This is a genomic window from Pseudomonas sp. J452, from assembly GCF_024666525.1.
Taxonomy (GTDB): Bacteria; Pseudomonadota; Gammaproteobacteria; order Pseudomonadales; family Pseudomonadaceae; genus Aquipseudomonas.
Map to the genome: position 1 here is coordinate 3,344,823 of NZ_CP088294.1, position 55,257 is coordinate 3,400,079.

Sequence of the window (55,257 nt, forward strand, 5' to 3'; positions counted from 1 at the left end):
ATTGGCCCAGGGCCTGTATGAGCAGGGCCCGGCCGTGGCCGGTGCGTGGAACTTCGGCCCGGCCGATGCCGATACCTGCAATGTCGGCGACGTGGTCGGACGCATGGCGGCGCGCTGGCCGCAGGCACCGGGCCTGATTATCGAACAGAGTGAACTGCACGAGGCCGGCCTGCTGCGCCTGGACAGTAGCCGTGCCCGCCAGTTGTTGGGCTGGCTGCCACGCTGGTCGCTGGATGACTGCCTGCAGCAGACCCTTGACTGGCACCAGGCCTGGCAGCGCGGCGAAGACATGCGCGCGGTGAGCCTGGCGCAGCTGGCCGGCTACTGGGGGGCGGCATGAGCGATTTGCACCTGCGTGAGCTGCCGCTGGCCGGGCTGTTCAGCCTGCAGCACAAGGTGCACGAGGACGAGCGCGGGCGTTTCGCTCGGCTGTTCTGCGAGGGCAGCCTGCAGGCCTTCGGCCAGCCGCTGCATATCCGCCAGATCAACCACTCGCGCACCGCTCAGCGTGGCACGGTGCGCGGGCTGCATTTCCAGTATCCGCCGCAGGCCGAAAGCAAGCTGATCACCTGCCTGCGTGGGGCGGTGTGGGATGTGGCGGTGGATGTGCGCCAGGGCTCGCCGACTTTTCTCTGCTGGCACGCCGAGCGCCTGGAGGCGGGCGATGGTCGCAGCTTGCTGCTGCCCGCCGGATTCGCCCATGGCTTCCAGGCTCTCAGCGATGATGCCGAACTGCTCTACCTGCACAGTGCCGATTACACCCCGGGCTACGAGGGGGGCTTGTCCGTCAGTGATCCGCGCCTGGCCATCGACTGGCCGCTGCCAGTGCAGGGCCTGTCGGCGCGCGATGCCGGCCATCCCTTGCTGGGCGAAGATTTCCAAGGAGTACGTCTATGAACTGCCGAGGCTGTGGTGCGCACCTGCACCTGCCGTTGATCGACCTGGGCACCGCGCCGCCATCGAACGCCTATGTCACTAGCGAACAGCTGAACCAGGCCGAGCAGTGGGTGCCGCTGCGGGTGCTGGTGTGTGATGGCTGCTGGCTGGTGCAGACCGAGGACTATCGGGCTGCAGACAGTCTGTTTGATGCCGATTACGCCTATTTCAGCTCTTTCTCCAGCAGCTGGCTCAAGCATGCCGAGCGCTACGTGGCGCAGATGGTCGAGCGCTTCGGGCTGACGGCGCAGAGCCGGGTGGTGGAGATTGCTGCCAACGATGGCTACCTCCTGCAATACGTGGCGCAGCGCGGCATTGCCTGCCTGGGCATCGAGCCCACGGCCAGCACGGCCAAGGCAGCGCGGGAGAAGGGCCTGGAGATCCGCGAGCTGTTCTTCGGTGAAACCGTGGCGGCGGGTCTGGTCGCGGACGGCTGGAGCGCCGACCTGATGGCGGCCAATAACGTGCTGGCCCATGTGCCGGACATCAACGACTTCCTCAAGGGCTTCGCCACCCTGCTCAAGGGCGATGGCGTGGCCACGTTCGAGTTCCCCCATCTGCTGCGGCTGATGGCCGAGGACCAGTTCGACACGCTTTACCACGAGCATTATTCCTACCTCTCGCTGACCGCCGTGCAGAACCTCTGCGTGCGCAATGGCCTGGCCATCTTCGATGTCGAGGAGTTGCCGACTCACGGTGGGTCGTTGCGTGTTTTCGTGCAGCGGGTAGGCGCTGGCCGCGCTGTTGCCCCGGCGGTCGCCGAGTTGCTGGCGCGGGAGGAGGCGAGCGGGGTGCGTACCGCGGCGTTCTACGCCAGCCTGGCGCCAGCGGCCGAACGCATCAAGCACGAGCTATTGCGCTTCCTGCTGCAGGCCAAGGCCGACGGCAAGAAAGTGGTGGGTTACGGCGCCGCAGCCAAGGGCAACACCTTGCTCAATTACGCTGGCGTGCGTGGCGACTTACTGGCCTGGGTGGCCGATGCCAACCCGCACAAGCAGGGCAAGTTTTTGCCTGGTAGCCGCATTCCGATCGTCGAGCCGGCGCGTATTGCGACCGAGCAGCCGGACTATGTGCTGGTGCTGCCGTGGAACCTGCTGAGCGAGGTGAGGGAGCAGCAGGCTGTAGTCAGTTCATGGGGTGGCCGCTTCGTGGTGGCCGTGCCGAAGTTGCGCCAGCTTGATGTTCAGTGCAGCGCTGAGTCTTAAGGAGGGGAAGTCATGGCTAACTATATTACGGACATGTTTTACGGCGTCGGCAATAAAGAGCGCTTCGTTGATGGTGTTTCAAATGCACTTAATACCTTGCAAGCAGATGGTATTTTTGCCGGTGACAATCTCATAACCTGGAACAGGAATATGGGTTTTTTGCGGGACGATAAATTCGTCGCCGCGATTAATAACAACGATCCTGACTCGCAGGAAAAGTCCCTTGTCTGGCGGTTGCACACCTTGTGCTGGGCTGCCCGGCAATGCAGCCGGCTGGAGGGTGATTTTGTAGAGGCTGGGGTTTATAAGGGCTTCACTGTCAAGGTGCTCTGTGATTACCTGGGCTTCAATGACATGGCGCGTGATTATTATCTGTACGATGTTTTCTATCACACGCCCGATATGAAGCATCATGCTTTGTCGAGTCACAGCGATCAGCTCTATACGCAGGTCTGCGAGCGTTTGCGCGATTATCCGCGGGTCAAGGTGGTGCAAGGCCTTGTGCCCGATTCCTTTGTGAAGGGGATGCCGGAAAAAATCGCATTCATGCATATCGATATGAATAATGCGGATGCAGAAGTGGCGGTTCTTGATCAGCTTTATGAGCGTCTGGTGCCCGGCGGCATGATAATTTTCGATGACTATGGCTGGTTGTGGTACGGGGCTCAGCAACATGCTGAAGATGCATGGCTCAGTCAGCGACACTATGAGCGCATATTAGAGCTGCCTACCGGTCAAGGCCTGCTGGTAAAGCTCTGAACATGTCGAGTTCTTCCAGGCGTGTTCTGGTGACGGGGGCCGGTGGTTTTATTGGTCGCCATGTGCTCAGTCAATTGCATGAGGCTGGCTGGGCAGTGCATGCCGTTTATAGCCAGAGCCATACCTACGCGGTAGGCCATGAACACATCACCCATCATGCAGTGAACTTGCTGTTGCCTGGGGCTACTGAGTCTTTGTGTAAAACGGTCAGGCCGCAGTGTTTATTGCATCTGGCTTGGTGCGCCAAGCCCGGTGGATATTGGACCTCGCCGGAAAATCTGAGCTGGGTGCGGGCCACCGTGGAGTTGCTGGAAGCCTTCCAGCAGCATGGCGGCGAACAGGCTGTACTGGTGGGCAGTTGCGCGGAATACGACTGGTCTGGTGAGGGGGTGTGTCGTGAATACGAAACGCCGACCAAGCCAGCAACCCCCTACGGGCGTAGCAAGAATGCTACCCGGGAGCTGGCCGAGTTGTTCGGCGAGTTGCATGACATACCAGTGGCCTGGGCGCGTATCTTCCATGCCTATGGCCCGTATGAAGCGCCGGCGCGTTTGGTGCCTGCGGTAATCGGTGCGCTGCTCAAAGGCGAGCCGGCGCGTTGCTCGCATGGCGAGCAACTGCGTGATCTGCTGCATGTGGCGGATGTGGCCGCAGCGTTGGTCCAGTTGCTGCGTGTCGATGCCCAGGGCGCATTTAATATCGGCAGCGGACAGCCGACACGCCTGCGCGAGGTCATCGAGTACCTGGCCAGGCAATTGGATGCCGAACACCTGCTGCAATTCGGGGTTGTGCCTGTAGCGGCCAACGACCCCCCGTTGCTGATCGCCGACAACCAGCGCCTGCTGGCGACCGGCTGGCAGCCGCGATTCGATCTACACAGTGGTTTGAATGATGCCCTGGCCTGGTGGCGTGGGCAGATTTAATACTCAGAAAGGAGCAGGACGTGAAACTGACAGTCGATACCGATAACAACAAACTGACCCTGAACGAGAGCGGAGTGGTTCGCGAGCTGGAACTCTACACCGACGAGGCCTTCGAGTTGCTATCCCAGCAATGGGTCAACCTCGGCTGGAACCAGAAATACCCCTATACCTTCTCCTGGATGGGCCGCCCGGTAATCCAGCTGCCGGAAGACATGATCCGCATGCAGGAGGTGATCTATAAGGTCAAGCCGGACGTGATAGTCGAGACCGGCGTGGCCCACGGCGGCTCCCTGATCTATTACGCCAGCCTGTTCCAGGCCATGGGCAAGGGCCGGGTGATCGGCATTGACATCGAGATCCGCCCGCACAATCGCAAGGCTATTGAAGAGCATGAGCTGTTCAGTTACCTGACGCTGATCGAAGGCAGCTCGGTTGCCGATGATGTAGTGGCGCAGGTCAAGTCGCTGATCAAGCCCGGGGAAACCGTGTTGGTCATCCTCGACTCGAATCACACCTATGCCCATGTGGCCGAAGAACTGCGCCTGTATTCGCCACTGGTGACCAAGGGCTCCTACATCGTCTCTACCGATGGGGTGATGAAGGAGGTCAAGGATGTACCGCGTGCCGGCAAGGACTGGGGTACCGACAACCCGTCCAACGCGGCTATCGATTTCGCGGCGGGCAATCCGCAGTTTGTCATCGAGCAGCCGGCCTGGCCGTTCAATGAAAGCACCCTGAGCAAGAACATCACCCACTGGCCGGATGCCTGGTTGAAGCGCGTCTAAATGATGGAAAGTGTTGGTGCGCCACTGCAATTAGCCTGCTGTGGCGCGTCAAACTTCCAGTGAAAGCCCTTTTCCTGCTGGTTAAATACTCTAAATCGTTGTTTTGACTGAAATAAAAAAAATGGTTTTTCCTCGCTAAAGCCGCCTAAAGTTGCGCCGGGTAGCGCCGATACAAAGATCGAATGCGAACTTTATGGGGCGTCTGAGCAAAGCAGGCCCAAAGCTCGCAAGCTCAGGCAAACCCAGTTAGTACGGTCCTTTGGAGGCAAACACCATGGCCCTGACAGTCAACACCAACGTAGCGTCGCTGAACACTCAGCGTAACCTCAACACTTCTGCCAAAGGCCTGGACACTTCGCTTCAGCGCCTGTCCACCGGCTTCCGTATCAACAGCGCCAAAGATGACGCTGCTGGCCTGCAGATTTCCAACCGTCTGACCAGCCAGATCAACGGCCTGAACGTGGCCACTCGTAACGCCAACGACGGTATCTCCCTGTCGCAGACCGCTGAAGGCGCCCTGCAGCAGTCCACCGGCATTCTGCAGCGTATGCGTGACTTGGCCCTGCAATCGGCCAACGGTTCCAACGGCGCAACTGAACGTGCAGCCCTCCAGGGTGAAGTGTCCCAGCTGCAACAGGAACTGGACCGCATCGCCGAAACCACTACCTTCGGCGGTCGCAAGATCCTCGACGGTACCTTCGGTTCGCAGAGCTTCCAGGTCGGTGCCAACGCCTTCGAAACCATCAGCGTTTCCGTCGGTGCAGCTTCCGCCTCGCGTATCGGTGCCAGCCGCTTCAACAGCAGCGTATCCAGCGAAACTGCCGCCCAGAGTGGCCTCGCTGCCAGCCAGATCACCGGTTTTGCGGATCTGACTTCTACCGATATCGGCTACGCCTCTTCTCCGGCCAGTACCGATGGTCTGACCATCAAAGGCAAGCTGGGTACCGCTTCGATTTCTCTGGCGGATGGCAGCTCGGCACGTGAACTGTCCAATGCCGTGAATGGTGCTTCGGGTGCTACCGGTGTGACCTCCGCATCGCGCACAGTGGTCCGTCTGCAGCAGGATTCTGACGGTGGTGGCTTCACCAACACAGAAACTACCGGCAACATCAGCTTCACCCTGTACGGCTCGAATAGTGCCGAGGAAGATGATGGTGTGGCGATTTCCGTAGCCATGACCGACTGGAAAGATATGTCCGGTGTGGCCGATGCCATCAACAAGGAAACTGGCCGTACTGGCATCAGTGCCCGTGTGACTAATAGCGGTGCCCTGGAAATGGTCAGTGAGCGCGGTGACAATATTGTCATCAACGAATTCACTGCCAGTGCCGATGGCGGTACCACGCCGATCACTGCCGAGCTACAGAGCATGGCCTTCAATGGTGACAACGGTATCGCCGATACCGAGGATGCCAGCGATACGGTAGGTACTGCTCAGGCGCTGGCCGGTGACGGTACTGATGGTGCGGTGGCCGTAGGCCAGGTGCGCTTCGAGTCGGCGGATTCCTTCGAGGTCGAGAACTTCGACACCATCGATACGACTATCCAGTCCGCTAGCGTGTTCAGCACCCTGGAGTCGGTCGATGAAATCGATATCGGCACCGCCATCGGCGCGCAGAATGCTCTGGGTATCGTCAGTGCGGCGATCTCCAACATCGACAGCCAGCGTGCTCAGCTGGGTGCTGTGCAGAACCGCTTCGAGAACACCATCTCGAACCTGCAGAACATCTCTGAGAACGCCTCGGCTGCTCGTAGCCGGATTCGCGACACTGACTACGCTGCGGAAACTTCGGAACTGACTAAAAACCAGATCCTGCAGCAGGCCGGTACCGCAATCCTGGCACAGGCCAACCAGCTGCCGCAGGCTGTTCTCAGCCTGCTGCAGTAAGGGCAAACGCGCTAGACTGCGGGGAGAAGGGCATAGCTCTTCTCCCCGTTCCCTCATTGTGAGGAGAAATTTATGGACGTTGGCTCAATCAAGAATTCGCTGAACCCGGCGCTTGCCACAGGGCGTTCCGCCTCCGTGGACGCTGCGCGCAAGCAGGTAGTAGGTGCTGAGCCGGCCGGCGAAGAGCGAGCGGCTCAGGCAGCACCAGGCGAAACCGCTAGCATCTCGCGCGAACAGGTTGAAACTGCTGTTTCAACCATCCAAGAGTTCGTGCAATCGGCGCGCCGCAATATCAACTTTTCCCTGGAAGATGGTTCCGGGCGGGTAGTGGTAAAAGTTACCGACGCTACCTCCGGCGATATCATCCGCCAGATCCCCTCGGAAGAGGCTCTGCAGCTTGCAGAGAGCTTGGAAGAGGTTCGCAGTTTGCTGTTCAAGGCCGAAGCCTGACGTCAAGTTTTGGCATGGCTTTTGACTATTAAACGCTCACGAGGCGTTGATAGTCATATTTTTGGCGAGGTGTAACATGGCTGGAATTCTGGGTGTCGGATCGGGTATCGATATCGATAGCATCGTGACAGCGCTGGTGAATGCGGAGAAAGCTCCGAAGACCCTGCAGCTGGATCGACTGGAAAAGGTCACCACCTCGCGCTTCTCTGCGCTTGGCACCCTCAAGGGCTCGCTGAGCAGCCTGCAGGCAACCATCCAGGGCCTGAGCAAGGCTTCGGTCTTCGAGACGCGCACGGCTTCATCCAGCAGTAGCAGCGTACTCACCGCCAAAGCTGCCGCCTCGGCAGATGCCGGCAAGTACAGCATGCAGGTGCAGCAGCTCGCTTCCAGCAGCAAGGTCGCCTTGCAGTCCGTGTCCAGCACCTCAGGCACCACGTTCAATAGTGGCAAGCTGACCATATCGGCCGGCTCGTCCAGTATCGAAGTCGATGTCACGGCAGCCAACAATACCCTCAGTGGGCTTCGCGACAGCATCAACGAAGAAGGCAAGAGCGCAGGGATCAGTGCCACCATCGTCACCGATGCTTCTGGCTCTCGCCTGGTTTTGAGCTCCAATAAGACCGGGGCAGGAAATGACATCACGGTAGCGGCAACGCAGGATGGTGTTACGACGGGCACTGTGGCGCTCACTACGCAGTCATTCCAACCATCAGCCAGTTTGCAGCTACCCAGCTTTGCCGCAGGGGCAACCTCGACGTTTAAGGCTGGTGCCCTGGAAATCACTGCCGGCTCGGTTAGTCTCAATGTGGCGGTTAATGATGGCGACTCCATGGAGGCCATTCGTGACGCCATAAACACCGCAGGCAGCGGCCAAGGTGTTTCTGCCACGATTGAAACCGACTCGTCTGGCGCCCGCCTGGTGCTGAGTTCCACTAATGGAACCGCCTTGGAGGTCAGTGCATCATCGACTGGCGGTGCTACCGGAACCAATGAGCTGACTTCGCTCAATCCGGCCTCTGGTGTTGTCGCGACCTCAAGTGGTCCTAACTCGACCACAGGGGCAGGCGGGGTAATCAGCAAGGCGCAGTCTGCCATTCTTTACGTCGACGGTCTGCAGGTCACCAGTGACAGCAATACGGTCACCACGGCGATCGATGGTCTGACCCTCAATCTGGTCAGCGCCCAAAGTAGCGCCGATCTTCTGGCCGGCAAAACCGTTGATGTCACGGTCGGTGTCGACAAGGGCACGGTGAAAAGCAATGTGCAGAAGTTTGTCGATGCCTATAACAGTCTGATCAGCACGGTCGGGCAACTGAGTGCGGTAGTGCCGGTAACCGACGGTACCCCGGTGACCGGGCCCCTGGTGGGCGATGTCACGGTGCGTGGCCTGATGTCTGGTATTCGTGGCGAACTGGTGAAAATGACCGGTCCTGATGGTGCGCGGGCTCTGGCTGAGCTGGGCATCACCACGCAGAAGGACGGTACGCTGAAGATCGATGACACGACATTGAGTGCTGCCCTGGATAGCAACTTCGAAGGGGTGGCCGAATACTTCAGCGGCAGCAATGGTTTGATGACGCGGCTTGAGAGCAATGTCAGCAACTATCTGAAGAGTGATGGCGTCCTCGATCAGCGCACCAAGTCGCTGTCCGGCACCCTGGCCAATATCGATGATCAGCGCGAAGCGCTGGATATGCGCATCGAGAAAGTTCAGGCGCGTCTGGTGGCGCAGTATTCCGCGATGGACAGCCTGGTTGCGCGCTTGCAGAAGACCAGCGAGAGTCTGACCAGTCAATTGGCGAGTCTGCCGGGCTTTGTGAAGAAGGATTGATAGATGAGCAAGAAACCCATCGATACTTACAAGCAGGTCAAGACCAGTCAGGAAGTATCGCCTTACCGTACCGTGCAGCTGTTGCTCGATGGTGCTCTTGAGCGTGTTCGTCTGGCGCGCCATGCCCAGGCGGAAGGGGATACCGAGATTCGTGGGCTGGCGGTAGGCAGCACCATCACCATCCTGGGTGTACTGCAGGCAGGGCTGGACAAGGATCTGGGCGGTGAAATCGCCGAGAACCTTGATGCCCTCTACGATTACATGACTCGCCAGCTGGCTGGCGTGGCGCTGGATAGCACTCCGCGCAGCCTCGATGAAGTGCATGCGCTGCTAACCCAGATCAAGACTGCCTGGGACGCTATCGGCCCCGAGGTAGAGCCTGCGGCGACCGCCGGCTAATTTGCATTTTTCGTCCTTTCCTGCGTCTTTAGCGTTAAAGCTGTCCACCGGATTGCCGATACATTTGATGTATCCAAGGCAATGTTCAGTGGAGAGATCATGAACGCGATGGCGGCCCTCAAGCAGTATCAAACCGTCAATACCCAAGCGCAGGTTGGCGATGCCAGCCCGCACCGACTGATCCAGATGTTGATGGAAGGTGGCATGTCGCGTCTGGCGCAGGCGCGTGGCGCCATGCAGCATGGTCAGGTGGCAATCAAGGGCGAGCTGATCAGCAAAGCTATTGGTATCATCGGCGGCCTGCGTGAAGGGCTGGATCTGCAGCAGGGTGGCGAAGTCGCCGCCAACCTTGATCGGCTCTACGAATACATGGTTTCTCGTCTGATCGAGGCTAACCTGAACAATGATGTGGCCCTGGTCGATGAAGTGGCGGGGCTGCTGCGTAATGTGAAATCCGGTTGGGATGCCATCAGCCACTAAGGCTTTCCGTGACCGAGGAGAAATCTCATGAGTTCATCTGTGCAGCGTCTCGAAGCCACCGGCAGTGCCTTGCGTGACGCCTTGGCTCGCCAGGATTGGACCGCTATCGGTGAGCTGGATGCGCAATGCCGGCAAGCGGTTGACGAGGCCATGGTCGAGGCGGTGCACGATGAAGGTGTGCTGCGCGAGCGCATGCAAGAGTTGCTCGACCTCTATCGCGAACTGGTGACGATGTGTCAGAGCGAGCAGCGTCGTCTAGCGGGCGAGCTGGTGCAACTCAACCAGTCCCAGCAAGGTGCCAAGGTTTACCAGCTATTCACCTGACCCAGCCCGCTTTGCGGGCTGCAGTGCCTCGTTATTTCCCGCGAATCGAACTTTTATCGCTAAAAAGCAGAAAATTCACGTCATAAAATTGACTCACGCCTGATTTTTGACTTTACTAGTGGCCAATTGCCGGTGTTGCCCACGACCTTAGTGAGCAACTTCATTTCCAGCTCGCGAGTCAGACCCTAATAAGATGTGGCGTGAAACCAAGATCCTGCTGATTGACGACAACAGCGAGCGCCGCCGTGATCTGGCGGTGATTCTCAATTTTCTCGGTGAAGAGCACTTTTCCTGCGCTAGCGCCACATGGCGTGAAGCGGTAGCGCCGCTGGACTCCAGCCGCACCGTGCTCTGCGTGCTGCTGGGCGATGTCCAGGTCAAGGGTGGTGCCCTGGAGCTGCTCAAACAGTTGACCGCCTGGGACGAGAACCTGCCACTGCTGCTGATTGGCGAAGCCGCCCCGGCCGACTGGTCGGAAGATCTGCGCCGCCGCGTGCTGGCCAGCCTGGAGATGCCGGCCAGCTACAACAAGTTGCTCGATTCCCTGCACCGGGCCCAGGTCTACCGCGAGATGTACGACCAGGCGCGCGAGCGCGGCCGGCAGCGTGAGCCCAATCTGTTCCGCAGCCTGGTGGGCACCAGCCGTGCCATCCATCAGGTGCGGCAGATGATGCAGCAGGTCGCCGATACCGAAGCCAGCGTGCTCCTCCTCGGCGAGTCCGGTACCGGCAAGGAAGTGGTCGCGCGCAATCTGCACTACCACTCCAAGCGTCGCGAAGCGCCGTTCGTCCCGGTCAATTGCGGGGCGATTCCCGCTGAGTTGCTGGAAAGCGAACTGTTCGGCCATGAGAAGGGCGCATTCACCGGCGCCATCACCAGCCGTGCCGGGCGTTTCGAGTTGGCCAATGGCGGCACCCTGTTTCTCGACGAGATCGGCGACATGCCGCTGCCGATGCAGGTCAAGCTGCTGCGCGTGCTGCAGGAGCGCACCTTCGAGCGTGTTGGCAGCAACAAGACGCAAAGCGCCGATGTGCGCATCATCGCTGCCACGCACAAAGATCTGGAAAAGATGATCGAAGAGGGCACCTTTCGCGAGGACCTCTACTATCGCCTCAACGTATTCCCCATCGAGATGGCGCCCCTGCGCGAGCGGGTGGAAGACATCCCGTTGCTGATGAACGAGCTGATCTCGCGCATGGAGTTCGAGAAGCGCGGCTCGATTCGCTTCAACTCGGCCTCGATCATGTCGCTGTGCCGCCACGACTGGCCGGGCAACGTCCGTGAGCTGGCCAACCTGGTCGAGCGCATGGCGATCATGCATCCCTATGGGGTGATCGGCGTCGGCGAGCTGCCGAAGAAATTCCGTCATGTCGATGACGAAGACGAACAGCTGGCGACCAGCCTGCGCGAGGAGTTCGAGGAGCGTGCTGCTATTGGTGCGGGGCTGCCTGGCGTCTCCACGGCAGCGATGCTGCCGCCGGAAGGCCTCGACCTCAAGGACTACCTGGGTAACCTCGAACAGGGTCTGATCCAGCAAGCCCTAGACGATGCCGGTGGCGTCGTCGCGCGGGCTGCCGAACGTCTGCGTATCCGCCGTACCACGCTGGTGGAGAAGATGCGCAAGTACGGCATGAGCCGACGGGACGAGGAGGGTGGGGAAGAAGACTGACAAGGTCGCTTCACCCAGCCAATAAAGCCGGAGCTTTGACGCAGTCTCCGGCTTTATTTTTTAAGCATTTGAAAATAAACAATATTTTTTTAGGCACGGCGATTGCTATGACTCTTCTGACTGACCGTCTTCTGACGGTTTGCCAAGCGAGAGAAGAGCATGAGCCAAGCTGCCCAACCATCCCCGAATCCTCAAGCCGTCGTTGCCGCGCCGGTTGAACAGGCCAGTCGCGCCAGCCTGGAGCAGGCGTTCGAGCTGTTCAACCAGATGTCGACGCAGCTCACGGCCTCCTACAGCATGCTTGAGGCACGGGTTACCGAGCTCAAGGGGCAGTTGGCCTTGGTCAGTGCCCAGCGCATGCAGGAGCTGGCGGAAAAGGAGCGCTTGGCCCATCGCCTGCAAAGCCTACTCGACCTGCTCCCCGGTGGGGTGATCGTGATCGACGGCCAGGGCGTGGTCCGCGAGGCCAATCCGGTGGCGCGCACGCTGCTGGTGAAGCCGCTGGTTGGCATGCTCTGGCGTGAAGTCATCAGCCGCAGTTTTGCCCCGCGTGAAGATGATGGTCATGAAATTTCCCTCAAGGATGGCCGCCGGCTGTCCATTGCCACCCGCTCGTTGCATGGCGAGCCGGGGCAGCTGGTGTTGCTTACCGACCTGACGGAAACCCGTCGCCTGCAGGATCAACTCTCCCGTCATGAGCGCCTCTCGGCCCTCGGCCGCATGGTTGCCTCGCTGGCCCACCAGATTCGTACGCCGCTGTCCGCAGCGCTGCTGTATGCCAGCCATCTGACCGAGCAGGCCTTGCCTCTGGAGCAGCAGCAGCGCTTCGCCGGGCGCCTCAAGGAGCGCCTGCATGAGTTGGAGCACCAGGTGCGCGACATGCTGGTGTTTGCCCGCGGCGAGCTGCCTTTACCCAACCGTATCGCACCGTCGGTATTGTTCGATGCCCTGCGCGCCGCTGCCGACGTGCATGTGCAGGGCATGAGCGTACGCTGGCAGTGCGATGCCCGCGCCGGCGAGTTGCTGTGCAACCGCGACACCTTGGTCGGCACCGTGCTCAATCTGATCCAGAACTCGATCCAGGCCGCGGGCCGCGAGGCGCGTTTGAAGATTCACCTGTACGCCCGTGGCAATACCTTGCGCCTGTGCGTCAGCGACAACGGCGACGGCATCGATCCGGCGACCCTGGCGCGCCTCGGCGAACCTTTCTTCACCACCAAGACCACCGGCACCGGCCTCGGCCTGGCCGTGGTTCAGGCCGTGGCACGTGCCCACCAGGGCGAGCTGCAACTGCGCTCACGAGTTGGGCGCGGCACTTGTGCCACCCTCGTTCTGCCGCTGCTGCCTGCAGCGCATCCGGTTTCTCAGGAGTAATGCCATGACTGCCAAAATTCTGCTGGTCGAAGACGACCGCGCGTTGCGCGAGGCGCTGGCCGACACCCTGTTGCTCGGTGGGCATGACCTGCGCGCCGTGGCGTGCGCCGAAGATGCGCTCATAGCGCTGACCGAGGAGGCCTTCAGCCTGGTGGTCAGCGACGTCAACATGCCCGGCATGGATGGCCATCAACTGCTGGGCCTGATCCGCAGTCGTTACCCGCAACTGCCGGTGCTGCTGATGACCGCTTATGGCGCCGTGGAGCGCGCGGTAGATGCGATCCGCCAGGGCGCCGCGGATTACCTGGTCAAACCCTTCGAGCCCAAGGCCCTGCTGGATCTGGTCGCTCGTCACGCACTTGGCCGCCTCAGTGCCAGTGACTGCGATGGTCCGATTGCCTGCGAGCCGGCCAGCCTGCAACTGCTAGAGCTGGCCGCACGGGTGGCGCGCAGCGATTCGACCGTGTTGATCTCCGGTGAGTCCGGTACCGGCAAGGAAGTGTTGGCGCGTTACATTCACCAGCAGTCGCCACGGGCCGGCAAGCCGTTTATCGCGATCAACTGTGCGGCGATTCCGGACAACATGCTCGAGGCCACCCTGTTCGGTCATGAGAAGGGCGCCTTCACCGGCGCCATCGCGGCTCAGCCGGGCAAGTTCGAGCTGGCCGAAGGGGGCACCATTCTGCTCGATGAAATTTCCGAGATGCCCATGGCGCTGCAGGCCAAGCTCCTGCGCGTACTGCAGGAGCGTGAGGTGGAGCGGGTGGGCGCGCGCAAGCCGATCAACCTGGATATCCGCGTGCTGGCCACCACCAACCGGGATCTGGCCGGCGAAGTCGCTGCCGGGCGTTTCCGTGAAGACCTCTACTATCGCCTGTCGGTATTTCCGCTGGCGTGGCGCGCCCTGCGCGAGCGTACCGCCGATATTCTGCCGCTGGCCGAGCGCCTGCTGGCCAAGCATGTCAAAAAAATGAATCACGGCGCCGTGCAGCTTTCCCCACAGGCGCGTGCCTGCCTGATTGCTCACCCCTGGCCGGGTAATGTGCGCGAACTGGATAACGCCATTCAGCGTGCGCTGATCCTGCAGCAGGGCGGGCTGATCCAGCCCCATGACCTGTGTCTGACGGCGCCCATCGGCATGGCGCCGCTGCCGATGACTGCGCCACCGCTGAGCCTGGTGATCAACAGCCCGGCGCCGCTGGAGCAGGAGTCGCCGGTAGAGGCATCCGGCGCCCTGGGTGACGACCTGCGTCGCCGTGAGTTCCAGATGATCATCGACACCCTGCGTTCCGAACGTGGCCGCCGCAAGGAGGCCGCCGAGCGCCTGGGCATCAGCCCGCGCACCCTGCGTTACAAGCTGGCGCAGATGCGTGATGCCGGCATGGATGTCGAGGCCTACCTGTTCGCCAGCTGAGGGCGCCCTTGTGTAGGAGCCAGCTTGCTGGCGATCGGCCACATCCCCATTGATCGCCAGCAAGCTGGCTCCTACGAATAGCGTGGAGCCGGGCTGGCGTGTGGTCCGTTGCTCTGGAAAATGAAGCTACTGATTTTCTGGCACCCTTGTTGCAGATACCTCTCTACAGAGCCGCGCAGCGTCAAAAAACCGCGGCCGCCGGAGAACGATCATGAGTCAAGGTGTCGAGTTCAATCGCCTGATGTTGGAAATGCGCTCCATGCAGATGGAGGCCATGGCCAAGCAGAAGCCGCCTGCTATCAGCGCGCCGGAGCCGGGTGCGCCGAGTTTCTCGGAAATGCTCGGTCAGGCGGTGGGCAAGGTGAGCGAGACCCAGCAGGCTTCGACGCAACTGGCCAATGCCTTCGAGATGGGCCAGGGCGGTGTCGACATCACCGACGTGATGATCGCCTCGCAGAAGGCCAGCGTTTCCTTCCAGGCCATGACCCAGGTGCGCAACAAGCTGGTCCAGGCCTACCAAGACATCATGCAGATGCCGGTTTAACAGAGCGGAATTGAGTCATGGCTGAAGCAGTCGCTGCAAATATGCCCGCCACCACGGCGGCAGAACCGAAGAAACCCTTGCTCGGTTTGTCGTTCCTGGAAAACCTCTCCGACATGTCGATGCTGCGGCAGATCGGCCTGCTGGTCGGCCTGGCCGCCAGCGTGGCGATCGGTTTCGCCGTGGTGCTCTGGTCGCAACAGCCGGATTATCGTCCGCTGTTCAGCAACCTGGCGGGGATGGACACCAACCAGGTCATCGAAACCCTCGCCTCTGCCGATATCGCCTACACCATCGAGCCGAACTCCGGCGCGCTGCTGGTCAAGTCCGAAGACTATGGTCGCGCGCAGCTGAAGCTGGCCGGTGCCGGCGTGGCACCGAGCGACGGCAACATCGGCTTCGAGATCCTCGATCAGGAGCAGGGCCTGGGCACCAGCCAGTTCATGGAGGCCACGCGTTACCGTCGTGGCCTGGAAGGCGAGCTGGCGCGTACCGTCTCCAGCCTGAACAACGTCAAGGGTGCCCGCGTGCACCTGGCCATTCCGAAGAGTTCGGTGTTCGTGCGCGATGAGCGCAAGCCGAGCGCCTCGGTGCTGGTCGAGCTGTACCCGGGTCGTACCCTGGAACCGAGCCAGGTCATGGCCATCGTCAACCTGGTCGCCACTAGCGTGCCGGAGTTGAGCAAATCGCAGATCACCGTGGTCGACCAGAAAGGCAACCTGCTCTCCGATCAGCAGGAAATGTCCGAGCTGACCATGGCCGGCAAGCAGTTCGACTACAGCCGGCGCATGGAAAGCCTGTTCACCCAGCGCGTACACAACATCCTGCAGCCGGTGCTCGGCACGGGTCGCTACAAGGCTGAAGTGTCGGCGGATGTCGACTTCAGTGCGGTCGAATCGACCTCGGAAATGTTCAACCCGGACCAGCCGGCCCTGCGCAGCGAACAGCAGGTCAACGAACAGCGTTCCAGCAGCCTGCCGCCGCAAGGCGTGCCGGGCGCCCTGAGCAATCAGCCACCAGGTGCCGCTGCCGCTCCGGAGCAGGCCGCCGCAGCGCCGGCGCCGCCCGGTCCGATAGCCTCGGGCCAGCCGCTGCTGGATGCCAATGGTCAACAGGTTATCGATCCGGCGACCGGTCTGCCGATGCTGGCACCTTATCCGGCGGACAAGCGCGAGCAGTCCACCCGCAACTTCGAGCTGGACCGTTCGATCAGCTACACCAAGCAGCAGCAGGGTCGCCTCAAGCGTCTGTCGGTGGCGGTGGTGCTCGACGATCAGGTCAAGATCAACGCAGAAACCGGCGAAACCACGCGTGCGCCCTGGAGTGCCGAGGAGCTGGCACGCTTTACCCGCCTGGTGCAGGACGCCGTGGGCTTCGATGCCAGCCGTGGTGACAGCGTCAGCGTGATCAACACCTCGTTCACCACCGATCTGGCCGATGTCGTCGAGCTGCCCTGGTACCAGAACGAGCTGTTCCTGATGGCCATGGGCTCGCTGAGACAGCTGGTGCCGGCGCTGCTGATCTTCATCCTGGTCTGGTTCGTCCTGCGCCCGGTGATGAAGAACATCGCCAACCCGAACAAAGGCGGGGCTGGCGCCGGCGGTGACGTCGAACTGGGTGATATGGGTGGCCTGGACGGTGAACTGTCGGCCGACCGTGTCAGCCTTGGTGGTCCGCAGAGCATCCTGCTGCCGAGCCCGTCCGAGGGGTATGATGCACAATTGAACGCCATCAAGAGCCTGGTGGCAGAAGATCCGGGTCGCGTGGCCCAGGTTGTGAAAGAGTGGATCAACGCCGATGAGTAACGAAAACGCCCGCCTCACCAAGCTGAGCAAGGTCGACAAGGCCGCCATCCTCCTGCTGTCGCTCGGCGAGACCGATGCCGCGCAGGTGCTGCGCCACCTCGGGCCAAAGGAAGTGCAGCGGGTCGGCGTGGCCATGGCCGGCATGCGCAATGTGCAGCGCGAACAGGTCGAGCAGGTGATGGGCGAGTTCGTCGACATCGTCGGCGACCAGACCAGTCTGGGCGTGGGCTCCGATGCCTATATCCGCAAGATGCTCACCGCGGCCCTGGGCGAAGACAAGGCCGGCAACCTGATCGACCGTATTCTCCTCGGCGGCAGCACCAGTGGTCTGGACAGCCTGAAGTGGATGGAACCGCGCGCCGTGGCCGACGTGATCCGCTACGAACATCCACAGATCCAGGCCATCGTGGTCGCCTACCTCGACCCGGATCAGGCCGGCGAAGTGCTTGGCCACTTCGATCACAAGGTGCGCCTGGACATCGTCCTGCGCGTGTCCTCGCTGAATACCGTGCAACCGGCGGCGCTCAAGGAACTCAACCTGATTCTAGAGAAGCAGTTCTCCGGCAGCTCCAACACCACCCGCGCCAACCTCGGCGGGGTCAAGCGCGCTGCGGACATCATGAACTTCCTCGACAGCTCGATCGAAGGCCAACTGATGGACTCGATCCGCGAAGTCGACGAAGACCTGTCGACCCAGATCGAAGACCTGATGTTCGTCTTCGACAACCTCGCCGATGTCGACGACAAGGGTATCCAGGCGCTGCTGCGCGAGGTGTCGTCCGATGTGCTGGTGCTGGCGCTTAAGGGCGCCGACGAGGCGATCAAGGAAAAAGTCTTCAAGAACATGTCCAAACGCGCCGCCGAGCTGCTGCGCGACGACCTGGACGCCAAGGGGCCGGTTCGCGTCAGCGACGTCGAGACCGCGCAGAAGGAAATCCTCACCATTGCCCGTCGCATGGCCGAGTCCGGCGAGATCGTTCTCGGCGGCGCGGGCGGCGAAGCGATGATCTAAGCGGCGGACGCAGGCATGGCCCCCAAGGAAGTCCCCAGCGAGCTGATTCGCGCCAAGGATGTCGGCGGCTTCGACCGCTGGGCCTTGCCCAGCTTCGATCCCGCCGTGGAAGTGCCGGCCGAGCCGGAGCCTGAACCGGTTGCCGAGGCGGAGTTACAGCCGCAGGTGGAAGAAGTTGCCATCGAGCAAGTCAAACCGCTGACGCTCGATGAGGTCGAGGCGATTCGCCAGGATGCCTACAACGAAGGTTTTTCCACTGGCGAGAAGGACGGCTTCCACGCCGGCCAGCTCAAGGCCAAACAGGAAGGCGACGCCGCCCTGGCGCTCAAGCTCAAGAGCCTGGAACAGCTGATGGAGCAACTGCTGGAGCCGATTGCCAACCAGGATCAGGAGCTGGAGCAGGCGCTGGTCAACCTGGTCAGCCAGATGACCCGTCAGGTGATCCAGCGCGAGCTGACGACCGACTCCAGTCAGATCCGCAGTGTGCTGCGCGAGGCGCTCGTCCTGCTGCCGATGGGCGCCAGCAATATCCGTATCCATATTCATCCGCAGGATTTCGAGCTGGTCAAAGCCCTGCGCGAGCGCCATGAAGAAAACTGGCGGATTGTCGAGGACGAATCCCTGCTGCCTGGCGGTTGCCGGGTAGAGAGCGAGCACAGTCGCATCGATGCGAGCATCGAGACACGCATGGCGCTGGCCCTCAAGCAGTTGTTCGAGCAGCAGCGCACGCAGGTGACCAGTCCGCCCGAGACGGATATCCATGTGGACCTGGACATGCCCGATGCGCCTTGAGCGGATCAGCTTCGCCAAGCGCCTGGCTGGCTACAGCGAGGCCGTCGAATTGCCCAGCCAGCCGGTGGTCGAGGGACGCCTGCTGCGCATGGTCGGTCTTACCCTGGAGGCCGAAGGCCTGCGTGCCGCGCTGGGCAGTCGTTGCCTGGTGATCAACGACGACAGCTACCACCCGGTACAGGTGGAGGCCGAAGTGATGGGCTTCTCCGCCGGCAAGATCTTCCTCATGCCGGTCGGCAGCCTGGCCGGGATTGCCCCGGGCGCACGGGTGGTGCCGCTGCCGGATGCCGGGCGCCTGCCGATGGGCATGTCGATGCTCGGTCGCGTACTCGACGGTGCCGGTCGCGCCCTGGATGGTAAGGGCGGGATGAAGGCCGAGGACTGGGTGCCGATGGATGGCCCAGCGATCAACCCGCTCAATCGTCACCCGATCAGCGAGCCGCTGGATGTTGGTATTCGCTGCATCAACGGCCTGCTCACCGTCGGCCGCGGCCAGCGCCTGGGCCTGTTCGCCGGTACTGGCGTGGGTAAGTCGGTGCTGCTGGGCATGATGACCCGCTTCACCGAGGCGGACATCATCGTGGTCGGCCTGATCGGCGAACGCGGCCGCGAGGTCAAGGAATTCATCGACGAGATTCTTGGCGAGGAGGGCATCAAGCGCTCGGTGGTGGTGGCTTCGCCTGCCGATGACGCGCCGTTGATGCGCCTGCGTGCGGCCATGTACTGCACGCGGATCGCCGAATATTTTCGCGACAAGGGCAAGAACGTCCTGCTGCTGATGGACTCGCTGACCCGCTTCGCCCAGGCCCAGCGCGAGATCGCCCTGGCCATCGGTGAACCACCGGCGACCAAGGGCTATCCGCCTTCGGTCTTCGCCCGCCTGCCCAAGCTGGTGGAGCGTGCCGGCAATGCCGAGGCCGGCGGGGGTTCGATTACCGCGTTCTACACCGTGCTCAGCGAGGGCGACGACCAGCAGGACCCGATCGCCGATGCCGCCCGTGGTGTGCTCGATGGCCACTTCGTGCTGTCGCGCCGGCTGGCCGAGGAGGGGCATTACCCGGCCATCGACATCGAAGCCTCGATCAGCCGGGTCATGCCGCAGGTGGTCAGCGCCGAGCATATGAAGCTGGCTCAGCGCTTCAAGCAGCTGTGGTCGCGTTATCAGCAAAGTCGCGATCTGATCAGCGTCGGCGCCTATGTGCCGGGCGGTGATGCCGATACTGATCTGGCCATCGCGCGCCAACCGGCCATGGCCCGCTACCTGCGCCAGGGCCTGCAGGAGAGCGAAGGGCTCGACGCCAGCGCCATGCAGTTGAGCCAGGTCTTCAACCCCACGGCGCAGGCCTGATAAATGGCCAACAGTCGTGCCGCGCGCCTGGCGCCGGTGATCGAGATGGCCGAGCGCGCCGAGCGCGAAGCCGCCCGCCAGCTGGGTCACTGCCAGGGCCTGCTGGGCAAGGCCGAGGCGCAACTCGGCGAACTCGAACGTTACCGTGGCGACTACCAGCAGCAGTGGATCACCGAAGGCCGCCAGGGCGTGTCCGGGCAGTGGCTGATGAACTACCAGCGTTTCCTCTCGCAACTGGAGTCTGCCATCGGCCAGCAACATCAGAGTGTCAACTGGCATCGCGAAAATCTGGCCAAGGCGCGCAGCATCTGGCAACAGCGCTATGCTCGTTTGGAGGGCCTACGCAAGCTGGTGCAACGTTACCTCGATGAGGCGCGCCTGGCTGAAGACAAACGCGAGCAAAAGCTGCTCGACGAACTGGCCCAACGCCTGCCTATGCGTGATCAACGATGATCGCGGTTGCTCGCTGTGACAGCCGGTGCTAAATCTGTCGCAGCACAGCACATACAAATAACAAGGAGTGCTTCATGAGCATCAGCGCACTGCCCTCGAATGACGGACAGGAACTGACCATTCAGATTCAGGGGCGCTTCGATTTTTCGGCGCACCAGGAATTCCGCGACGCTTACGAGCGCGTGAACATGACTCCCAAACGCTATGTGGTGGATCTCAAAGCAGCCACCTACCTCGACAGCTCGGCACTGGGCATGCTCCTGCTGTTGCGTGACCATGCCGGTGGCGACCATGCGCGCATCAGCCTGGTCAACTGCAACCCGGATGTGCGCAAGATTTTGTCCATCTCCAACTTCGAACAGCTGTTCCAGATCGGCTGAGCCAGCATGCCGACGCGCTTGTCCATCCTGATCGCCGAGGACAACGCTGCGGATCGCATGCTGCTGTCCACCATCGTCAATCGCCAGGGGCATCGCGCGCTGACCGCCAGCAATGGTCTGGAGGCGGTCATGCTATTCGAGCAGGAGCGTCCGCAGCTGGTGCTGATGGATGCGCTGATGCCGGTGATGGACGGTTTCGAGGCGGCGCGGCGGATCAAGGCCTGCGCCGGCGAGTCTCTGGTGCCGATCATCTTCCTCACCTCGCTGACTGAGAGCGAAGCGCTGGTGCGTTGCCTGGAGGCGGGCGACGACTTCCTCGCCAAGCCCTACAACCGGGTCATTCTGGAAGCCAAGATCCGCGCCATGGATCGCCTGCGTCGCTTGCAGGATACGGTGATGCAGCAGCGCGATCTGATCGCCAAGCACAACGAGCACCTGCTCACCGAGCAGCGGGTGGCCAAGGCGGTATTCGACAAGGTGGCGCACTCGGGCTGCCTGAATGCGCCGAACATCCGCTACCTGCAGTCGCCCTTTGCCCTGTTCAACGGTGATCTGCTGCTGGCAGCCTTCAAGCCTTCGGGTGGCATGCATGTGCTGCTCGGCGATTTCACCGGCCATGGCTTGCCGGCGGCCATCGGCGCCATGCCTCTGGCGGAAGTGTTCTACGGCATGACCGCCAAGGGTTTTTCCATGGCGGAAATCCTCCGTGAGATGAATGCCAAGCTCAAACGCATCCTGCCGGTGGGCGTGTTCTGCTGCGCGACCCTGCTCAACCTGAGCTTCCAGCGCCGGGTGGTGGAAGTGTGGAATGGTGGCTTGCCCGATGGCTATCTGTACCACGCGGCGACCGGCGAGCGCACTGCGCTGGTCTCGCGCCACCTGCCGCTGGGCGTGCTGGAGTCTGCCAGCTTCAATGACCATTACGAGGTGCATCCGCTGGCCTTGGGCGATCGGCTGTTCCTGTTCTCCGATGGGGTGCTGGAAACCTGCGACAGCGACGGGCAACTGTTCGGCGAGCAGCGCCTGCAGGCGATTTTCGCGGGACAGCATCCAGCCGAGCGCCTGTTCGACGAGATCCAGCTGGCGCTGGCGGCGTTCCGCGGCGAGGCCCAGGACGATGTGAGCATGATCGAACTCGGCCTGATCGAGGAGGGCGGGCTGAGCCGACCACCCCTGGCGTTCTCCGATAGCGGCCTGAGCAGCCCGCTGGACTGGTCGGCCAGTTTCGAGTTCCGCGCGCAAACCCTCAAACGCTTCAATCCGCTGCCTTTCCTGTTGCAGCTGCTGCTCGAAGTGCAGGGCCTGCGCACCCAAGGCGGGGCGCTGTATACGGTGCTGGCCGAGCTGTACTCCAATGCCCTTGAGCATGGTGTGCTGGGCCTGGACTCGGCGCTCAAGTGCAATGCCGATGGCTTTGCCCATTACTACCAGCAACGCGCCACGCGCCTGGGCGAACTGCAGGACGGTTATGTGCGCTTTCATCTGGAGCTCTTGCCGCAGGCCGATGGCGGGCGTTTGCGCGTGCGGGTCGAGGACAGTGGCTGTGGTTTCGATGTTGCCGGTGCTATGGATTGCACGCAGATGAGCGCCGGGCTCAGTGGCCGTGGCTTGCGCCTGGTGCGCCAGCTGGCCCAGCACTGCGAGTGGTCGGCGGACGGTCGCGGGGTAAGCGTGGAGTTCTGCTGGTCGGCTCAGGCATAATCGCCGCTCGTGATCAAGGAGTGAGCAGGTGTCCGACCTCCACCTCGACAACAATGTGCTGGCCGCGCTGCAGGATGTCATGGAAGACGAGTATCCGGTGCTACTGGATACTTTTCTGGCCGACTCCGATGAGCGCCTGCGTAGTCTGCAGCATGCCCTGCAGGCTGCCGATGCTCAGGCCTTGCGTCTGGCTGCGCACAGCTTTAAAGGCAGCTGCAGTAACATGGGCGCGCCGCTACTGGCGGGCCTGTGCAAGCAGCTGGAAGAGGCTGCCCGTCGTGAACAGCTGGATGTGGCGCCTGGGCTGATCGAGCAGGTCGAACGCGAGTTCGCCATTGTGCGCATCCTGTTTCGCGCCGAGCGCCAGCGTTACCGCTAGTTTCCGCCCTCTATTGCCCTCTCTCTGGCATGTTCTTGGTCGCGCATCAGGAATCTGGCCCACTGCTTGCTATATCCCGGTACGACCCAACCAAAAACGGAGAGTACCCATGTCCGTTGCACCGGATTTCCTGTTACAGACCGCACCCGATGTGCGGCCCAAGGCCGCCGTGGCAAAGCCTCCTTCTAGTGCGCCGGAGCCCGTCAAAAACGAGGCTTCCAGCTTTGCCGAGGTGTACGCCAAGGAACGTCAGAGTAAGGTGGCCGAGCGCAAGGAGGCGGCTGCCAAGTCCAGCTCTGAGCCTGCTGATGAGGGCAAATCGGCAGAGCCAGCGAGCGGCGAAACTGCCACGGAGCAGCCAGTCGTTGCCGATAGCGGCAAGGCCTTGCCGGAGGAGGGTGTGGCAGAGGAAGCGTCGACCCTCGACCCTCTGCTGTTGATGGCCATGACAGGCCAGTTGCCCGTCGACGAGGCCTCGGTAGCCGTGGTTGATGGTGAGATTTTGCCCGTGGTTGAGGGCGAGGTCGTCACCGCTACTGCTACCGATACCGCTCTGCCAACCCTGCTGCCCACCACCCCGCTGGTGAACAGTGCCGCACCGGCGACACTCACCGAAGCCAGCCATGATCCCGAGCTGGATATGCTCAACACTCTGCCAGGCGTGCGTATGGCGCTGGAGATAGGGGCGCAAAACCAGGCGGCGGCTCAGCAGCAGTTGAGTCCAGGCGCTCTGGCGGCGCAGCAGGCGGTCAACCCGAGTGAGGGCTTTGCCAATGCTCTGGCGGCAATGGCAGGTGATGCCGTACCCGCCGAAGAGGGTGAAAGCAGCGAGCTGGATGTGGCCGAACTGCTTGGCGAGAGCGTGGAAAGCAGCCTGCCGGGTGTGCGTGAGGGGCAGACGGACGCACGCGCCGATGCCCTGGCCAGCAAGCTCAGCGCGCTGAGCCAGGCGATTGCTCAGCAGACCACTCAGGCGCAGCGTTTGCCGCTGGTGCCAGGGCAGGCCGTCGCCATGCAGCAGGGCGCGTGGAGTGAGGCAGTGGTCGACCGTGTCATGTGGCTGTCCAGCCAGAACCTCAAGTCGGCGGAGATCCAGCTCGACCCGGCCGAGCTGGGGCGCCTGGAAGTGCGCATCGAGATGAACAAGGATCAGGCCGCCCAGGTGACCTTCATCAGTGCCAACGCCAACGTGCGTGACCAGCTGGAAGGGCAGATGCAGCGCCTGCGTGACATGTTCACCCAGCAGGGCATGGGGCAGCTCGATGTCAACGTCTCCGATCAGTCGCTGGCTCGCGGCTGGCAGGGTGGGGGTGAGGATTCCCAGCGTCAGTCCGGCCGCTCCGGTGGTTCCGGTATGGAGGGCGAGGATGAATTGCTCAGTGGCATCAGCGAGGTTCGCAGCCCCACCAGCAGCGCTCCGCGTGGTTTGGTGGACTACTACGCCTGACCTGTTGCACCTCGCTTCAAGGTAAAAAAACTGCGCCCGGTGCCGAGAAAAGCACCGGGCGCAGTCGTTTTCGGGTGACAGGCGGTCTGTGCCTTGGTATATCGGCAGGCTGTGTCGGCGGGCGCTTGAGCAGCTATTTTGTTTACAAGGTGGCATAACACTTGCTCCTAAGCCTTTGACCGCAGACAAAACCCTGATCAGCGACGGATTTTTGGCATGGCAAAGAAACAAGCGCCGCAACCTCCAGCAGATGGCGACAAACCGGCTGGCAAGAGCAAGTTGAAGCTCATCATCCTGATCGGGGTGGCGTTGCTGTTGGCTATTGGCCTGTCCGTGGGGGCCACGCTGTTCCTGCTGGGCAAGGGTGATAGCAAGGAGCAAGAGGATGTGGCTGCCGAAGAGGGCGCTGCCGAGTCTGCTGCTCCCGTCAAGAAGCTGGCTATCTACGAGCAGATAGCACCGGCCTTCATCGTCGATTTCAATCACCAGGGCCGAAAGCGCTACATGCAGGTCAGTGTGGCCCTGATGGCCCGTGATCAGGCCGAACTGGATGCGCTGAAGGTGCATATGCCGGTATTGCGCAACCGTCTGGTGATGATGTTCTCCGGGCAGGACTTCGCTACCTTGCTCACCCCGCTGGGCAAGGAAATGCTGCGTCAGCAGGCCACCACCACGGTGCAGGAGCTGGCGCAGAAAGAAACCGGCAAAATGGTGGTCGAACAGGTGTTGTTCACCAATCTAGTGTTGCAGTAGGCGGGAGTTACACATGGCCGTACAAGACCTGCTGTCACAGGACGAAATCGATGCGCTGCTGCATGGCGTCGACGATGGCCTGGTCGAGACCGAAGACGAAGCTGAGCCCGGCAGCGTCAAAAGCTATGACCTGACCAGCCAGGACCGCATCGTCCGTGGGCGCATGCCGACCCTGGAGATGATCAACGAACGTTTCGCCCGCTACACCCGCATCAGCATGTTCAACCTGCTGCGCCGCTCGGCCGATGTGGCCGTGGGTGGCGTGCAGGTGATGAAGTTCGGCGAGTACGTGCACTCGTTGTACGTGCCGACCAGCCTCAACCTGGTGAAGATGAAGCCGCTGCGCGGCACCGGTCTGTTCATTCTCGACGCCAAGCTGGTGTTCAAGCTGGTCGACAACTTTTTCGGCGGCGATGGCCGTCACGCCAAGATCGAAGGCCGCGAATTCACCCCGACCGAGCTGCGGGTGGTGCGCATGGTGCTGGATCAGGCCTTTGTCGACATGAAGGAAGCCTGGCACGCAGTGATGGACGTTAACTTCGAGTACATCAACTCGGAAGTGAACCCGGCACTGGCCAACATCGTCAGCCCCAGCGAAGTGGTCGTCGTGTCGACCTTCCACATCGAGCTGGACGGCGGCGGCGGCGACCTGCACATCACCATGCCCTATTCGATGATCGAGCCGATCCGCGAGATGCTCGACGCCGGCTTCCAGTCCGATGTCGACGATCAGGATGAACGCTGGATCAAGGCCCTGCGCGAGGACATCCTCGACGTCAACGTACCGCTGGGCGCTACCCTGGCCCGCCGCGAGCTCAGGCTGCGTGACATCCTGCACATGCAGCCGGGCGACGTGATTCCGGTGGAGTTGCCAGAAAGCATCATCATGCGCGCCAACGGCGTGCCGGCGTTCAAGGTCAAGCTGGGTGCGCACAAGGGCAACCTGGCCATGCAGGTAATCGAACCTATCGAGCGTCTGCGCTAAGCAGGCGCCAGGGCCTGGCATGACCAGGCCTGTCCAAATAATTAGCCCGCCGAGGAATAGCGATGGCAGACGAAGAAGAAGGCACCTCTCCCGAGGAGCAGGCACTGGCCGATGAGTGGGCTGCAGCATTGGCCGAAGCCGGCGATGACGCCGCGCAGGACGATATCGATGCGCTGATGGCCCAGGGCGGTGGTGGCGCGGCAGCGCCGGCGGCACCGCGGGTGGCGATGGAAGAGTTCGATGCCGGGCCCAAGCTCGGCAATGGCCCGGTCAGCCTGGACGGGCCGAACCTGGACGTGATCCTGGACATCCCGGTGTCGATCTCCATGGAAGTCGGCAGCACCGATATTTCCATTCGCAACCTGCTGCAGCTCAACCAGGGCTCGGTGGTGGAACTCGATCGCCTGGCCGGCGAGCCGCTGGATGTTCTGGTCAACGGCACGCTGATCGCCCATGGCGAGGTGGTGGTGGTCAACGAGAAGTTCGGCATCCGCCTGACCGACGTGATCAGCCCCAGCGAGCGCATCAAGAAGCTGCGCTGAGGCGACCATGCACAGACTCTGCGGTTTGCTGCTGGCCCTGCCACTGATGGCCCTGGCCGAAGCACCGGCGACACCCGTTGCACCGGCGGTGACGCCGATGGCTGCAGCCGGCATCGGTGGCCAACTGGTGCAGCTGCTGCTTGGCCTGCTGCTGGTGATCGGTCTGATCTTCGCTTTGGCCTGGGTCATGCGCCGGGTGCAGCAGTTCGGCCCGCGTGGCGGCCAGGCGATCAAACTGGTGGCCAGTCAGGCGCTCGGGCCGCGTGACCGTCTGCTGCTGGTGCAGGTGGGCGGCGAACAGATCCTTCTCGGTCTCAGCGCCGGGCGCATCACCCCGTTGCACGTGCTCAAGGAGCCGGTGCTGCTCAGTGATGCCGAGCCGGCCACCCCGGAATTTGCCCAGCGCCTGATGGAGCTGCTCGGCAAGGATCAGCAGGGCCCCAAGGACAAGGACAAGACATGAGCGTCTGGCGCATTCTGCTGACTCTACTGTTGGCACTGGCGGCACCACTGGCGTTCGGCGCCGATGATCCTTTGTCGCTCAAGGCGATTACCCTGAGCACCAACGCCGAAGGGCAGCAGGAGTATTCGGTCAGCCTGCAGATCCTGCTGATCATGACGGCGCTGAGCTTTATCCCGGCGTTCGTCATGCTGATGACCAGCTTCACCCGGATCATCATCGTGTTTTCCATTCTGCGTCAGGCCCTGGGCCTGCAGCAGACACCGTCGAACCAGATCCTCATCGGCCTGGCCCTGTTCCTGACCATGTTCATCATGGCCCCGGTGTTCGACAAGATTAACCAGGATGCCCTTCAGCCCTATCTCAACGAGCAGTTGCCGGCGCAGCAGGCGATTGCCAAGGCCGAGGTGCCGATCAAGGAGTTCATGCTGGCGCAGACCCGTGCCTCCGACCTGGAACTGTTCGTGCGCCTGTCCAAGCGTACCGACATCGCCTCGCCGGAGCAGGCGCCGTTGACCATCCTGATCCCGGCGTTCGTCACCTCCGAGCTGAAGACTGCGTTCCAGATCGGTTTCATGATCTTCATCCCGTTCCTGATCATCGACATGGTGGTGGCCAGTATCCTCATGGCGATGGGTATGATGATGCTCTCGCCGCTGATCATCTCCTTGCCGTTCAAGATCATGCTGTTCGTCCTGATCGATGGCTGGGCACTGATCATGGGTACTCTGGCCGGCAGTTTCGGCACCCTATAGCGAGGCTGACATGACTCCGGAAATCGCCGTCGACCTGTTCCGCGAAGCGCTCTGGCTGACTGCCGTGATCGTCGGCCTGCTGGTCATGCCCAGCCTGCTGGTGGGCCTGCTGGTGGCCATGTTCCAGGCCGCCACGCAGATCAACGAACAGACCCTGAGCTTCGTCCCGCGCCTGCTGGTGATGCTGCTCACCCTGATCTGGGCCGGACCCTGGCTGGTGCGCCAGCTGATGGAGTACACCCAGAACCTGATTCAGAACATTCCGCTGTTGATCGGCTGATGCTCGAGCTGACCAACGCACAGATCGGCGGCTGGCTGGGGCAGTTCCTCTTGCCGCTGTTCCGTATCGCCTCGATGCTGATGGTCATGCCGGTGATCGGTACCCAGCTGGTGCCGGCGCGGGTGCGCCTGTACCTGGCGCTGGCGATCTGCCTGGTGCTGGCACCGACCCTGCCGCCGATGCCGCAGGTCGACTCGGTGAGCCTGCAGTCGATGCTGCTGATTGGCGAGCAGGTGCTGATCGGGGTGATGTTCGGTTTTGTCCTGCAGTTGTACTTCCACCTGTTCGCCGTAGCCGGGCAGATCATTGCCATCCAGATGGGCCTGGGCTTCGCCTCCATGGTCGACCCGGCCAATGGCGTGTCGGTGCCGGTGCTCGGCCAGTTCCTGCTGATGCTGGTGACCTTGCTGTTCCTCGCCATGAATGGCCACCTGGTGGTGTTCGAGGTGCTCGCCGAGAGCTTTGTCACCCTGCCGGTGGGGCAGGGGCTGCTGGTCGATCACTACTGGGAGCTGGCCGGCAAGCTCAGTTGGGTGCTTGCCGCGGGCCTGCTGCTGTCGCTGCCGGTGGTGATCGCCTTGCTGGTGGTCAACCTGGCCTTCGGTGTGATGACCCGTGCGGCGCCGCAGCTGAACATCTTTTCCATCGGTTTTCCGCTGACCCTGGTACTGGGCCTGGCCATCTTCTGGCTGGGCATCGCCGATTTTCTTGCGCATTTCCAGGTGCTGACCAGCGAAGCCCTGGACCTGCTGCGCGAACTGGCGCGTACGCGCTAAGGAGGCTGCGTGGCGGAAAGCGAAAGCGGTGCCGACAAGAGCGAGGAACCCACTAGTAAGCGCCTGGAAGAGGCGCGCAAGAAGGGCCAGATCGCCCGTTCCCGAGAGCTCAACACCCTCGCGGTGACCCTCGCCGGTGCCGTGGCGTTGTTGATGTACGGCGGGCAGATGGGCGATGCCTTGCTCGACATCATGCGCGCCAACTTCGCCTTGCCGCGCGAGGTACTGCTGGATGACCGCAGCATGGCGCTGTACCTGCTGGCGGCGGGCAAGGCGGCGCTGGAGATGATGCAGCCGTTCCTGATCGTGCTGCTGATTGCCTCCATCGTCGGCCCGATTGCTCTGGGGGGCTGGCTGTTCTCCGCCGAGGCGCTGCAACCCAAGGCCAGCCGGATGAATCCCTGGGAAGGGCTCAAACGCATGTTCTCGACCAAGGCCCTGGTCGAGCTGCTCAAGGCCCTGGCCAAGTTCGTGATCATCCTGATGGTGGGGCTGGCCGTGCTCTCGGCGGATCAGGACGACCTGATGGCGCTGGCCAATGAGCCGGTCGAGTCGGCCATCCTGCACGGCGCGCTGATCGTCGGGCAGAGCACCCTGTGGCTGGCCTGTGGCCTGATTCTGATTGCCGCGGTGGATGTGCCGTTCCAGCTCTGGGATGCCAAGCAGAAGCTGATGATGACCAAGCAGGAAGTGCGCGACGAGTACAAGGACAGCGAGGGCAAGCCCGAGGTCAAGTCAAAGATCCGCCAGTTGCAGCGGCAGATGGCCGAGCGGCGGATGATGCAACAGGTGCCGGAGGCCGACGTGGTGATCACCAACCCGACGCACTTCGCCGTGGCCCTCAAGTACGACCCGGCCAAGGGCAATGCGCCGGTGTTGCTGGCCAAGGGTGGCGACTTCCTGGCGCTGAAGATTCGCGAGATTGCCCAGGAACACAAGGTCACCCTGCTCGAATCGCCCGCCCTGGCGCGAGCGGTGTACTTCTCCACCGAAATCGATCATGAAATTCCCGCGGGCCTCTACCTGGCCGTGGCCCAGGTGCTGGCCTACGTCTACCAGCTCAAGCAGTTCCGCGCCGGCAAGGGCAAGCGCCCGGGGCCGCTGCCGGATCTGCCGATTCCGCCGGACCTGCGCCGCGACGAGTAGCGCGCTGTACGTTCGTCGCCTGCCGTTGACAGCTCTGTCGTGCGACCTACACCTGCTAGTAGGTCGGTGGCCTTGCCGTTGCCGTGGTACTGAACCTGAACGGAGTCAGATCACTCGCTACGGAGCATCCCATGGCCAGAATTGCCCTCACCAGCGCCCTGCGCGGCGAATACGAACACCTCTTCAACAGCTGTCAGATTCGCCCGGCCAAGGCCGGCGAGGTCGAAGCCCTGATCGATAAACTGAATGGCAACCGTCCGCGCTACCAGCGTGTAGGCCAGGCGCTGGGCATTCCCTGGGGTTTCATCGCGGTGGTGCACAACATGGAAAGCAGCCAAAGCTTCACCGGCCACCTGCACAACGGCGATCCGCTGACGGCGCGTACCGTGCAGGTACCCGCCGGGCGGCCGAAGAGCGGAAATCCGCCCTTTACCTGGGAGGAGAGCGCCGAAGATGCCCTGCTGCTGAAGAAGCTGGGCGCGATGACCGACTGGAGTCTGGCCGGTACGCTCTACCAGTTGGAGTTGTACAACGGCTTCGGCTACCGCCTGCACCACCCGCATGTGCTGAGCCCTTACCTGTGGGGCTATTGCAACCACTACAGCAGTGGCAAGTACGTGCAGGACGGCACCTGGTCAGATAGCGCGATTACCAAGCAGTGTGGCGCCGCTGTGTTGCTGCGGCGCATGGCCGAGCGCGGCCTGGTCGAGTTTGCCGATCAGCCTAAACCGGTGGTGGTGGCCTACTCGATGAGTGCGTCCGCCGATCCACTCGAGATGCAGCGGGTCGAGGCCCTGCAGGGTTGGCTGAATACCTACCCTGGAATCTTCGTCAAGGTCGACGGCATTCCCGGCAAACGCACCTCCGAGGCTTACCAGTTGGTGACGGGCGACTACCTGCCGGGCGATCCACGGGCGCGTCAGCGCATTGCCGCCTAGCCGCTGAACCGCCCTGCAGTCCGCAGGGCGGCCCTTGTTTCGCGGGCGCTGCAGGCTCGTCGAGCAAATTGGAATGCTTCTTGCCATAACTCCAGCACGGCGCGCTTTCGCGTCAAAAGATTGAATAGGCTGGGGAAAACAAGTGGCAGTGGATCGCGCGCAAATCATCGGTGACGTACGCACCAACCTGTCGGGGTTACGCCACGGCAATCTGGGCATCCCGCTGATGCTGCTGGTCATGCTTGCCATGGTCATGCTGCCGATCCCGCCGTTCCTGCTCGACGTGCTGTTTACCTTCAGTATTGCGCTGTCCATCGTGGTCCTGCTGGTGGCGATCTATTCCTTGCGCCCGCTGGATTTTGCCGTGTTCCCAACCGTGCTGCTGGCCGCGACGCTGCTGCGCCTGGCGCTCAACGTCGCCTCCACGCGGGTGGTGCTGCTGCACGGCCAGGACGGTCACGATGCCGCCGGTAAGGTGATCCAGGCCTTTGGTGAGGTGGTGATCGGCGGTAACTACGTGGTCGGTGCGGTGGTGTTCGCCATCCTCATGATCATCAACTTCGTGGTGGTCACCAAGGGTGCCGGGCGTATTTCCGAAGTGAGCGCACGCTTCACCCTGGATGCCATGCCCGGCAAGCAGATGGCCATCGACGCCGACCTCAACTCCGGCCTGATCGACCAGCCGGAAGCCAAGCGCCGGCGCACCGAGGTGTCCCAGGAAGCCGATTTCTATGGCTCGATGGACGGTGCCAGCAAGTTCGTCCGCGGCGACGCCATTGCCGGTCTGCTGATTCTGTTCATCAACCTGATCGGCGGTATCGCCATCGGCATGTTCCAGCACGACCTGGCCTTCGGCGAGGCGGGGCGCATCTACACCCTGCTGACCATCGGTGACGGCCTGGTGGCGCAGATTCCGTCGCTGCTGCTGTCCACCGCGGCGGCGATCATGGTTACCCGCGTGTCGACCTCGGAGGACATGGGCGCCCAGGTAAGCCGGCAGATGTTCGCCTCACCGCGCGCGCTGGCGGTTGCCGCGGCCATCATGATCGCCATGGGCCTGGTGCCGGGCATGCCGCATTTCTCCTTCATCAGCCTCGGCCTGATCGCTGCCGGCGCTGCCTACTGGATCGCCAACAAGCAGCGCAAGGGCAAGGAAGAAGAGGTCAAGGAAGTCCAGCGTCAGCAGGAACTGCTGCCGGCGCAGCGCTCCCAGGAAGTCAAGGAGCTAGGTTGGGATGACGTTACCCCGGTTGACATGGTCGGCCTGGAGGTAGGCTATCGCCTGATCCCGCTGGTCGATCGGGCCCAGGGTGGGCAATTGCTGGCGCGGATCAAGGGGGTGCGCAAGAAGCTCTCCCAGGAAATGGGCTTCCTGATGCCCTCGGTGCATATCCGCGACAACCTTGATCTGCTGCCCAATGCCTACCGCCTGACCCTGATGGGCGTCAGCGTGGCCGAAGCCGAGGTGTACCCGGAGCGCGAGTTGGCGATCAACCCGGGGCAGGTGTTCGGCACCCTCAATGGGATTGCCGCCAAGGACCCGGCATTCGGCCTGGAGGCGGTGTGGATCGACCCGACCCAGCGCGACCAGGCGCAATCGCTTGGCTACACGGTGGTCGACGCCAGCACCGTGGTTGCCACCCACCTTAACCAGGTGCTGCACAAGCACGCCCACGAACTGCTCGGTCATGAGGAAGTGCAGCAGCTGCTGCAGTTGCTGGCCAAGAGCTCGCCGAAGCTGGCCGAAGAGCTGGTGCCGGGCCTGGTGTCGCTGTCGACCCTGCTCAAGGTGCTGCAGGCTTTGCTGCAGGAACAGGTGCCGGTGCGCGACATCCGCACCATCGCCGAAGCCATCGCCAACGTGGCGCCAAAGAGTCAAGATCCCGCCGCGATGGTCGCCGCGGTGCGTGTCGCGCTGGCCCGCGCAATCGTGCAAAGCGTTGTGGGACTAGAGCCGGAGCTGCCTGTGATCACCCTGGAGCCCAGGTTGGAACAGATATTGCTCAATAGCCTGCAGAAGGCCGGTCAGGGCTCCGAGGATGGCATCCTCCTCGAACCTGGCATGGCTGAAAAGCTGCAACGCTCCCTGGTGGAAGCGGCGCAGCGCCAGGAAATGCTCGGCAAACCGGTGATCCTGCTGGTAGCCGGCCCGGTTCGGGCGATGCTCTCGCGGTTTGCGCGGCTCGCAGTACCCAGCATGCATGTCCTGGCTTATCAGGAAATACCGGATAACAAGCAGGTCACGATCGTTGCCACGGTCGGCCAGAACTGAGGGTTCTAAGCCATGCAAGTCAAACGCTTCTTCGCCGCCGATATGCGTCAAGCCATGAAACTGGTGCGCGATGAGCTGGGCGCCGACGCTGCCATCATCGGCAATCGTCGGGTGGCCGGCGGTGTCGAGCTGACTGCCGCGCTGGACTATCAGCTGCCGGCCGAGCCGGTGCGCCAGCCCAACGCGGCGTTGGAAGCCGAGCTGCGCAAGACCCAGGCGAAGATCGCCAATGCCCAGGCCGACCTGACCAGCCGGGCGGTTGCCGACGGACGCAAGGATCGCCAGCTGTTCGCCAACGAATCGATCATCGCCCCGGAGCTGCCGGCCTCGCTGGTCAAACCGCAGCGTCCGGCAACCCCGCAAGCTGCTCCGGTTGCCGTTCGCCCGACAGCCGACCAGGGCGCCATCGATGCCATGCGCTTCGAGCTGCATGGTCTGCGTGAACTGATCGAAGTACAGCTGGGCTCGATTGCCTGGGGCCAGTTGCAGACCCGTAAGCCGCAGCAGGCCAACCTGTGGCGTCGCTTGCAGCGCATGGGCCTGTCCGCAGAAATTTCCAAGGCGCTGCTGGAACGTGTCGGCAAAGTGGCTGAGCCGCGCCAGGCCTGGCGCATGCTGTTGGCGCACCTGGCTCACGCGATCAAGACGCCGAAAGTCGAGCCGTTGGAGGAGGGTGGGGTGATCGCCCTGGTCGGTCCGGCCGGCATGGGCAAGACCACCACCCTGGCCAAGCTGGCGGCGCGTTATGTACTCAAGTACGGCTCGCAGAGCATCGCCCTGGTGAGCATGGACAGCTTCCGCATCGGTGCCCAGGAGCAGCTGAAGACCCTCGGGCGTATCCTCGATGTTTCGGTGACTCTGGTCGATCCGGGCCAGTCGCTGGTCCAGGCCCTGGCACCGCTGGCGCGCAAGCGCGTGGTGCTGATCGATACCGCCGGCCTGCCAGCCAACGACCCGGCCCTGCGCATGCAGCTGGAAAGCCTCGCCGGGCGCGGCGTGAATGCCAAGAATTACCTGGTGTTGGCCGCCACCAGCCAGAGCCAGGTGCTCAAGGCGGCCTACCATAGTTACAAGCGCTGCGGCCTGGCCGGTTGCATCCTGAGCAAACTGGATGAAGCCACCAGCCTCGGCGAAGTTTTAGGGCTGGCTATCAGCCAGCATCTACCGGTAGCCTATCTGACTGATGGGCCGAAGATTCCGGACGATGTGCAGGTGCCGCGCAGCCACCAGTTGGTGAGCCGGGCGGTCAGCCTGCAAACCGCGGAAGATCCGAGCGAAGAGGCCATGGCCGATGTATTTACCAGTCTGTACCACAATCCGGCCAGGCGGGCGGGTTAGGGCAGGCGGTAGCGGCCAAGGCGATCTAGTGTTGAGGAAAGGTCGGTGTAGTTGCCCGATCAGCCCAGTCCAGGCAAGACAAGGTGTGTAGAAAACATGGGTAGTTTGCATCCCGTACAGGTGATTGCAGTGACCGGCGGCAAAGGTGGCGTCGGCAAGACCAACGTGTCGGTGAATCTGTCACTGGCGCTGGCCGATCTCGGTCGCCGGGTCATGCTGATGGACGCCGACCTCGGCCTGGCCAACGTCGACGTGCTGCTCGGCCTGACGGCCAAGCGCACCCTGGCCGACGTGATATCCGGCGAGTGCGACCTCAAGGACGTGCTGATCCAGGGCCCCGGCGGTGTTCGTATCGTGCCGGCGGCTTCCGGCACGCAGAGCATGGTGCAACTGACACCCATGCAGCATGCCGGCCTGATCCAGGCCTTCAGCGACATCAGCGACAACCTCGACGTGCTGGTGATCGATACCGCCGCCGGCATTGGCGATGGCGTGGTCAGCTTCGTTCGCGCGGCCCAGGAAGTGATAGTCGTGGTCTGCGATGAGCCGACTTCGATCACCGACGCCTATGCCCTGATCAAGCTGCTCAACCGTGATTACGGCATGAGTCGTTTCCGTGTTCTGGCCAATATGGCCCACAGCCCGCAGGAAGGTCGCAACCTCTTTGCTAAGCTGACTAAAGTGACTGACCGTTTCCTCGATGTGGCCCTGCAATACGTGGGCGCCGTGCCGTACGACGAGTCAGTCCGCAAGGCCGTGCAGAAGCAGCGCGCGGTCTATGAAGCTTTCCCGCGCTCGAAGTGCGCACTGGCGTTCAAGGCGATCGCCCAGAAAGTCGACACGTGGCCCTTACCGGCCAACCCGCGCGGCCATCTGGAGTTTTTCGTCGAGCGTTTGGTGCAGCAACCGATCGCGGGAACGGCGGTATGACAGCAGCAGCCAGTGGACTCCGTATGTACAACAAGGCGCAGGCGCAGGATTCCCAGCACCAGCTGATTGAGCGCTACGGGCCGCTGGTCAAGCGCATTGCCTACCACCTGCTGGCGCGGCTGCCGGCCAGCGTGCAGGTGGATGATCTGATCCAGGCCGGCATGATCGGCCTGCTCGAAGCCTCGAAGAAATATGACGGAGGCAAGGGCGCCAGTTTCGAAACCTACGCCGGTATCCGCATCCGTGGCGCCATGCTCGATGAGGTGCGCAAGGGTGACTGGGCGCCGCGCTCGGTACACCGCAACACCCGCATGGTCAGCGACGCCATCAGAAAGATTGAGGCCCGCACGGGTCGAGACGCTAAAGATCAAGAGGTTGCGGCCGAACTCCAATTGAGTCTCGAGGATTACTACGGCATTCTTGGCGACACTTTGGGCAGCCGCCTGTTCAGCTTCGACGACCTGATGCAGGACGGTGAACATGGCGGCATGCATGAAGACACCGGGAGCACCCAGACCGAACCTCTGCATGAACTGGAAGACGAGCGCTTCCAGTCGGCGCTGGCTGAAGCCATCGCCAACCTGCCAGAGCGCGAACGCCTGGTTTTGGCGCTGTACTACGACGAAGAACTGAATCTCAAGGAAATCGGTGAGGTCCTGGGAGTCAGTGAGTCCCGTGTCAGCCAGCTGCACAGCCAGTGCGCCGCACGTTTGCGTGCGCGTCTGGGTGAGTGGCGGGCCAGCTGAAGGGCTACCGGTTTCACGATTGCGGCGTCCCCGGGGGCCGGTGACGTTTAAGACTGTACGGAGGTCGACTTGGACAAGAACATGAAAATCCTCATCGTTGATGACTTCTCGACGATGCGACGGATCATCAAGAACCTCTTGCGTGATTTGGGATTTACCAATACCGCCGAGGCGGATGACGGTGTGACCGCATTGCCGATGCTGCAGAGTGGCAGCTTCGACTTTCTGGTGACCGACTGGAACATGCCCGGTATGACCGGCATCGACCTGTTGCGCGCGGTGCGTGCCGACGATCGCCTGAAAACCCTGCCGGTGCTGATGGTGACGGCCGAGGCCAAGCGTGACCAGATCATCGAGGCCGCGCAGGCTGGGGTGAATGGCTACGTGGTCAAGCCGTTCACGGCTCAGGTGCTGAAGGAGAAGATCGAAAAGATCTTCGAGCGGGTTAATGGCTGATGTTCGCCACGAGGGCGCTATGGCACACGATGACTCCCTGGGCGAGCTTGAATCGACCCTGAAGCTGCATGCAACGCAACTCGTCGACAGCCTGGAAAAAGGCCGTTTTGGCGAAGCCGTACAACTGATTCACGAACTCAACCAGACCCGCGACCGCGGTCTGTACCAGGAAGTTGGCCGGCTGACGCGCGAGTTGCACAACGCCATCGTCAATTTCCAGATTGATCCCGGTAATCCCCACGCCCAGGAAATCTCGCAGATCAGCGACGCTACCGAGCGTCTGTCCTACGTGGTGCAGATGACCGAGAAAGCGGCCAATCGCACCATGGACCTGGTCGAACAGAGCGCGCCGCTGGTCAATGATCTGGGTGACGAGGCGCAGAGCCTCAGCGCCGACTGGGGCAAGTTCATGCGCCGCGAGCTGGGCGCCGAGGCCTTCCGTGAGCTGGCCAAACGTATCGAACTGTTCCTCGCCCACAGCGAGCGCGACAGTCATAAGCTCTCCGGTTACCTGAACGACATTTTGCTGGCGCAGGACTATCAGGACCTGACCGGCCAGGTGATCAAGCGCGTGACGCAACTGGTCACCGAGGTTGAAGGAAATCTGCTGAAGCTGGTGTTGATGGCCAGCCATGTCGATCGGTTTGCTGGTATCCAGCATGACCACGAGGCGCTACGCGCCGAGCAAGAACAACAAAAAGAGCCTTCCCGGGGTGAAGGTCCGCAGATTCATGCCGATAAGCGTGAGGACGTCGCATCCAATCAGGACGATGTCGATGATCTGCTGTCCAGCCTGGGATTTTAAGGCTCTAACAGAGCCTTTGGAGCGCACCGATGAGCTTCGACGCCGATGAAGAAATCCTCCAGGACTTCCTGGTAGAGGCCGGCGAAATTCTTGAGTTGCTGTCCGAACAACTGGTCGAGCTGGAAAGTCGACCGGATGATACGGACCTGCTCAATGCTATTTTCCGCGGTTTTCACACGGTCAAAGGGGGCGCGGGTTTCCTCCAGCTGAACGAGCTGGTGGAGTGCTGCCATATCGCGGAAAACGTCTTCGACATCCTGCGCAAGGGTGAACGGCGAGTCACTGCCGAGCTGATGGACGTGGTGCTGCAGGCTCTGGATGCGGTCAACGAGATGTTCAGCCAGGTGCGCGAGCGTTCAGCTGTCACTCCGGCTTCGCCCGAGTTGCTGGCGGCGCTGGCGCGCTTGGCCGACCCGGAAAGCGCGGATGAAGTGGCCGAGCCCGAAGCGGAACTGGAAGCCGAAGAGGCGCCCGCCGAGGTTGCCTCCGGTGACATCACCGATAGCGAGTTCGAGCAGTTGCTCGAAGCGATCAGTGAGCCGGATGAGCAGGGCGCGGCTCCCGCGGCAGCTTCCGGTGATGAAATCACCGATGACGAATTCGAATCGTTGCTCGATCAGCTACACGGCAAGGGCAAGTTCGCCGAGCCAGTCGTAGCTGCGCCAACTGCGGCCGCGGCTGCCCCGGCCAAGGCCGGTGACGAGATCACCGATGACGAGTTCGAGGCGCTGCTTGACCAGTTGCATGGCAAGGGCAAGTTTGTAGCCGCTGAGGAAGAGCCGGCTCCCGTTGTTGCTAAAGCGCCGGCTAGCGCGGCAGCGGGCGACGACATCACCGATGACGAGTTCGAAGCACTGCTCGATCAGTTGCACGGCAAAGGCAAGTTCGACGAAACCGCCGTGCTGCCGGCTGCCGCTCCTGTAGCGGCGGTGAAAGCCGCTCCGCCGGCCAAACCTGCTGTCGCCAAGCCGGCCGCCAAACCTGCGGCTAAGGCCGAGCCGGTCAAGGCTGCCGCGCCACCACCTCCAGCCGCAGCAGCAGACAAAGCTCCAGCAGCAGCCAGCGAAGCCGAGACCACGGTACGGGTGGATACCGCGCGCCTGGACGAGATCATGAACATGGTCGGTGAGCTGGTGCTGGTGCGTAACCGTCTGGTGCGCCTGGGCCTGAACAGCGGCGACGAAGCCATGTCCAAGGCCGTTTCCAACCTCGATGTGGTGACTGCGGATCTGCAGACCTCGGTCATGAAGACCCGCATGCAGCCGATCAAGAAGGTCTTCGGCCGTTTCCCGCGGCTGGTTCGCGATCTGGCGCGCCAACTGAAGAAAGAGATCAACCTGGAACTGGTCGGTGAAGAAACCGACCTCGACAAGAACCTGGTCGAGGCGCTGGCCGATCCACTGGTGCACTTGGTACGCAACGCAGTCGACCACGGTATCGAAATGCCGGAAGAGCGCGAGGCCTCGGGCAAGGCACGTGGTGGTCGAGTGGTGCTGTCGGCCGAGCAGGAGGGCGACCACATCCTGCTGTCGATCTCCGACGACGGCAAAGGCATGGATCCGGAAATCCTGCGTGCCAAGGCCGTGGAAAAGGGCCTGATGGACAAGGATGCGGCCGATCGCCTGAGCGAGACCGAGTGCTTCAATCTGATCTTCGCCCCGGGCTTCTCGACCAAAACCGAGATTTCCGACGTGTCCGGGCGTGGCGTTGGCATGGACGTGGTGAAAACCAAGATTTCCCAGCTCAACGGCATCATCAACGTGCACTCGGTCAAGGACCAGGGTTCGAAGATCATCATCAAGGTGCCGCTGACCCTGGCGATCATGCCGACCCTGATGGTCATGCTCGGCAATCAGGCTTTTGCCTTCCCGCTGGTCAACGTCAACGAGATCTTCCACCTCGACCTGTCACGCACCAACGTGGTGGACGGTCAGGAAGTGGTGATCGTGCGCGACAAGGCGTTGCCGCTGTTCTATCTCAAGCGCTGGCTGGTGCGTGGCGCCAGCTACGAAGAGCAGCGTGAAGGTCATGTGGTGATTCTTACCGTTGGCAGCCAGCGCATCGGCTTCGTGGTCGATCAACTGGTCGGTCAGGAGGAAGTGGTGATCAAACCACTGGGCAAGATGTTGCAGGGCACTCCGGGCATGTCCGGCGCGACCATTACCGGCGACGGGCGCATAGCCCTGATCCTCGACGTGCCGAGTATGCTCAAGCGCTACGCACGTCGCATCTGATTGATTGCGGTCTGGCAACGCCAACCGCTCAGGAGTGTTTATGGCTGTCAAGGTCCTGGTGGTGGACGATTCCGGCTTCTTCCGTCGCCGGGTATCGGAAATTCTCTCCGCCGACCCGAATATCCAGGTGGTCGGTACCGCGACCAATGGCCGCGAGGCGATCGATCAGGCGCTGGCATTGAAGCCGGACGTGATCACCATGGACTACGAGATGCCGATGATGGACGGCATCACGGCGGTACGGAACATCATGCAGCGCTGCCCGACGCCGGTATTGATGTTCTCCTCGCTGACCCACGAAGGCGCCCGGGTCACCCTGGATGCGCTGGATGCCGGCGCGGTGGATTTTCTGCCGAAGAACTTCGAAGACATCTCGCGTAACCCGGAGAAGGTTAAGGCGCTGCTGTGTGAGAAGGTTCATTCGATTGCCCGCAGTAACCGCCGTAATAGCGGCTACAGTTCGGCGCCCGCAGCGGCTCCGGTTACGCCTGCCGCGACCGCCCGAAGTGCCGCGCCCGCAGCAGCTCCGGCTGCACGGGTGGCGACTGCAGCGGCCGGCACCACGGCGTCTGCCGGGGGAAGCTCGCCCGCCCCAAAGCGTAAATCCTACAAGCTGGTGGCCATCGGTACGTCTACCGGTGGCCCGGTGGCCCTGCAGCGGGTGTTGACTCAGCTGCCGGCCAATTTTCCGTCGCCCATTGTGCTGATCCAGCACATGCCGGCTGCTTTCACCAAGGCATTCGCCGAACGGCTGGACAAGCTGTGCCGGATTTCCGTCAAGGAAGCCGAGGATGGTGACGTGCTGCGCCCCGGTCTGGCTCTGCTGGCGCCCGGTGGCAAGCAGATGATGGTCGATCCGCGCGGCACTGTGCGCATCCTGCCGGGCGATGAGCGTCTGAACTACAAACCCTGTGTCGACATTACCTTCGGCTCGGCCGCCAAGTCGTACAACGACAAGGTGCTGGCCGTGGTTCTTACCGGCATGGGTGCCGATGGCCGCGAAGGTGCTCGTCTGCTCAAGCAGAGTGGCAGCCAGGTGTGGGCACAGGACGAGGCCAGCTGTGTGATCTATGGCATGCCGATGGCCATCGTCAAAGCTGACCTGGCGGATGCGGTATACGGTCTCGAAGATATTGGCCGGCATCTGGCTGAGGCCTGTATCTGATGGATGTACTGAGTCTTGTTGGGATCATCCTGGCATTTGTCGCCATCATCGGTGGCAATTACCTCGAGGGAGGCCACCTTGGGGCTCTGGTCAATGGCCCTGCCGCGCTGATCGTGATTGGTGGCACCCTGGGTGCGGCGTTTCTGCAGGCGCCGGTCAGTGTGTTCAAGCGCGCGCTGGTCATCTTGCGCTGGATTTTTTTCCCCCGCGGATCGATCTGGCCGGTGGTATCAGCAAGGTTGTCGGCTGGAGCATGACCGCGCGCAAGGAAGGGTTGCTCGGGTTGGAGCCGATTGCCGACACCGAGGATGATCCCTACGCACGCAAGGGGCTGCAGCTGCTGGTCGATGGCGCCGAGCCTGAGGCCATCCGCAGCATTCTCGAAGTCGACCTGTACACCCAGGAAGGCCGCGATATCCAGGCCGCCAAGATCTACGAAAGCATGGGCGGCTACTCGCCGACCATCGGCATCATCGGTGCGGTGATGGGCCTGATCCATGTGATGGGCAACCTGGCCGACCCGAGCAAGCTGGGTAGCGGTATTGCCGTGGCTTTCGTCGCCACCATCTATGGCGTGGCCTTCGCCAACCTGTTGCTGTTGCCGGTGGGCAACAAGCTCAAGGCCATTGCCGGCCGCCAGTCGTGCTATCGCGAGATGCTGCTGGAAGGCATTCTGTCCATTGCCGAGGGCGAGAACCCGCGCTCCATCGAGCTGAAGCTGCAAGGCTTCATGGACTGACAGGGGCAGGGGACCGACATGGCCCGGCGACGCAACCACGAAGAACATGAGAATCACGAGCGCTGGCTGGTGTCCTACGCGGACTTCATCACCCTGCTGTTCGCCTTCTTTGTGGTGATGTACTCGATTTCTTCGATTAACGAAGGTAAGTACAAGGTGCTTTCGCAGAGCCTGGTCGGGGTGTTCAGCGAGCCGGAACGGGCGATCAAGCCAATTCCCATCGGCGAAGAGAAACCGCGCACCACGGAGCCCGATCACACGATGGTCGAGGACAACCCGAACAGTTCATCGCCGCAGGCGAAAGATCCGCTGCAAGAGATTGCCAGCAACGTGCGTGAAGCCTTCGGTGACCTGATCAATGCCGAGCAGCTGACCGTGCGCGGCAACGAGCTATGGATCGAGATCGAGCTGAACTCCAGCCTGCTGTTCCCTAGCGGCGATGCGGTGCCGAACGAGCTGGCCTTCACCTTGATCGACAAGGTGGCGAAGATCCTCGCGCCTTACGAGAACCCGATCCATGTCGAAGGCTTTACCGACAATCTGCCGATCAGTACGGCTGAGTACCCCAGCAACTGGGAACTGTCGACAGCGCGTGCGGCCAGCATCGTGCGCATGCTGGCGATGGATGGGGTTGATCCGGGGCGCCTGGCTGCGGTGGGGTATGGGGAATTCCAGCCGGTGGCGGACAACGCCACCGCGGACGGGCGCGCGCGTAACCGCCGTGTGGTGCTGGTGATCTCGCGTAATCTGGAGGTAAGGCGCAGTATCAGTGGAACAGGCAGTGCCAATGCCAAGCCCGATGCGGCGCTGCAACGGGCTGGCACGCAACCTGCACCGGTGACACCGCTAGCGGTCCCTGCTGGGGATTCCGCCAATATTCCGACGCCTGCGCCATGAGGCGACAATCAGTTCTCGGTAAGGTAATGGCCGTGCCGGGAGGACGATGAAGATGAAAGTCTGGGCAGTAGCCAATCAAAAAGGTGGGGTCGGCAAGACCACCACATCCATCGCTCTGGCCGGCCTGCTGGCCGATGCCGGCAAGCGCGTGGTGATAGTCGACCTCGATCCGCATGGTTCGATGACCAGCTATTTCGGGCATGACCCGGACAGCCTGGAGCACAGCTGTTTCGACCTGTTCCAGCACCAGGGCGCTGTGCCTGAAGGCTTGCCGGCGCGCCTGTTGCTGCCGACCAGCAATGAGCGTATTTCACTGCTGCCCTCCAGTACCGCGCTGGCCACGCTCGAGCGCCAATCGCCGGGGCAGAGTGGCCTGGGTCTGGTGATTGCCAAGAGCCTGGCGCAGTTATGGAACCAGTTCGACCACGCGATCATCGACAGCCCGCCGTTGCTCGGCGTGCTGATGGTCAACGCGCTGGCAGCCAGCCAGCAGCTGGTGATTCCGGTACAGACCGAATTCCTCGCGGTAAAAGGCCTGGAGCGCATGGTCAGTACCCTGGCCATGATCAACCGCTCGCGCAAGCAGGCCTTGCCCTACACCATCGTGCCGACTCTGTTCGACCGTCGTACCCAGGCCTCGCTGAATACCCTGCGGGTGCTGCGCAATTCCTATCCGGAGCATCTGTGGCAGGCTTACGTGCCGGTTGATACGCGCTTGCGCGACGCCAGCCGTGCCGGGCAGACCCCTTCACAGTTCGATGGCAACAGCCGTGGCGTGATTGCCTACCGGGCCTTGCTCAAGCATCTGCTGGCGGCATCACCAGCAACCCAGGTAGCCTGAAATGCTGGCCTATGCTGAGGGTATCGGTTCAAGTGATGCAGTAGGCCGGCCGATAGGTTGTAGAACCCTTTTTTGTGGAAGTCCGTCATGAGTCGTACTGTTGCCACCGCCACCCGCCCTCAGCAGGCCTTGCAGTCCTATCTGGATGCCTTGCTGCAGGAAGCGGCTGCCGAGCTGGAACAGAGCATCACTCTGGACGAATTCGAAGCGGCGGTTATCGAGGAACAGGTGCGTGATGCGCGCCTGACGCCGCATCCAGTGCTTGCCGCTGCCATCGAGCGGCCGCTGGCGCTGGCGGAAGCGCGGCCCCTGGTCCTGCCTACGATCGAGTTGCCGCCTACCGTCAGCGTGCCGGTAATTGAACCTGTTGCGCCGGTGGTCGAGGCGCGGGTCGAGCAGCAGGAACTGCAACCTCCGGTCGAGCCGGCCAAGTTCAGCGTCGATGGCCGGCCAAGCTGGGCCGAGGACTCTTTCGAGTGCCTGCTGTTCGATGTCGCCGGCCTCACCCTGGCTGTGCCGCTGGTGTGCCTGGGGACCATCTACCCGCTGGCCAATGCCGAGCTGACTCCCTTGTTCGGCCAGCCCGACTGGTTTCTCGGCATATTGCCCAGCCAGGCTGGCAATCTGAAGGTGCTGGATACGGCGCGCTGGGTCATGCCCGAACGCTACCGTGACGACTTCCGCGATGGCCTGCAGTACGTGATTTCGGTCGAAGGCTATGAGTGGGGGTTGGCGGTGCATCAGGTCAGCCGTTCCATCCGCCTGGTGCCGGACGAAATCAAGTGGCGCAGCCACCGCAGCCAGCGACCCTGGTTGGCCGGTACGGTGATCGAACACATGTGCGCGCTGCTGGATGTGTCCGCCCTGGCCGAGTTGATCGCCAGTGGTGCGACGCGCAAGCAGGCAGCCACCAAGCGCCATTAATTTGCTCGGCCCCGCCTGGCGCGGGGCTCTATAGTAATGACAGCGGGGTGCACCCGCGTATGCCGCCCAATGCGGTTCTAGACGAGGCTAGGGAAATGAAGAAAACGTCTGCGCAAGGTACTGAAGATCCCATCCTGCAGTGGGTAACCTTCCGCCTGGATAACGAGACCTACGGCATCAACGTGATGCAGGTCCAGGAAGTGTTGCGCTACACCGAAATCGCCCCGGTTCCGGGTGCTCCTGCCTATGTGCTGGGCATCATCAACCTGCGTGGCAATGTGGTGACAGTCATCGACACCCGCCAGCGCTTTGGCCTCGACTCGGCGGAAGTTACCGATAACACCCGCATCGTGATTATCGAGGCGGACAAACAAGTGGTTGGCATCCTCGTCGACAGCGTGGCGGAAGTGGTCTACCTGCGTCAGTCCGAGGTCGAGACCGCGCCGAACGTGGGCAACGACGAGTCCGCCAAGTTCATCCAGGGCGTCTGCAACAAGAACGGCGAGCTGCTGATCCTGGTCGAACTGGACAAGATGATGTCCGAAGAAGAATGGTCCGAGCTGGAGAGTTTCTGACCCATGCTGGAGATCGCGGTGGCCGTGCTTGGCCTGTTCTGTGTACTGCTCGCAGGTACCTGCCTTTGGCTGGTGATGACCCTGCGCCAGCAGGCACAGCTGCAGAGTGAGCGCGACACCGTGCGTGACCAGCGCCTGCGCGAGCTGAGCCGGCGCCTCGATACCTACCTGACCGGTAGTATCCGCATGGGCGAAGAGCTGCATGAACTGCGCCGGGTGGTGGCGCCGCTGCCGGACAAGCTCAACCAGATGGAGCAGCGCGATCCTTCCAGCCTGTCCTTCACCCAGGCTGCACGCCTGGCCGGCATGGGCGCCAGTGTCGATGACCTGACCCATTCCTGCGGCCTGACCAAGGCCGAAGCCGAGCTGGTCAGCAAGCTGCAGCTGGCGCAGAAACAGCGCTCCTGAATTCTTAGAACCTGTTTACGATCTCCTGGCTGTCGGCCATCCTGCGTTAAAAATGACCTCGGAAAGCGGCTTGCCGCTAACGCGCTTTAGCGCGACCCGAAGGGCGAGTGAAACGAGTCATGCTCATTTACAACTCGTAAACTCCGCTTCCTCGGCCATTTGATTCGCTGACGCTCACCCTTCGGGCCAGCCTGCGGCTGTTACTCCCTCTGGTCGTTGCGCCTTGTCTGGCTCTAATCCAGAAGCTCGTAAACAGGTTCTTACTCCCTCCTGCTCTTAACCCTTCGCCAGCCTGCGCGAATGGTTCCAAGCCGCCGACGGCCGTCCACCTAAGCTGAAACTCAGGTCTTGCCTTCCCGTGGAGGTCTGCCATGCGTTGCAGTCTGCTGTTGTTATGTCTGTTGCTGGTCTGGCGCGTGGAAGCCGCCGAGGCGCCGCTGGAGGTCAAGGGAGCGACCACGGTGAATGCCATCCAGGCCCGCCAGCTGTATGAATTCGGTGTGCTGTTCATCGATGTGCGACCCGCGCGCGAGTGGGCGTGGGGGCATGTGCACGGCGCCTTGCATCTGGATCTGAATGGCCGTTTCGCCGATCTGGCCGAGCCGGCCTGGCCGCGCAGCATGCCGATCGTGCTGTACTGCGACAGCGAGGTCTGCCCGCACAGCGCGGAAGCGGCCCAGCGCGCCGTAGGCTGGGGCTTCCAGCAGGTGTACTACTTCCGCTCCGGCTATTTTGCCTGGCAGTTGCTGGACTTCCCGCTGGGCAAGGGCAGTGAGAACGAGATGCTCGCGCTTATTCTTGAGGGGCGCTGAGCAGCGGTAGTGGCGGGGTGACGTCGCGTTCCTCGTCGAAACCGGGCGGGCACTTGCCCTTGAGATACCAGGCGAAGGCGATGATTTCGGCGATGCTGCGATAGAGCGGCTCGGGAATCGCGTCGCCCAGCTCCATGCGCGCCAGCAGGCGTACCAGTTCGGCATTCTCGTAGATCGGCACTTCGTACTCGCGGGCGATGGCCAGGATGGCTTCGGCCAGCTCGTCGTCACCCTTGGCGGTCAGGCTGGGCGCGCTGCTGCCGTCATAGGAAAGGGCTATGGCCTGGCGCGGGGCTTTCTGCTTCATGCGGTTTCATCCACCCAGCGTTGTTCCACATGGGTCTTCGGCCCTTGCGGTGGCATGCCCTGGCGACAGGCCAGTTCGCCGACCTCCAGACCTGCGGCGAGCAGGCGCTCGCGCAGATGGCCCAGCTCGTGGTCGATCAGCTCGGCGGTATTCGAGCGCTCGGCCCAGAGCTGGCTCGACAGGCTGCCGCGGATCAACTGCGCCTGGACCTGCAGCGGCCCCAGTGGCGCCAGGTCGAAGGCCAGGTCGACCCGCCAGAGCACCTCCTTCTGCTCCTTCTTGCTGGCGTTGTTCTGCTCTTCACGCTGCAGCTTGATCTGCAGCGGCACGATCTCCTGCTGATTGCGCATCGGCAGCTCCAGCTGCCAGGTGGTCAGCAGGTTGCCTTCGGCCGTTACCTGGCTCTGCGCCAGGCTCGACAGTTGATGGGTCTGCAGGCGTGATACAGCGGCGGCGGCCAGCTTCAGCAGGGCTTCTAGGTCGGCCTCGCCTTCCATCGACTGCAGCAGGCGCGAGGGCAGGGGGAAGCTCAGCCCTTGCTGGCGCAAATTGGCCTGGCCGAGGCTGCCCAGGGCGTTGCGCACCAACGCCGGCAGTGCCTGAGCCAATGCCGTAGCGGTGCTGATGGCGCCGAGCGTGCCTGGCAGTGCCGGGGCCGTTGGCAGATTGGGCAGCAGTTGCGCGACCAGGCGCAGCAGGTTGGCCTTGAGGTCCTGCGGCAGGTTGCTGGTTTGGCCGCCCAGTAGTTTCGCTTCGAGGAACACACCGCTGTTTTCCAGGGCCTGGGCCAAGCCCTTGGGCGTGCTCAGCTGGCCGGCCTCTGGCAGCTGGCCGAGCAGCTTGTCGACGCTGGCACGCAGGTTTTCCGGCAGGGCGCTTTGCTGGCTCAGGCCCTGCAAGCCCTGCAGGCCTTTGAATAGGCCCTCTAAGGAGCCCTGGCGCCCCTGCTGGGTGGCCAGTTGTTGACCCAGTACCAACTGATCGAGGCGACCGCTCAGCGGCAGGAAATTGAGTGCCTGGCTGCCCTGGACCTGGGCCGTCAGCAGGCTGCCGATGGGCAGGGGAAGCGGGGTTTCTATACTGAGTTTGCTGCCGGCCAGCGGTGTGTTGAGCAAACTGACCAGTATCTTGTAGACGACCTGCTGGGCCTTGGCCTGCACCAGCTGTTCGCGGGCTTCGACCTTGCCTTGCAGCAGGGTGCCGATGGGCAGTTCCTGCAGATCCAGGCTGGTCAGCACCTTGCTGTTGCCGGTTTGCAGGGCCAGCAGCAGGCGAGTATCCGACAGGGCGGTGACTGCCAAAGCCGTGCCTTGGCTCAAGGGGCGCGAGCTGCTGGCTTCCACCGTGGTCTGCTTGCCGTTGTCCAGGGTCAGCTTGAGCACCAGTTGAAAGCTTTGCGTGACTTCCTTGAGCGCCACCACCTCGGCTTTGGCCGTCTGCCCGGCTGCCAGCAGGCCTTCCAGGGGCTGCAGCAGCTTGACTGCCAGGTCGGCAGCAGGCTGCGCCGGGCGCGTTGGCGGCGGTGTTGGCGGAAGTGGGCGAGGGCTGGTGATTTCTGCCATTGCCGGGTTACACCCTGTCGAAAAAGCCGGCTTCGAGGGCGGAGCCCGGCATGTATAATGCCGCCCCGTTCGGGCCGGCTGTGCAGTTATCTTGCGTCAGTATAGCGGCCTGAATATTGCCGACTTGAACCCCTGATGGGTAGCCATGCCTTGACCAGCCTGCATCTAGAAGCCCAAGCCCTTGCCTGCGAGCGGGATTGGCGCCTGCTCTTCGAGGGGTTGGACCTGCACCTGTCCGGCGGCACCCTGCTGCAGGTCAGCGGGCCCAATGGTAGCGGCAAGACCAGCCTGCTGCGTTTGCTGGCCGGTCTGATGCAGCCCACGGCGGGCGTGGTGCTGCTCAATGGCAAAGCCCTGGCGCGGCAACACGGTGAACTGGGCCGCAGCCTGGTGTGGATCGGCCACGCGGCGGGGATCAAAGGCCTACTGACTGCCGAAGAAAACCTGGCCTGGCTGTGCGCCCTGCATTGCCCGGCCGAGCGCGAGGCGATCTGGCAGGCGCTGGCCGCGGTCGGCCTGCGCGGCTTCGAAGACGTACCCTGTCACACGCTATCGGCCGGCCAGCAGCGCCGCGTGGCCCTGGCCCGCCTGTACCTCGATGCACCGCCGCTGTGGATTCTCGATGAACCCTTCACCGCCCTCGACAAACAGGGTGTGGCCCAGTTGGAGAGCCATCTGGCCCGGCACTGCGAGCAGGGCGGCATCGTCGTGCTGACCACTCACCACACGCTCGTCGAGAAGCCCTCCGGCTACCGCGAACTTGAGCTTGGGAGGCCGGCCGCATGAGCAGTGTGTTCCTGCAGTTGGTCGCCCGCGAGGCGCGCCTGCTGTTCCGTCGTCCGGCGGAGCTGGCTAATCCTTTGGTGTTTTTCGCCATCGTCATCGCCCTGTTTCCGTTGGCCGTAGGGCCGGAGTCCAAGCTGCTGCAGACGCTGTCGCCGGGGCTGGTCTGGGTCGCGGCGCTGCTGGCCGTGCTGCTCTCGCTGGATGGTCTGTTTCGCAGCGATTTCGAAGATGGTTCTTTGGAACAGTGGGTCCTTTCGTCGCACCCCCTGCCTCTTCTGGTGTTGGCCAAGGTGCTGGCACACTGGGCTTTCTCTGGATTAGCGCTGGTCATCCTGTCGCCGCTGCTGGCGCTGATGCTGGGCTTGCCGTCGCGCTGCGTGCCGGTGCTGCTGCTGGCGTTGTTGCTCGGTACGCCGGTGCTCAGCCTGCTCGGCGCGGTGGGTGCGGCGCTGACCGTTGGTCTCAAGCGCGGCGGTCTGCTCCTGGCGCTGTTGATTCTGCCGCTGTACATCCCGGTGCTGATTCTCGGCAGCGGGGCGTTGCAGGCGGCCCTGCAAGGATTGCCGGCAGCCGGTCACCTGTTGTGGCTGGCCAGCCTGACTGCCCTGGCGGTCACCCTGACACCCTTTGCAATTGCCGCCGGCCTGAAGATCAGCGTTGGCGAATAACTACAGAGTTGCCGTGAAGATGAACTGGACCTGGTTTCACAAATGGGGCTCGCCCAAGTGGTTCTACGAGATGAGCGGGCGCTGGCTGCCTTGGCTGGCCGCTGCCGCTGTGGTTCTGCTAGTGGTTGGCCTGCTCTGGGGGCTGGCTTTTGCGCCACCGGAGAAGTACCAGGGCAATAGCTACCGAATCATTTATATCCATGTGCCGGCGGCTTTCCTCGCCCAGTCCTGCTACCTGCTGATGGCGGTGGCCGGTGCCGTGGGCCTGATCTGGAAGATGAAGCTGGCCGATGTAGCCTTGCAGCAGGCCGCGCCGATCGGTGCCTGGCTCTGTTTCATCGCCCTGGTGACCGGCGCCATCTGGGGCAAGCCGACCTGGGGTACTTACTGGATCTGGGATGCACGCCTGACCTCGATGCTGATCCTGCTTTTCCTCTACTTCGGCGTGATCGCCCTGGGTAGCGCGATCAGCAACCGTGACAGCGCGGCCAAGGCCTGCGCGGTGCTGGCGCTGGTCGGTGCGGTGAATATCCCGATCATCCAGAAGTCGGTGGAGTGGTGGAACACCCTGCACCAGCCGGCCACCTTCAAGGTCACCGGCAAGGCCAGCATGAATGCGGAAATGTGGCTGCCGCTGCTGATCTCGGTATTGGGTTTCTACTGCTTCTTCGGTGCGGTGCTGTTGCTGCGCATGCGCCTGGAAGTGCTCAAGCGTGAGAGCCGCAGCAGTTGGGTCAAGGCTGAAGTGACCCGTCTGGTGGAGGGGCGAGCATGAGTTTTTCTTCCTTCGCCGAGTTCATCGCCATGGGTATCCATGGCCCCTATGTATGGTCGGCCTATGGCATCAGCCTGGCCGTGCTGGCTCTCAATGTCGCTCTGCCGATTCTGGCCCGGCGCCGTTACCTGCAAGACGAGGCGCGCCGTTTGCGCCGGGAGAACCAACAGTGAACGCGGTCCGCAAGAAACGCCTGTATATCGTCCTCGCCATCCTGGTCGGTGTGTCCATCGCCGTGGCGCTGGCCCTGTCGGCGCTCAAGGAGAACATCAACCTGTTCTATACGCCGACGCAGATCGCCAATGGCGAGGCCCCGGCCGATACCCGTATCCGTGCCGGCGGCATGGTGGCCGAGGGTTCGCTGAAGCGCAGCGGCGATTCGCTGGATGTCGAGTTCGTGGTTACCGACTTCGCCAAGAACGTCACCATCCGCTATCGCGGCATCCTCCCGGACCTGTTCCGCGAAGGGCAGGGCATTGTCGCCCTGGGCAAGCTGAATACCGACGGCGTTTTGATTGCCGATGAAGTGCTGGCCAAGCACGACGAGAACTACATGCCGCCGGAAGTGACCAAGGCGCTGCAAGACAGCGGTCAGCTGCAACCTGGCAAGAGCGAGGGCTGAGCATGAACCTGAATCTGATGGTGCCCGAACTTGGCCATCTGGCGCTGATCCTCGCCCTGTGCCTGACCCTGGTGCAGGCCAGCCTGCCGCTGATCGGCGCCTGGCGCGGTGATCGCCAGTGGATGAGCCTGGCGCAGCCGGCCGCCTGGGGGCAGTTCGCCTTCCTGCTGTTTGCCTTTGCCTGTCTGACCTGGTCGTTCATGGTCGACGACTTCTCCGTCGCCTACGTGGCCAGCAACTCCAACAGCGCCTTGCCCTGGTACTACAAGTTCAGTGCCGTGTGGGGTGCCCACGAAGGTTCACTGCTGCTGTGGGCGCTGATCCTCGGCGGCTGGACCTTCGCCGTGTCGATCTTCTCCCGCCAACTGCCTGAGGTGATGCTGGCCCGCGTGCTGGCGGTGATGGGCATGATCAGCATCGGTTTCCTGCTGTTCCTGATCCTCACCTCCAACCCCTTCGAGCGCCTGCTGCCGGATATGCCGCAGGACGGCCGCGACCTCAACCCGCTGTTGCAGGACATCGGTCTGATCGTCCATCCGCCGATGCTGTACATGGGCTATGTCGGCTTCTCCGTGGCCTTCGCCTTCGCCATCGCTGCGCTGCTGGGCGGCAAGTTGGATGCGGCCTGGGCGCGCTGGTCGCGGCCGTGGACCATCATCGCCTGGGCCTTCCTCGGCATCGGTATCGCCCTGGGCTCCTGGTGGGCCTATTACGAACTCGGCTGGGGCGGCTGGTGGTTCTGGGACCCGGTGGAGAATGCCTCCTTCATGCCCTGGCTGGTCGGCACGGCGCTGATCCACTCCCTCGCAGTGACCGAGAAGCGCGGCGTGTTCAAGAGCTGGACCGTGCTGCTGGCCATTGCCGCCTTCTCCCTGAGCCTGCTCGGCACCTTCCTCGTACGCTCCGGTGTGCTGACCTCGGTGCACGCCTTCGCCACCGATCCGGAGCGCGGCGTGTTCATCTTGGCGTTCCTGCTGATCGTCATCGGCGGTTCGCTGACCCTGTTCGCCGTGCGTGCGCCGGTGGTCAAGAGCCAGGTCGGCTTTGCCCTGTGGTCACGCGAGACCCTGCTGTTGGCCAATAACCTGGTGCTGGTGGTGGCCGCGTCGATGATCCTGCTCGGCACTCTCTACCCGTTGGTGCTGGATGCTCTGAGCGGCGCCAAGCTGTCGGTCGGCCCGCCTTACTTCAACGCGCTGTTCGTGCCGCTGATGGCCCTGCTGATGCTGGTGATGGCGATCGGTGTGCTGGTGCGCTGGAAGGACACGCCGGTGCGCTGGCTACTCGGCATGCTTGCGCCGGTGCTGCTCGGTAGCGCTGCGCTGGGTGGCCTGGCCACCTGGCTGTTCGGTGACTTCAGCTGGGCCGTGCTGGCGGTGTTCATGCTGGCGGCCTGGGTGCTGCTGGCCGGCGTGCGCGATCTGCTCGACAAGACCCGGCACAAGGGCCTGTTCAAGGGCATCCTGAGTCTCAACAGCAGCTATTGGGGCATGCAGCTGGCGCATCTGGGTATCGCCGTGTGCGCCATCGGCGTGGTGCTGGTCAGCCAGGGTAGCGCCGAGCGCGACCTGCGCCTGGCGCCTGGTGAGTCGCTGGAACTGGGCGGCTACCGTTTCGTCTTCGAGGGCGCGCAGCACTTCGAAGGCCCCAACTTCAGCTCGGACAAAGGCACCATTCGCGTGCTGGAAGACGGCGAGGAAGTTGCCCTGTTGCACCCGGAAAAGCGTCTGTACACCGTACAGAACATGCCGATGACCGAGGCCGGTATCGACGCCGGCTTCACCCGCGATCTCTATGTGGCGCTCGGTGAACCGCTGGAAGACGGTGCCTGGGCGGTGCGCGTGCACATCAAGCCCTACGTGCGCTGGATCTGGTTCGGTGGCCTGATGATGGGCCTGGGCGGCCTGCTGGCGGCCTTCGATCCGCGCTACCGGGTCAAGGTCAAAACCCGCGTGCGCGATGCCCTCGGCCTGAATGGAGTAGCAGCATGAAGCGGTTGATCCTGCTGTTGCCGCTGCTGTTGTTCCTCGGTGTTTCGGTCTTTCTCTACCGCGGCCTGTTCCTCAATCCGCAGGAGCTGCCTTCGGCGCTGATCGACAAACCGCTGCCGGCTTTCAGCCTGCCGGACCTGAAGAACGAGCAGCGCCTGATCAGCGAGAAGGACCTCAAGGGTCCGGCACTGGTCAACGTCTGGGCCACCTGGTGCCCGACCTGCAAGGCCGAACACCAGATGCTCAATCGCCTGGCCAAGGCTGGTGTGGTGATCCACGGGGTCAACTACAAGGATGACGGTGCGGCCGCGCGCCAGTGGCTGCAGGATTACCTCGACCCCTATCAGGTCAACGTGGCCGACCCGCAGGGATCGCTGGGCATCAACCTGGGTGTTTACGGCGCTCCGGAAACCTTCCTGATCGACGCCCAGGGCATCATCCGCCACAAGTACGTCGGCGCAATCGACGAGAAAGTCTGGCGCGAGGAGCTGGCGCCGCGCTACCAGGCCCTGCTGGAGGAGAAGCCGTGAAGCGTCTGCTGATTGCCTGTCTGCTCGGCCTGAGCCTGGTTGGCATGAGCCGGGCTGCCATCGACACCTACCAGTTCAAGGACGAAGCCGAACGTGAGCGTTTCCGTACGCTCACCGCGGAGCTGCGCTGCCCCAAGTGCCAGAACCAGAACATCGCCGACTCCAATGCGCCGATTGCCACCGACCTGCGCCGGGAAATCTTCCGCATGCTGGAGGAGGGCAAGAGCAACGCCGAGATCGTCGACTTCCTGGTGCTGCGCTACGGCGACTTCGTGCTCTACAAGCCGCCGGTAGATACCCGCACCTATCTGCTCTGGTACGGCCCGTTCGCCTTGCTCGGCCTCGGCGCCCTGGGGCTCGGCGTGCTGGTGCTGCGCCGGCGCAAGGTGGAGAACAATCCGGCACAGGTTGCCCTGTCGGCCAGTGAAAACCAGCGCCTGAGTGCGCTGCTCAAGCAAAACTCCCAGGACCCCAAATGATCGAATTCTGGCTCGCTGCCGGCCTGCTGTTGCTGGTCGCCCTGGCTTTTCTGCTGATTCCCGTACTGCGTGGGCGCAAGGCGCAGACCGAAGAAGACCGTACCGCGCTGAACGTCGCTCTGTATCAGGAGCGCCTGGCCGAGCTGCAAGGCCAGCAGGCCGCTGGCGTGCTGACTGCCGAGCAGTTGCAAGCCGGCCAGGCCGAGGCCGCCCGCGAGCTGCTGGCCGATACCGAAGACACGGCTGGCGAACGCGTCTCCCGCCTGGGCAAGGCGCTGCCGCTGATTGCCGCCCTGCTGGTGCCCTTCGCCGGCTTGGGCCTGTACATGCACTGGGGCGCCAGCCAGCAGCTGGCCGAGCTGGAAAACCCAAGCCAGCCGGGCATCGGCGTGATGACCGCCAAGCTGGAGCGCGCGGTGCAGGACGATCCCAAATCGGCCGAATCCTGGTATTTCCTCGGTCGCATCTACATGGCCCAGGAGCGTGCCGGCGAAGCTGCTGCCGCCTACGAGCAGGCGGTCGGCATTGCCGGGCGCGCGCCGGAACTGCTCGGGCAGTGGGCCCAGGCCCTGTACTTCGCCAATCAGAAACAGTGGTCGCAGCAGATCCAGGCGCTGACCGACGAAGCGCTCAAGGCGGATCCGCAGGAAGCGACCAGCCTCGGCCTGCTGGGGATTGCGGCGTTCGAGGATGAGCGCTTCGCCGAAGCCATCGACTACTGGCAGCGCCTGGTGGCGCTGATGCCGGCGGAAGACCCTTCCCGCCAGTCGATCCAGGGCGGCATCGAGCGGGCTCGCGAGCGCTTGCAGGCGGCGGGGCAGCCCGCGCCGGCGGGCGATACCCTGACCAAGTCGATGCCGCTGCTCAAGGTGCGCGTCGAACTGGCTCCGGCGCTGCAGGCCAAGGTGCAGCCGGGTGACACGGTGTTTGTCTTCGCCCGTGCGGTGTCCGGCCCGCCGATGCCGCTGGCCGTCAAGCGCCTGACGGTGGCCGAGCTGCCGGCGGACGTCGAGCTGAGCGACCGCGATGCGATGATGGAACAGCTGAAGATCTCCAGCTTCGCCCAAGTGCAGCTGGTGGCGCGGATTTCGCGGGCCGGCAATGCCACGGCCGGCGAGTGGATCGGCAACAGTCAGCCGATTGCCAGTAGCAGTCGCGATCCTCAGCAGTTGCTGATCGATAGTGCGGACCAGCGCAAATGAGCCATCTGGGGCGCCATTTACCGTTGGCGTTGCTGATCCTGCTCGGCGGTTGCAGTCTCGGCGGCATCGCGCCGTCTGTGCCCAAGAGCGCTCCGCAGCAGGCGCAGAACCATCCCCGTTTCGCCCCGCCGCCGGGTGGCAACAGCTACTGGGATGGTGCCCTGGGCGTGTACGTGCTCAAGGGCAGTCGCGATCTCTATTACCGCGAGCGCACCTACTATCGCTGGGCCGATGGCTGGAGTTGGGCGAGCAATCCCCATGGC

The 55,257-nt window shown here is 62.5% G+C and carries 60 protein-coding genes and 1 pseudogene (2 of these 61 running past the window's edge); 59 read left to right on the top strand and 2 right to left on the bottom strand.

The genetic code is table 11. The annotated features are described in order from the left end of the window. From rfbG to LRS11_RS15420, 49 genes and pseudogenes are all read left to right on the top strand, one after another. Nucleotides 1-340 carry the end of a CDP-glucose 4,6-dehydratase gene (gene rfbG, locus LRS11_RS15170; protein WP_260493759.1) on the top strand. 743 nt of this gene lie to the left of the window's left edge, so 340 of the gene's 1,083 nt are visible here — the last part of the coding sequence; the start codon falls outside the window, past its left edge; its stop codon occupies nt 338-340. Beyond that, a complete protein-coding gene (locus LRS11_RS15175; protein WP_260493760.1) occupies nt 337-897 on the top strand; it encodes a dTDP-4-dehydrorhamnose 3,5-epimerase family protein in 561 nt (186 codons plus the stop codon). Before rfbG ends, LRS11_RS15175 begins: the two co-directional genes overlap by 4 nt. Next, a complete protein-coding gene (locus tag LRS11_RS15180; protein WP_260493761.1) occupies nt 894-2,141 on the top strand; it encodes a class I SAM-dependent methyltransferase in 1,248 nt (415 codons plus the stop codon). The genes LRS11_RS15175 and LRS11_RS15180 overlap by 4 nt, the downstream gene beginning before the upstream one ends. A gap of 12 nt (nt 2,142-2,153) precedes the next feature. After that, the gene (locus LRS11_RS15185) at nt 2,154-2,900 is read left to right on the top strand and encodes a TylF/MycF family methyltransferase (protein WP_260493762.1); all 747 of its coding nucleotides are present in this window, start codon (nt 2,154-2,156) and stop codon (nt 2,898-2,900) included. Between the two features lie 2 nt (nt 2,901-2,902). Beyond that, complete coding sequence (locus LRS11_RS15190) at nt 2,903-3,823, top strand: NAD-dependent epimerase/dehydratase family protein (protein ID WP_260493763.1); 921 nt, start codon at nt 2,903-2,905, stop codon at nt 3,821-3,823. Nucleotides 3,824-3,843: 20 nt separating this feature from the next. Then, a complete protein-coding gene (locus LRS11_RS15195) occupies nt 3,844-4,608 on the top strand; it encodes a cephalosporin hydroxylase family protein (RefSeq protein ID WP_260493764.1) in 765 nt (254 codons plus the stop codon). Between the two features lie 274 nt (nt 4,609-4,882). Next, nucleotides 4,883-6,496: a flagellin gene (locus tag LRS11_RS22365; RefSeq protein WP_312026976.1), complete on the top strand. Its 1,614-nt coding sequence runs from the start codon at nt 4,883-4,885 to the stop codon at nt 6,494-6,496. 72 nt (nt 6,497-6,568) lie between these two features. Next, nucleotides 6,569-6,946 carry a flagellar protein FlaG gene (locus tag LRS11_RS15215; protein WP_260493765.1) on the top strand — a complete coding sequence of 126 codons (378 nt, stop codon included), beginning with the start codon at nt 6,569-6,571 and terminating at the stop codon, nt 6,944-6,946. A gap of 76 nt (nt 6,947-7,022) precedes the next feature. Beyond that, nucleotides 7,023-8,777, top strand: a complete 1,755-nt coding sequence (gene fliD / locus LRS11_RS15220; RefSeq protein WP_260493766.1) for a flagellar filament capping protein FliD — start codon at nt 7,023-7,025, stop codon at nt 8,775-8,777. 3 nt (nt 8,778-8,780) lie between these two features. Next, nucleotides 8,781-9,176 carry a flagellar export chaperone FliS gene (gene fliS / locus LRS11_RS15225; protein ID WP_260493767.1) on the top strand — a complete coding sequence of 132 codons (396 nt, stop codon included), beginning with the start codon at nt 8,781-8,783 and terminating at the stop codon, nt 9,174-9,176. Between the two features lie 99 nt (nt 9,177-9,275). Then, nucleotides 9,276-9,656 carry a flagellar export chaperone FliS gene (fliS, locus tag LRS11_RS15230; protein ID WP_173205908.1) on the top strand — a complete coding sequence of 127 codons (381 nt, stop codon included), beginning with the start codon at nt 9,276-9,278 and terminating at the stop codon, nt 9,654-9,656. Between the two features lie 27 nt (nt 9,657-9,683). Further along, a complete protein-coding gene (locus LRS11_RS15235; RefSeq protein WP_260493768.1) occupies nt 9,684-9,980 on the top strand; it encodes a flagellar protein FliT in 297 nt (98 codons plus the stop codon). Nucleotides 9,981-10,173: 193 nt separating this feature from the next. Beyond that, nucleotides 10,174-11,649, top strand: a complete 1,476-nt coding sequence (locus LRS11_RS15240) for a sigma-54 dependent transcriptional regulator (RefSeq protein ID WP_260493769.1) — start codon at nt 10,174-10,176, stop codon at nt 11,647-11,649. Between the two features lie 159 nt (nt 11,650-11,808). Next, entirely contained in the window at nt 11,809-13,023 is a 1,215-nt protein-coding gene (locus LRS11_RS15245) for a sensor histidine kinase (RefSeq protein ID WP_260493770.1), read from the top strand. Between the two features lie 4 nt (nt 13,024-13,027). Next, complete coding sequence (fleR, locus tag LRS11_RS15250; protein WP_260493771.1) at nt 13,028-14,437, top strand: sigma-54-dependent response regulator transcription factor FleR; 1,410 nt, start codon at nt 13,028-13,030, stop codon at nt 14,435-14,437. Between the two features lie 211 nt (nt 14,438-14,648). Continuing rightward, complete coding sequence (gene fliE, locus LRS11_RS15255) at nt 14,649-14,981, top strand: flagellar hook-basal body complex protein FliE (RefSeq protein WP_260493772.1); 333 nt, start codon at nt 14,649-14,651, stop codon at nt 14,979-14,981. A 17-nt stretch (nt 14,982-14,998) separates the two neighbouring features. Next, on the top strand, nt 14,999-16,783 hold the full coding sequence (gene fliF / locus LRS11_RS15260) for a flagellar basal-body MS-ring/collar protein FliF (protein WP_260493773.1): 1,785 nt from the start codon (nt 14,999-15,001) through the stop codon (nt 16,781-16,783). Continuing rightward, nucleotides 16,776-17,795: a flagellar motor switch protein FliG gene (fliG, locus tag LRS11_RS15265; protein WP_260493774.1), complete on the top strand. Its 1,020-nt coding sequence runs from the start codon at nt 16,776-16,778 to the stop codon at nt 17,793-17,795. The genes fliF and fliG overlap by 8 nt, the downstream gene beginning before the upstream one ends. Before the next feature lie 15 nt (nt 17,796-17,810). Then, on the top strand, nt 17,811-18,587 hold the full coding sequence (gene fliH / locus LRS11_RS15270) for a flagellar assembly protein FliH (protein ID WP_260493775.1): 777 nt from the start codon (nt 17,811-17,813) through the stop codon (nt 18,585-18,587). Then, nucleotides 18,577-19,935: a flagellar protein export ATPase FliI gene (fliI, locus tag LRS11_RS15275; RefSeq protein WP_260496930.1), complete on the top strand. Its 1,359-nt coding sequence runs from the start codon at nt 18,577-18,579 to the stop codon at nt 19,933-19,935. Before fliH ends, fliI begins: the two co-directional genes overlap by 11 nt. A gap of 3 nt (nt 19,936-19,938) precedes the next feature. Next, nucleotides 19,939-20,388 (top strand): flagellar export protein FliJ, encoded by a 450-nt coding sequence (fliJ, locus tag LRS11_RS15280; RefSeq protein ID WP_260493776.1) that lies wholly within the window; start codon nt 19,939-19,941, stop codon nt 20,386-20,388. A gap of 74 nt (nt 20,389-20,462) precedes the next feature. Then, entirely contained in the window at nt 20,463-20,768 is a 306-nt protein-coding gene (locus tag LRS11_RS15285) for an STAS domain-containing protein (protein ID WP_260493777.1), read from the top strand. Between the two features lie 6 nt (nt 20,769-20,774). After that, entirely contained in the window at nt 20,775-22,469 is a 1,695-nt protein-coding gene (locus LRS11_RS15290; protein ID WP_260493778.1) for a fused response regulator/phosphatase, read from the top strand. A 28-nt stretch (nt 22,470-22,497) separates the two neighbouring features. After that, nucleotides 22,498-22,848, top strand: coding sequence for an Hpt domain-containing protein (locus tag LRS11_RS15295; RefSeq protein ID WP_260493779.1), 351 nt, complete (start codon nt 22,498-22,500; stop codon nt 22,846-22,848). A 109-nt stretch (nt 22,849-22,957) separates the two neighbouring features. Further along, a complete protein-coding gene (locus tag LRS11_RS15300; protein WP_260493780.1) occupies nt 22,958-24,295 on the top strand; it encodes a flagellar hook-length control protein FliK in 1,338 nt (445 codons plus the stop codon). Between the two features lie 216 nt (nt 24,296-24,511). Continuing rightward, nucleotides 24,512-25,048, top strand: a complete 537-nt coding sequence (gene fliL, locus LRS11_RS15305) for a flagellar basal body-associated protein FliL (protein ID WP_260493781.1) — start codon at nt 24,512-24,514, stop codon at nt 25,046-25,048. Nucleotides 25,049-25,061: 13 nt separating this feature from the next. Next, complete coding sequence (fliM, locus tag LRS11_RS15310) at nt 25,062-26,033, top strand: flagellar motor switch protein FliM (protein ID WP_260493782.1); 972 nt, start codon at nt 25,062-25,064, stop codon at nt 26,031-26,033. A 62-nt stretch (nt 26,034-26,095) separates the two neighbouring features. Then, nucleotides 26,096-26,575: a flagellar motor switch protein FliN gene (gene fliN, locus LRS11_RS15315; protein WP_260493783.1), complete on the top strand. Its 480-nt coding sequence runs from the start codon at nt 26,096-26,098 to the stop codon at nt 26,573-26,575. A gap of 7 nt (nt 26,576-26,582) precedes the next feature. Continuing rightward, entirely contained in the window at nt 26,583-27,038 is a 456-nt protein-coding gene (gene fliO, locus LRS11_RS15320; protein ID WP_260493784.1) for a flagellar biosynthetic protein FliO, read from the top strand. Then, entirely contained in the window at nt 27,035-27,790 is a 756-nt protein-coding gene (gene fliP, locus LRS11_RS15325; protein WP_260493785.1) for a flagellar type III secretion system pore protein FliP, read from the top strand. The genes fliO and fliP overlap by 4 nt, the downstream gene beginning before the upstream one ends. 10 nt (nt 27,791-27,800) lie before the next feature. Next, complete coding sequence (gene fliQ / locus LRS11_RS15330; protein ID WP_260493786.1) at nt 27,801-28,070, top strand: flagellar biosynthesis protein FliQ; 270 nt, start codon at nt 27,801-27,803, stop codon at nt 28,068-28,070. Next, nucleotides 28,070-28,846 carry a flagellar biosynthetic protein FliR gene (fliR, locus tag LRS11_RS15335; protein WP_260493787.1) on the top strand — a complete coding sequence of 259 codons (777 nt, stop codon included), beginning with the start codon at nt 28,070-28,072 and terminating at the stop codon, nt 28,844-28,846. The genes fliQ and fliR overlap by 1 nt, the downstream gene beginning before the upstream one ends. Nucleotides 28,847-28,855: 9 nt before the next feature. Then, nucleotides 28,856-29,992 (top strand): flagellar biosynthesis protein FlhB, encoded by a 1,137-nt coding sequence (flhB, locus tag LRS11_RS15340; protein ID WP_260493788.1) that lies wholly within the window; start codon nt 28,856-28,858, stop codon nt 29,990-29,992. 131 nt (nt 29,993-30,123) lie between these two features. Beyond that, nucleotides 30,124-30,930 carry a hypothetical protein gene (locus LRS11_RS15345; RefSeq protein ID WP_260493789.1) on the top strand — a complete coding sequence of 269 codons (807 nt, stop codon included), beginning with the start codon at nt 30,124-30,126 and terminating at the stop codon, nt 30,928-30,930. A gap of 148 nt (nt 30,931-31,078) precedes the next feature. Next, nucleotides 31,079-33,202, top strand: coding sequence for a flagellar biosynthesis protein FlhA (gene flhA, locus LRS11_RS15350; RefSeq protein WP_260496931.1), 2,124 nt, complete (start codon nt 31,079-31,081; stop codon nt 33,200-33,202). A 12-nt stretch (nt 33,203-33,214) separates the two neighbouring features. After that, nucleotides 33,215-34,540, top strand: a complete 1,326-nt coding sequence (gene flhF, locus LRS11_RS15355; RefSeq protein ID WP_260493790.1) for a flagellar biosynthesis protein FlhF — start codon at nt 33,215-33,217, stop codon at nt 34,538-34,540. Nucleotides 34,541-34,636: 96 nt separating this feature from the next. Continuing rightward, nucleotides 34,637-35,470, top strand: coding sequence for a flagellar synthesis regulator FleN (gene fleN, locus LRS11_RS15360; protein ID WP_260493791.1), 834 nt, complete (start codon nt 34,637-34,639; stop codon nt 35,468-35,470). After that, nucleotides 35,467-36,216, top strand: coding sequence for an RNA polymerase sigma factor FliA (fliA, locus tag LRS11_RS15365; protein ID WP_173205982.1), 750 nt, complete (start codon nt 35,467-35,469; stop codon nt 36,214-36,216). The genes fleN and fliA overlap by 4 nt, the downstream gene beginning before the upstream one ends. Nucleotides 36,217-36,297: 81 nt before the next feature. Continuing rightward, entirely contained in the window at nt 36,298-36,672 is a 375-nt protein-coding gene (locus tag LRS11_RS15370) for a chemotaxis response regulator CheY (protein WP_090254048.1), read from the top strand. 19 nt (nt 36,673-36,691) lie between these two features. Beyond that, complete coding sequence (locus tag LRS11_RS15375) at nt 36,692-37,477, top strand: protein phosphatase CheZ (protein WP_260493792.1); 786 nt, start codon at nt 36,692-36,694, stop codon at nt 37,475-37,477. Between the two features lie 29 nt (nt 37,478-37,506). Continuing rightward, nucleotides 37,507-39,711 (top strand): chemotaxis protein CheA, encoded by a 2,205-nt coding sequence (locus LRS11_RS15380; RefSeq protein ID WP_260493793.1) that lies wholly within the window; start codon nt 37,507-37,509, stop codon nt 39,709-39,711. A gap of 40 nt (nt 39,712-39,751) precedes the next feature. After that, nucleotides 39,752-40,876, top strand: a complete 1,125-nt coding sequence (locus tag LRS11_RS15385; protein WP_260493794.1) for a chemotaxis response regulator protein-glutamate methylesterase — start codon at nt 39,752-39,754, stop codon at nt 40,874-40,876. Then, nucleotides 40,876-41,615: pseudogene (locus tag LRS11_RS15390) on the top strand (flagellar motor protein). Before LRS11_RS15385 ends, LRS11_RS15390 begins: the two are co-directional and overlap by 1 nt. A gap of 18 nt (nt 41,616-41,633) precedes the next feature. Continuing rightward, nucleotides 41,634-42,512 carry a flagellar motor protein MotD gene (motD, locus tag LRS11_RS15395; RefSeq protein ID WP_260493795.1) on the top strand — a complete coding sequence of 293 codons (879 nt, stop codon included), beginning with the start codon at nt 41,634-41,636 and terminating at the stop codon, nt 42,510-42,512. 52 nt (nt 42,513-42,564) lie between these two features. Continuing rightward, the gene (locus LRS11_RS15400) at nt 42,565-43,353 is read left to right on the top strand and encodes a ParA family protein (protein ID WP_260493796.1); all 789 of its coding nucleotides are present in this window, start codon (nt 42,565-42,567) and stop codon (nt 43,351-43,353) included. A gap of 87 nt (nt 43,354-43,440) precedes the next feature. Continuing rightward, entirely contained in the window at nt 43,441-44,277 is an 837-nt protein-coding gene (locus LRS11_RS15405) for a CheW domain-containing protein (protein WP_260493797.1), read from the top strand. A gap of 95 nt (nt 44,278-44,372) precedes the next feature. Beyond that, complete coding sequence (locus LRS11_RS15410) at nt 44,373-44,852, top strand: chemotaxis protein CheW (RefSeq protein WP_173206002.1); 480 nt, start codon at nt 44,373-44,375, stop codon at nt 44,850-44,852. 3 nt (nt 44,853-44,855) lie between these two features. After that, nucleotides 44,856-45,260 (top strand): DUF2802 domain-containing protein, encoded by a 405-nt coding sequence (locus LRS11_RS15415; protein WP_182833672.1) that lies wholly within the window; start codon nt 44,856-44,858, stop codon nt 45,258-45,260. 371 nt (nt 45,261-45,631) lie between these two features. After that, a complete protein-coding gene (locus LRS11_RS15420) occupies nt 45,632-46,072 on the top strand; it encodes a rhodanese-like domain-containing protein (RefSeq protein WP_260493798.1) in 441 nt (146 codons plus the stop codon). Here LRS11_RS15420 and LRS11_RS15425 read toward each other — a convergent pair. Continuing rightward, nucleotides 46,053-46,379, bottom strand: coding sequence for an EscU/YscU/HrcU family type III secretion system export apparatus switch protein (locus tag LRS11_RS15425; RefSeq protein ID WP_173206009.1), 327 nt, complete (start codon nt 46,377-46,379; stop codon nt 46,053-46,055). The genes LRS11_RS15420 and LRS11_RS15425 overlap by 20 nt on opposite strands. Further along, nucleotides 46,376-47,941, bottom strand: coding sequence for a flagellar hook-length control protein FliK (locus LRS11_RS15430; protein ID WP_260493799.1), 1,566 nt, complete (start codon nt 47,939-47,941; stop codon nt 46,376-46,378). Before LRS11_RS15430 ends, LRS11_RS15425 begins: the two co-directional genes overlap by 4 nt. Before the next feature lie 135 nt (nt 47,942-48,076). Between LRS11_RS15430 and ccmA the strand changes: the two genes are divergently transcribed. The 10 genes in view from ccmA to LRS11_RS15480 are tightly spaced (at most 19 nt apart) and all read left to right on the top strand, a layout consistent with a single transcriptional unit that may run on beyond the window. Next, nucleotides 48,077-48,727, top strand: a complete 651-nt coding sequence (gene ccmA / locus LRS11_RS15435; protein ID WP_260493800.1) for a cytochrome c biogenesis heme-transporting ATPase CcmA — start codon at nt 48,077-48,079, stop codon at nt 48,725-48,727. Beyond that, nucleotides 48,724-49,395 carry a heme exporter protein CcmB gene (gene ccmB, locus LRS11_RS15440; protein WP_260493801.1) on the top strand — a complete coding sequence of 224 codons (672 nt, stop codon included), beginning with the start codon at nt 48,724-48,726 and terminating at the stop codon, nt 49,393-49,395. Before ccmA ends, ccmB begins: the two co-directional genes overlap by 4 nt. A gap of 19 nt (nt 49,396-49,414) precedes the next feature. Beyond that, the gene (locus LRS11_RS15445) at nt 49,415-50,170 is read left to right on the top strand and encodes a heme ABC transporter permease (RefSeq protein ID WP_260493802.1); all 756 of its coding nucleotides are present in this window, start codon (nt 49,415-49,417) and stop codon (nt 50,168-50,170) included. Continuing rightward, nucleotides 50,167-50,343, top strand: coding sequence for a heme exporter protein CcmD (gene ccmD, locus LRS11_RS15450; protein WP_260493803.1), 177 nt, complete (start codon nt 50,167-50,169; stop codon nt 50,341-50,343). The genes LRS11_RS15445 and ccmD overlap by 4 nt, the downstream gene beginning before the upstream one ends. Beyond that, a complete protein-coding gene (ccmE, locus tag LRS11_RS15455) occupies nt 50,340-50,792 on the top strand; it encodes a cytochrome c maturation protein CcmE (RefSeq protein WP_260493804.1) in 453 nt (150 codons plus the stop codon). The genes ccmD and ccmE overlap by 4 nt, the downstream gene beginning before the upstream one ends. Before the next feature lie 17 nt (nt 50,793-50,809). Next, nucleotides 50,810-52,783, top strand: coding sequence for a heme lyase CcmF/NrfE family subunit (locus LRS11_RS15460; protein ID WP_260496932.1), 1,974 nt, complete (start codon nt 50,810-50,812; stop codon nt 52,781-52,783). Beyond that, nucleotides 52,780-53,313, top strand: coding sequence for a DsbE family thiol:disulfide interchange protein (locus LRS11_RS15465; protein WP_260493805.1), 534 nt, complete (start codon nt 52,780-52,782; stop codon nt 53,311-53,313). The genes LRS11_RS15460 and LRS11_RS15465 overlap by 4 nt, the downstream gene beginning before the upstream one ends. Next, the gene (locus tag LRS11_RS15470; RefSeq protein WP_260493806.1) at nt 53,310-53,792 is read left to right on the top strand and encodes a cytochrome c-type biogenesis protein; all 483 of its coding nucleotides are present in this window, start codon (nt 53,310-53,312) and stop codon (nt 53,790-53,792) included. Before LRS11_RS15465 ends, LRS11_RS15470 begins: the two co-directional genes overlap by 4 nt. After that, nucleotides 53,789-54,994 (top strand): c-type cytochrome biogenesis protein CcmI, encoded by a 1,206-nt coding sequence (ccmI, locus tag LRS11_RS15475; RefSeq protein WP_260493807.1) that lies wholly within the window; start codon nt 53,789-53,791, stop codon nt 54,992-54,994. Before LRS11_RS15470 ends, ccmI begins: the two co-directional genes overlap by 4 nt. After that, nucleotides 54,991-55,257, top strand: partial view of a hypothetical protein gene (locus LRS11_RS15480; protein WP_260493808.1) — the 5' portion only. 63 nt of this gene lie beyond the right edge of the window; only the first 267 of its 330 coding nucleotides appear in the window; it begins with the start codon at nt 54,991-54,993; the stop codon falls past the right edge of the window. Before ccmI ends, LRS11_RS15480 begins: the two co-directional genes overlap by 4 nt.

Bases quoted from the DNA above. Each gene is read 5' to 3' on its own strand.
- fleN (WP_260493791.1), top strand. From the start codon at position 34,637: ATGGGTAGTTTGCATCCCGTACAGGTGATTGCAGTGACCGGCGGCAAA.
- LRS11_RS15175 (WP_260493760.1), top strand. From the start codon at position 337: ATGAGCGATTTGCACCTGCGTGAGCTGCCGCTGGCCGGGCTGTTCAGC.
- fleR (WP_260493771.1), top strand. From the start codon at position 13,028: ATGACTGCCAAAATTCTGCTGGTCGAAGACGACCGCGCGTTGCGCGAG.
- fliS (WP_173205908.1), top strand. From the start codon at position 9,276: ATGAACGCGATGGCGGCCCTCAAGCAGTATCAAACCGTCAATACCCAA.
- LRS11_RS15235 (WP_260493768.1), top strand. From the start codon at position 9,684: ATGAGTTCATCTGTGCAGCGTCTCGAAGCCACCGGCAGTGCCTTGCGT.
- LRS11_RS15290 (WP_260493778.1), top strand. From the start codon at position 20,775: ATGCCGACGCGCTTGTCCATCCTGATCGCCGAGGACAACGCTGCGGAT.
- fliH (WP_260493775.1), top strand. From the start codon at position 17,811: ATGGCCCCCAAGGAAGTCCCCAGCGAGCTGATTCGCGCCAAGGATGTC.
- ccmD (WP_260493803.1), top strand. From the start codon at position 50,167: ATGAGTTTTTCTTCCTTCGCCGAGTTCATCGCCATGGGTATCCATGGC.
- fliM (WP_260493782.1), top strand. From the start codon at position 25,062: ATGGCCGTACAAGACCTGCTGTCACAGGACGAAATCGATGCGCTGCTG.
- LRS11_RS15375 (WP_260493792.1), top strand. From the start codon at position 36,692: ATGGCACACGATGACTCCCTGGGCGAGCTTGAATCGACCCTGAAGCTG.
- fliE (WP_260493772.1), top strand. From the start codon at position 14,649: ATGAGTCAAGGTGTCGAGTTCAATCGCCTGATGTTGGAAATGCGCTCC.
- LRS11_RS15460 (WP_260496932.1), top strand. From the start codon at position 50,810: ATGGTGCCCGAACTTGGCCATCTGGCGCTGATCCTCGCCCTGTGCCTG.
- LRS11_RS15405 (WP_260493797.1), top strand. From the start codon at position 43,441: ATGAGTCGTACTGTTGCCACCGCCACCCGCCCTCAGCAGGCCTTGCAG.
- fliD (WP_260493766.1), top strand. From the start codon at position 7,023: ATGGCTGGAATTCTGGGTGTCGGATCGGGTATCGATATCGATAGCATC.
- motD (WP_260493795.1), top strand. From the start codon at position 41,634: ATGGCCCGGCGACGCAACCACGAAGAACATGAGAATCACGAGCGCTGG.
- ccmA (WP_260493800.1), top strand. From the start codon at position 48,077: ATGGGTAGCCATGCCTTGACCAGCCTGCATCTAGAAGCCCAAGCCCTT.
- LRS11_RS15245 (WP_260493770.1), top strand. From the start codon at position 11,809: ATGAGCCAAGCTGCCCAACCATCCCCGAATCCTCAAGCCGTCGTTGCC.
- LRS11_RS15445 (WP_260493802.1), top strand. From the start codon at position 49,415: ATGAACTGGACCTGGTTTCACAAATGGGGCTCGCCCAAGTGGTTCTAC.
- LRS11_RS15385 (WP_260493794.1), top strand. From the start codon at position 39,752: ATGGCTGTCAAGGTCCTGGTGGTGGACGATTCCGGCTTCTTCCGTCGC.
- fliF (WP_260493773.1), top strand. From the start codon at position 14,999: ATGGCTGAAGCAGTCGCTGCAAATATGCCCGCCACCACGGCGGCAGAA.
- fliO (WP_260493784.1), top strand. From the start codon at position 26,583: ATGCACAGACTCTGCGGTTTGCTGCTGGCCCTGCCACTGATGGCCCTG.
- LRS11_RS15380 (WP_260493793.1), top strand. From the start codon at position 37,507: ATGAGCTTCGACGCCGATGAAGAAATCCTCCAGGACTTCCTGGTAGAG.
- LRS11_RS15215 (WP_260493765.1), top strand. From the start codon at position 6,569: ATGGACGTTGGCTCAATCAAGAATTCGCTGAACCCGGCGCTTGCCACA.
- LRS11_RS15190 (WP_260493763.1), top strand. From the start codon at position 2,903: ATGTCGAGTTCTTCCAGGCGTGTTCTGGTGACGGGGGCCGGTGGTTTT.
- fliG (WP_260493774.1), top strand. From the start codon at position 16,776: ATGAGTAACGAAAACGCCCGCCTCACCAAGCTGAGCAAGGTCGACAAG.
- LRS11_RS15430 (WP_260493799.1), bottom strand. From the start codon at position 47,941: ATGGCAGAAATCACCAGCCCTCGCCCACTTCCGCCAACACCGCCGCCA.
- fliQ (WP_260493786.1), top strand. From the start codon at position 27,801: ATGACTCCGGAAATCGCCGTCGACCTGTTCCGCGAAGCGCTCTGGCTG.
- fliJ (WP_260493776.1), top strand. From the start codon at position 19,939: ATGGCCAACAGTCGTGCCGCGCGCCTGGCGCCGGTGATCGAGATGGCC.
- LRS11_RS15345 (WP_260493789.1), top strand. From the start codon at position 30,124: ATGGCCAGAATTGCCCTCACCAGCGCCCTGCGCGGCGAATACGAACAC.
- LRS11_RS15415 (WP_182833672.1), top strand. From the start codon at position 44,856: ATGCTGGAGATCGCGGTGGCCGTGCTTGGCCTGTTCTGTGTACTGCTC.
- fliR (WP_260493787.1), top strand. From the start codon at position 28,070: ATGCTCGAGCTGACCAACGCACAGATCGGCGGCTGGCTGGGGCAGTTC.
- LRS11_RS15370 (WP_090254048.1), top strand. From the start codon at position 36,298: ATGAAAATCCTCATCGTTGATGACTTCTCGACGATGCGACGGATCATC.
- fliS (WP_260493767.1), top strand. From the start codon at position 8,781: ATGAGCAAGAAACCCATCGATACTTACAAGCAGGTCAAGACCAGTCAG.
- LRS11_RS15185 (WP_260493762.1), top strand. From the start codon at position 2,154: ATGGCTAACTATATTACGGACATGTTTTACGGCGTCGGCAATAAAGAG.
- LRS11_RS15420 (WP_260493798.1), top strand. From the start codon at position 45,632: ATGCGTTGCAGTCTGCTGTTGTTATGTCTGTTGCTGGTCTGGCGCGTG.
- LRS11_RS15410 (WP_173206002.1), top strand. From the start codon at position 44,373: ATGAAGAAAACGTCTGCGCAAGGTACTGAAGATCCCATCCTGCAGTGG.
- LRS11_RS22365 (WP_312026976.1), top strand. From the start codon at position 4,883: ATGGCCCTGACAGTCAACACCAACGTAGCGTCGCTGAACACTCAGCGT.
- fliA (WP_173205982.1), top strand. From the start codon at position 35,467: ATGACAGCAGCAGCCAGTGGACTCCGTATGTACAACAAGGCGCAGGCG.
- LRS11_RS15285 (WP_260493777.1), top strand. From the start codon at position 20,463: ATGAGCATCAGCGCACTGCCCTCGAATGACGGACAGGAACTGACCATT.
- ccmB (WP_260493801.1), top strand. From the start codon at position 48,724: ATGAGCAGTGTGTTCCTGCAGTTGGTCGCCCGCGAGGCGCGCCTGCTG.
- LRS11_RS15425 (WP_173206009.1), bottom strand. From the start codon at position 46,379: ATGAAGCAGAAAGCCCCGCGCCAGGCCATAGCCCTTTCCTATGACGGC.
- fliL (WP_260493781.1), top strand. From the start codon at position 24,512: ATGGCAAAGAAACAAGCGCCGCAACCTCCAGCAGATGGCGACAAACCG.
- ccmI (WP_260493807.1), top strand. From the start codon at position 53,789: ATGATCGAATTCTGGCTCGCTGCCGGCCTGCTGTTGCTGGTCGCCCTG.
- LRS11_RS15180 (WP_260493761.1), top strand. From the start codon at position 894: ATGAACTGCCGAGGCTGTGGTGCGCACCTGCACCTGCCGTTGATCGAC.
- fliN (WP_260493783.1), top strand. From the start codon at position 26,096: ATGGCAGACGAAGAAGAAGGCACCTCTCCCGAGGAGCAGGCACTGGCC.
- fliP (WP_260493785.1), top strand. From the start codon at position 27,035: ATGAGCGTCTGGCGCATTCTGCTGACTCTACTGTTGGCACTGGCGGCA.
- flhF (WP_260493790.1), top strand. From the start codon at position 33,215: ATGCAAGTCAAACGCTTCTTCGCCGCCGATATGCGTCAAGCCATGAAA.
- LRS11_RS15240 (WP_260493769.1), top strand. From the start codon at position 10,174: ATGTGGCGTGAAACCAAGATCCTGCTGATTGACGACAACAGCGAGCGC.
- LRS11_RS15400 (WP_260493796.1), top strand. From the start codon at position 42,565: ATGAAAGTCTGGGCAGTAGCCAATCAAAAAGGTGGGGTCGGCAAGACC.
- LRS11_RS15465 (WP_260493805.1), top strand. From the start codon at position 52,780: ATGAAGCGGTTGATCCTGCTGTTGCCGCTGCTGTTGTTCCTCGGTGTT.
- fliI (WP_260496930.1), top strand. From the start codon at position 18,577: ATGCGCCTTGAGCGGATCAGCTTCGCCAAGCGCCTGGCTGGCTACAGC.
- LRS11_RS15300 (WP_260493780.1), top strand. From the start codon at position 22,958: ATGTCCGTTGCACCGGATTTCCTGTTACAGACCGCACCCGATGTGCGG.